This is a genomic window from Sphingomonas kyeonggiensis (assembly GCF_014196745.1).
Taxonomy (GTDB): Bacteria; Pseudomonadota; Alphaproteobacteria; order Sphingomonadales; family Sphingomonadaceae; genus Sphingomonas; species Sphingomonas kyeonggiensis.
Genome location: NZ_JACIEH010000005.1, coordinates 1 through 57,671 on the forward strand (window position 1 = coordinate 1; position 57,671 = coordinate 57,671).

Genomic DNA, 57,671 nt, shown 5'->3' on the forward strand with positions numbered 1-57,671 from the left:
TTCTAGGGGCGACCTGTGCGCCTTGCTTTTGGTGACCGTCGAAGCGTTCCGGTGAGGAGCACCGCGTCGGTGGAGTGGCTTCTATGCCCGACCCAACCACCCGTCAACAGCAATCCGTAACTTTCTGTCTTTTTTTCGAAACCAAGGCAGAAAACCGATTTATAACAGCGCTTTCGCCAGTTTTTGAAGGTCATCAAACTGTCGCTGAAAGCCTCGAATCGGCCGAATCAGGCCTCGAATCGGGGAAGAATCGGCGAATCCGGGGCAGGATTTCCGCCCATGAAACTGCGCAGATCCGCAGCTATCGGGGGTTTTCACCCTATAATGGCGCGACACCCGCCCCTTCCCCTCTCCAACCTAGCCGAGAACGTCGGTCAGCAGCCGTTTCCAGTTCCCGCCCATGATCTTGTTGACCTCGCGCGGGCGGAACCCCGCTGCCTCCAGCGCCCGGGCGATCCGCTCCAGACGGTCGATCCGGTTGAGCTCGGGAATGACGACATGCTCGGGTGTCCAGTCGAACCCGGGCACGCCCTGCCGCCGCAGCGCCCGCCACCATTCGAGATACTCCTTCACCCCTGCCCCATTGTCGTTGTGGAGCTTCACCAGGTTCGACTGGCCGGCCATCGGGAAGTCATTGGCCACGCCGACGGCATCGATCCCGCCCACCTGCACGACATGGCGGATCTGGGCGACATAGTCGGCCACCGTCGGCGGGTTCCGCCGGGTGAGCCAGAAGCTCATCATGAAGATGCCCATCACCCCGCCCCGTCCGGCAATGGCGCGGATGACTTCATCGGGCGCACAGCGGGGGTGATCGACGATCGCCCGCACCGCCCCGTGACTGAGCGCGATCGGCGTCGTCGACCGCGCCGCCGCCTCGAGCATCGTCGGCACCGAGCCGTGCGAGACGTCGGGCAGGATGCGCAGCCGGTTCATCTCGGCCAGCCCTTCGATGCCCAGCGGCGTGAGGCCAGTCTGCCGCGTCTCGAGAGCACCGCCGGCGAACAGCGTGTCATTGTGATGGGTGAACTGCAGGACCCGCAGACCCTTGCCGTGGAAATAGGCGAGCCGTGACAGATCGCGCTCGATCATCTCGGTCGACTGGAACTGGAGGAACACCGCGCACCCCGGCCGCGTCCCTATCTCGCTGCCCTTGCGCGCGAGATAGGCAAAAGGCGACTTGCGCAGCCGCTCGACCGCCTTGTCGATCGCCGGATCATTGGCCGCGAAGTTGCGGCTGTAGCGCGGCACCCCGTCCTCCCCGCGCACCTCGATCAGATCGGAGACGTCGGCGATCATCCCGCCCAGCCGGGCGGCTTGGATCTCGCGCATGTCCTCGGGCAGGAAGCTGAGGGAATCGAAGAACAGCCGGCGCCGCTTCGGCCCCTGCGCCAGCACCGGTGCCGCAAGCGTCGCGGCCAGCGCGCCCGCAACCGATCGTCTCGTCCACATCGCAAGTCCTTCCCGTCACATCCTTCTGCCCGGCCCGGGCACACATCCGGGTGATCCTGCCCGTTCCGCCCGGATTTGCCCGCAGAAAATGTTTCGCCGCCGCAAAGGAACCCTGTCTCGCAATACTCTACTTAATTGGTGGAGATTGATGCGCATGCGTCTCCCAGGGACAGGCAAGAGCCCGGGCACGCACATCAGAAGGAGGAAGAAATGGATCGGGTCCCCTATCATCGCCAACGCTGGCTTCTCGCCGCGACATCGCTGGCCGCGAGCTTCTCGTTCGCCGGCATCGCGGCCGCGCAGGACGCGCCCGCCGCCGCCCGGCAGGATGCGACGGCAGGCAGCGAGGACAATCCCATCGTCGTCACCGGATCGCGCATCGCCCGCGCCGACCTGGTGGCGACCGTGCCCGTCGCGGTGGTGAGCAGCGAGGAGATCGCCCAGACCGGCGCCGCCAACATCCAGGACGTGCTCGCGGACCTGCCCGCGGTCGGCCAGAACATAAGCCGCACCTCGACCAACTTCTCCACGACCGGCAACGGCCAGGCATCGATCAACCTGCGCAACCTCGGCTCCTCGCGCACGCTGGTGCTGGTCAATGGCCGGCGCTTCGTCGCGGGCGTGCCCGGCACCTCGATCGTCGACCTCAACAACATCCCGACCGACCTGATCAAGCAGGTCGAGGTCGTCACCGGCGGCGCCTCTGCGGTCTATGGCTCCGAGGCGATCTCGGGCGTGGTCAATTTCATCCTGGACGACGAGTTCCAGGGCCTGAGGCTCCACGCCCAGGCAGGCCTCTCCGACAAGGGCGACGCGGCGCGCCAGCTCGTCTCGGCCACCGCCGGCACCAGCTTCGCCGAGGGACGTGGCCACATCGTGATCGCGGGCAGCTACGACAAGGATCATGGCCTGCGCTCGCGCGACCGCACCTTCTCCGCGACCGACAATCCCAATCGCAGCTCGTACAACGCCCAGGGCCTGTTCAGCCCGAACGGCAGCTTCGCGCCGGGCGCCGGCACCCTGACCTTCGACGCGTTCAACAATGTGAAGAACTATCAGAGCGCCAATATCGACGGCTATAACCGCAACGCCGATCGCTATCTCGCGCTGCCGGTCGAGCGCTATCTCGCCTCGAGCCTCGCCAAGTTCAGCTTCTCGCCGGCGGCGACGGTCTATGGCGAGTTCACCTATGCCAAGTCGAAGTCGAACAGCAGCCTGGAGCCGCAGGCGGTCGCCTCGTCCGATCTCGTCTATGCCGATGGCTCGGCGTTCGGCGGCATCCCGATCGCCAATCCGCTGATCCCCACCGCGATCCGCACCGCGATGGTGAATGCGGGCGTCACCGCCCTGCCCTTCCGCCGGCGCTCGAACGACATCTTCGATCGCAGCAACCATAATGACCGCGAGACCTGGCGCGCGGTCGCCGGCGTGCGCGGCGAGCTTGCGCCGTCGCTGCACTACGACGTCTATTACACGCATGGCGAGACGCGCGACGTCACCCATTCGGGCACGGTCTATGGCCCGAACTACGCCAATGCCCTGAACGTCGTCGCCGGACCCAACGGCCCGGTCTGCGCGATCAACGCCGACGCCAACCCCAACAACAACGACGCGGCCTGCGTTCCGCTCAACATCTTCGGCTTCAACACCGTCTCCGCAGCAGCCGCCGCCTATGTCACGCGCAACGGCGAGCAGAGCCGCTACGAGGCGCGAGTAAAGCAGGACGTCGCATCGGCCACGCTGTCGGGCGAGCTGTTCAAGCTGCCGGGCGGCCCGCTCGGCTTCGCGATCGGCGGCGAATATCGCCACGAGAAGAGCACCGAGGATTTCGACGAGGCCACCAATCTCGGCCTGACCCTCGGCAACCAGCTCAGCGACACGCGCGGCGCCTATAATGTGAAGGAAGGCTTCGTCGAGATCAGCGCACCGGTCCTCGCCGACCTCCCCTTCATCCACCGGCTGAGCTTCGAGGGCGCGGCGCGCTACGCCGACTATTCCACCGTCGGCGGCGTATGGAGCTGGAAGGTCGGCGGCGAATGGGCCCCGGTGCGCGACCTGCGCTTCCGCGGCGTCTATTCCCGCGCCACCCGCGCGCCGAACATCTCGGAGCTCTACTCGGCGCAGAACGAGACCTTCCCCGCGGTGATCGATCCCTGCGACCAGCGCCGCGGCGCGGGCGACGGCGCTCCGATCTCGCTGACCAACCTGCCGGCCGCCTGCCGCGCCAACACGGCGATCGCCAACGCCGCCGCCTCGGGCGGGTTCGTCTATTCGACCGCGCAGATCCAGAACATCAACGGCTTCACCGGCGGCAACCCGAACCTGAAGCAGGAAACCGCCAAGACGCTGACGCTGGGCGGCGTGTTCGAGCCGCGCTTCCTGCCGGGCTTCAGCCTGACGGTCGACTATTATGACATCAAGGTCGAGAACGCGATCGGCATCATCGGCCAGCAGACCTCGCTCAACGAATGCATCAACGGCGGCGGCCAGGCGATCTTCTGCAACAACATCGTCCGCGACGCGACCGGCCATCTCGACAGCGTCAACGCGATCAACCTCAACACCGGCTCGTTCGAGGCGTCCGGCATCGACACCCAGGCCCGCTATCTCGTGCGCTTCTCGGGCGACACCCGGCTCGACCTCAATGTCCGCTGGAGCCATCTGCTCAAGCAGCAGCAGACCTCCTATCCCGGCGGCCCGACCCAGGACGAGCTGGGCCAGCTGGATTGCTATGCCTGTGGCCGTCTCGGCACCGGGTTCCGCGACAAGGTCAATGTCTCGGCGACCTTCGCCCTGCCGGGTGCCTCGCTCAACTGGCGGGCCAACTATCTGTCGTCGGTGGTGGACGACCTGACCTCGGCCAATCCGATCCGCACGGGATCCTTCTGGTACCACGACGCCCAGCTGCGCTTCGGTGCCGGCGAGAAGAGCCGCTATTCCTTCTATCTCGGCGTCGACAACATCTTCGACAAGACGCCGCCGGTGTTCGGGGACACCAGCCCGGTCACCTTCCCGGGAACCCAGACCTCGGCCAACACCTACGACCTCTATGGCCGCCTGTTCTACGCGGGCGTGGATTTCCGCTTCTGACGAAAAAAGCCCCGGGCGGCGAACCGCCCGGGGCCTGGCAGGATCGCCGGCCGGAATGCGCACCGGCCGGCGATCCGAACGCCCGGATCAGAATTCGGCGCTGAAGCCGAAGGTGAAGGTACGGCCGCTGGTCGTGTAGACGTCGGGGCGATAGGCATCGACGCTGTCGAACTGGCGGATCGGCTCGTTCGTCAGGTTGATGCCCTCGGCGATCAGGCGCACGCCGGGCAGCACGTTCACATGCGCCTGGAAGTCGACATTGTTCGTGCCACGGATGCCGCCGCCCGAATTGGTGATCGCGGTGCCGATCCCGGTCAGATACTCGTTGCGATAGGCATCCGAGACGCGCACGCCCCACACCTTGTTCTCGTAATAGAGCGTCGCGTTGAACGCCCATTTCGAAAGCGCGTCGAGCGGCAGGATGCGCGTGGCCCGGTTGGCCCCCGTGCCGTAGATCGCAGTCCGCTCGCCATCGAACCAGGTGCCGTTGGCGACGACACCGAGATGCTTCAGCGGACCGGGCAGGAAGGTGAAGTCGTGCTGGAACGCGACTTCGAGGCCCTTGATCTTCGCGCCCGGGCCATTGACCGGCTGCGAGACGTCATAGGGCGTGCTGGCGTCCTGGCCCTGGATCAGCAGCGAGAGCGGCAGGCCGGTCTGCCCATAGGGCATGCTCGCGGTCGCCGTGGTGATGAAGCTGTCCATGTTCTTGTAGAAGAAGCCCACCGACGCGAAGCCGTGCGCGTCCATGTACCATTCCACCGAACCTTCGACCGAGGTCGCCTTGTACGGCTTGAGGAACGGGTTGCCGAGGCTCAGCGAGCCGCCGTTCGGGCGCGTGGTGATCGAGCCCGCAGCGGCCAGGTCGCCCAGGCCCGGACGGTTGACGTTGCGGCTCGCGCTGAGACGCACGACCACATCCTTGGCCACGTCGAGCGCGACATTCGCCGCCGGCAGCCAGCCATGGCTGTTGGTCTCGATCGACACCGGCACGAAGCCCGCGCCGGTCGCGAGATGGCCCGACGAGGTCAGGTCGGTCGAGTAATAGCGCAGGCCCGCATTGGCACGCAGCCGCATGCCGCCCACCGTCGTGTCGAGATCGAACTGGGCGAAGCCGGCCCAGGTCTGCTCGTCGACGCGATAGTCGCTGCCCGCCTGCAGATTGGCCGCGGTCAGGTTCCGCTTGTCGCCGATCAGCGAATAGATGCCGTCGACATTGCCGACGATGTACTGGAGCAGCGTGTCGACTGCCACCGTGTCCTTCAGGTTGTTCGGCACGGTGGTGAGCGTCGGGGTGTTGTGGAACACCTTGTTCACCCAGGTATAGCCGCTGTTGATGAAATGCTTGTACTCGCCGCCGGCCTTGAAGGTCAGCGCGTCGTTCAGCTTGTAGGCCGCATCCAGCTTGCCATTGGCATAGCTGTTGGTGATCTTGTTCTCCTGCACGTCGAGGCGCTGGAGCTGCCAGTTGTTCGGATCGGTCAGGTCCTTGCCATAGGTGTTGACCGGGATCGTCGGGCGCATGTCGAAGCTGAAGGGGGTGTTCTTCAGTTCCATGAAGACCTTGTCGAACACCGGCTGGCCGAAGTCCGACTGCTCGTAGCCGCCCAGCACGTGGATGGTCAGCTTCTCGGTCGGGTTCCACTCGGCATTGGCCACACCCTGATAGAAATCGGTGTGGTTCTTCACGATGTGATGCTCGGAGCGCAGATCGATGCCGGTGTAGCTCGCCGCGCGCAGCGTGTTCGTGCCGTCGACCACCGCGCTCTGGATGATCTGCGTGCCGCCGATCGAAGTGCCGGTCAGCGGGTTGGCACCGGCGGTGGCGAGCGCATAGTCGTCACGATAGTCCCACAGCCGGCCGTAGAGCAGGTCGACGTCGAGCTTGAACTTGTCGCTCGGGCGATATTGCAGCGCGCCGGTGATGCCCAGGCGCTTGCGATCCGTGTACCAGCTCGAGGGCGACTGGGCGGTCGACTGCCACACGCCGTTCAGCAGCTTGGTGCGGGTATCCGCGTCGACGTTCGGGCCGATGTTCGCCGCGGCGTACTTGGTCAGGCCCCAGCCCCAGTTGCGATAGCCATATTCGTTGCTGCGGATCTGGCTGTAGGCGACCGAGACCAGCGCGCCGAACGTGTCCGAGTGGGTCGAGGCGAGCGCCACGATGCGCGGGGTCACACCGCTGGTGTTGGTGTTGGTCTGGCCCTTGGCCGAGACGACGAACTTCGAGCCGGCATAGTCGAACGGCTTGGCGGTGGTCAGCTGCACGGTGCCGGCGATGCCGCCCTCGTCCTGCTCGGCCGCATAGGACTTCTGCACGGAAACGCGGTTGAACAGCTCCGAGGCGAACAGGCTGTAGTCGAACGAGCGCGAGCGGCTCACACCACCGCGATTGTCCATGCCCGATGCAGTGTTGCCCAGCACTTCCATGCCGTTGAGCTGGGTGCGGGTGAAGTCGGCGCCCAGGCCGCGCAGCGCGATCTGGCGGCCTTCGCCGCTGTCGCGGGTGATGGTGATGCCGGGGACGCGCTGCAGCGATTCCGCCAGGTTCAGGTCGGGAAAGGCCGCGATATCGGTGGCGACGATGTCGTCCTCCGCGCCGACCGCACCCCGCTTGAGGCGCTGGGCCTCGGTCAGGCTCTGGCGAAAGCCGGTGACGACGATGTCGTTGGCGGGCTCCTCTGCCTGCTGCTCCTGGACATAGGCAGGCGCGGTCTCGACGGCCGCGACCGGACGCGGGGCCGTCGCCACGGTGGTCGGCCGCGGCGCCGGCGCCTTGGCAGCCGGCTTCAGCACCACGACGCTGCCGCGCATCGACGCGACCAGGCTGGTGCCGCGCAGCAGCTGGTCGAGCGCCGCGCGCGTGGTCAGCGCACCGCGGACCCCGCCGGTGCGACGGCCGGCCACGGCTGCCGGCGCGACGACGACCTGCAGGCCGGTGACGCGCGAGAATTCGGTGAGTGCCCCGCGCAGGTCGGATGCCGCGATGTCGAACCGCATCGCCTCATTGGCCGCCGCCCCCGTCGGCTGGGCCTGTGCGATGGCCGGTGTCGCCAGTGCAATCGCCAGCGAGAACAACGAAATCCCCTTGGTATTCATGTCTTCCTCCGCTCCGGCGCAACTGCGCCTCTGAGCGGAAGACGGGTGTGCCGGGCCATCAGGACAAAAGAATTTTGTTGCAGTGCAGCGTCATTCGGATGACGGTTTTGCGTCACCCTCGCCGCCCGAGATCAGGCGCAGCTGGTCGCGCTCGCGGGCAACACGGAAGCCATAGACTTCGCCCATCGCGCCCAGCAGTTCCTCGGCATCGTCGAGCTTGAACCGGCCCGAGAGCGGCAGGCGGGCCAGGCTCGGCGGCGGCGGTGCGATCAGCCGGCCGCCGCGTCGGTTGAGCGCCTCGACCAGTTCGCCCAGCACCATGTCGTCGGTATCGACCCAGGCCTGGCGCCAATCCTGCTGGCTCGTGTCGAAGCGCGTCGGCGCCACCACCGCGCCGCCCGAATAGCTCGAGCGCCAGCCGGCGGGCACCACAACCCCGTCCTTGCCGCCATCCGCCCCGCCGAAACGGACCTTGCCGCGATAGACGGCGAGCTTCACCGAGCGCTGGCTGAGATCGATCGAGAAGGCGGTGCCGAGCACCCGCGTCGTCGCATTGCCCGCGCGCACCGTGAACGGACGCTGCTCCTCGTGCGCGATGTCGAAATAGGCCTCGCCCCGCCGCAGCTCGACCGCGCGCGACTTGCCGTCGATCGTCACGTCGAGGCTGGTCGCCCCGTCGAGCTGGACCTTCGAGCCATCGGCGAGCTGTACGAGCCGCTGCTCGCCGCGCTTCGTCTCGATATGCTGGACGATCGGTGCCTCGGCCCGGAACATGCCGCCCTGCCAGGCGCCGATACCGACCACGCCGACCAGCACCGCCGCAACTCCCGCGCCCATCGCGCGGCGACGCGTCTCGCGCATCGCACGGACATCGTCGTCGGACAGCCGGCCGATCGATGCGACTTCGCTCAGCGCCTCGCCCAGCGCCGGATCGTCGAGCACCGCCTGGATGTCGCCCGCAGCCAGGGGCGGCCGCTCGGCGAGCACCGCCTCGTCCTCGCGCATCGCCCAGTGCGCGGCTTCGCGCAGTGCGGCGCGGCGGCTCATGCCCGGCCTCCCGCCGGCAGCCCGCGGCGCTCCAGCGCATGGCGCAGATCGGCGAGCGCGCGGGTGCAATGCTTGTCCACCGCCGCCTGGGTCATGTCGAGATCGGCGGCGACCACCGCGCCGGGCACGCCGTCGAGCCGGCGCCGCAGAAAGATCTCGCGGCGGAGCGGCGGCATGGTCCTGAGCGCGCGCACCAGGATGTCGACCCGCTGGCGATAGTCGAGCACCTCGTCGGCACGCGGCTGCGGGCAGGCGATGTCCTCGGCGAGCTCGGCGGCCGGCGGCAGGGCGCGCAGCCGGCGAAAATGGTCGTGGACCAGGTTGCGCGCGACCGCGAAGCAGAAGGCCCCGGCATCGGCGATGTGCCGCTTGCGGCGATAATCATAGAGCCGGACATAGGTTTCCTGGACGATGTCCTCGCCCTCCACCCCGTCCCGCATCCGCCCGGTTACGAAGCGGTGCAGCGCCTGGCGCAGCGCCATGTCCTCGGCGGCGCTCGCGCGCCGCTCGGCTACCGCGGTCATCTCGTTCATGACGCGAACCTGCGCATGTTGCCGTCCCCGGACCCTGGATCGTTGCGATTCTCGACACTCGCCTAGGCCGAGTCCGTGAAGCGCGGATGACACACTTCCCCCTTAAGCGACCGGCGACTCTATTTTGGGGAATGAGATGCGCGTTGTGATGTTGTCGCTTGCACTTCTGGGCCTGACCGCGAGCGGCCCCGTGCCCGAACGCCCGCAGTTCAGCATCGGGGCGATCGCCGACGCGCAATATGCGCAGGAGGCCGATAGCGGCCAGCGCCTCTATCACACTGCCCCAGGCAAGCTCGCCGCCGCCGTGGCGGACTTCGATCGCCAGAAGCTCGATTTCGTCGTCCATCTCGGCGACTTCATCGACAAGGACTGGGCGAGCTTCGACACGATGCTGCCGATCGTGAAGCGCTCGCGCCACCCCTGGCACTTCGCGCTCGGCAATCACGAATTCTCGATCCCCGACGCATACAAGCCGCAGCTGCCGGCGAAGCTCGGCATGCCGGCACGCTATTACAGCTTCGAGCGCAAGGGCTGGCTGTTCGTGGTCACCGACGGCAACGACCTGAGCAGCTATGGCTGGCCCGAGGGCAGCCCGCAGCACAAGGCGAGCATGGACGCGCATGCCCGGCTCTATGCCGACAAGCCCCTGTGGGACGGCGGCATCGGCGACACCCAGCTCGCCTGGATCGACGCCCAGCTTGCAGTCGCCGACAAGCGCGGGCTCAAGGTCGCGCTGCTCTCCCACTTCCCGGTCTATCCCGAGAACAAGCACAATCTGTGGAACGCCGAAGCGGTGATGGCGGTGGTCGAGCGCCACCCCTCGGTCAAGCTCTGGCTCGACGGGCACAATCACGACGGCAACTACGGCGTTCACGCCGGCGTTCATTATGTGAACCTGAAGGCGATGCTCGATACCGAGAGCACCTCTTATGCCCGGCTCGACTTCTTCCCTGACCGGGTCGAAGTCCGCGGGACCGGGCGGCAGCAGGATATGGTCCTGCCGCTGCGCTGACCTCTATCTGTCCAGGATCGCCGTCGCCGCCGCGCCGTCCGCCTTGGGGGCGAGCGGCGCGGTGAAATTGGGCACGTCGCGGCTGTTGCGCGTGTCGACGGGTACGCCGGTGGTGTTGATGTACCAGTCGAGCAGCCGCCGCTCGAGCATGTCCTGCACCTTGGCGTGGCTGCGCTGGCCGATCAGGTTGTCGAGCTCGCTCGGGTCGGCCTGGCGATCGTACAGCTCGCTCAACCCCTGCGGCCGCTGGACGAAGGTGTAGCGCTGCGTCCGCACCGACGCCGCCCGCCCGACCAGCGCAGGCTGCTCCGCAGCCAGCTCCGACTTGCGCGCATAGAGCCCGCCCGAAGGCGTATCGAATGCCTGCGGCTCATAGACATTCATCCCCGCCTCGGTGAAGGCGGCGCGCTCCGGATCACCCTGCCCGCCCCGCAATTGGGGCATCATCGAGCGGGCGAAATTGGTGTGCGTCGAGGACAGGCCTGCGAGATCGAGGAAGGTCGGCAGCACGTCGTACAGCTCGGTCATGCCCGTCGCGACATTGCCGCCGACGCCACCGGGCACGCGCCCGATCATCGGCACATGCGTCAGGCAGGTCTCCAGCCCGCCATGCCATTTCTCGACCAGCCCGTAATCGCCGGCATAATCGCCATGATCCGAGCTGACCAACAGCGCGGTGTCCTTGTCGCGGCCAGTGCGCTCCAGCGCTTCCATCAGCTCGCCGAGCAGCCAGTCGGTATAGGAGACCTGGCCATAATAGGTCGCGCGCACCTGGCGCAGTACGGCGTCGTCCACTTCGTTGAGGCGATATTTCTCGCGGATCGCCTGGTGGTAGGCGGGCCGCCCCTTGGTCCCCGGCGGGATCAGCGGCGGCAGGTCGCCCGGCTTGTACATGTCCTGGAAGCCGTCGGGCGCATGATAGGGCGGATGCGGCTGGAAGACGGGGAGGAACAGGCAGAAGGGCCGGTCTTGCTCGCGCCGCTCGATCACCTGGATCGCGCGCTTCAGGATGCCGTAATCGCTGGTCGCGCGCCGGTCGTCGGTCGCCGGCAGCAGCATCGTCGTCGGCCCGTCTACCTTGCCGCGCCGCGCGCCCGGGGCATGGTCGCCCGCCGCCGCGCCAGGTGCTGGCGGATCGGCCCAGTCGGTCAGGCTGCGCGCGAAGGTCTCGGGCGCCAGCACGTCGTTCTTGCCGAAGAAATAGGTATCGTAACCGCCCTCGCGCAGCGTGCGGAACAGGTTCGGCTCGTCGGGCTGGAGCAGATAGCCAAAGCCGCGATGCCCGGTGGCGCTGGTCGGCAGGCCGGTGAGCATCGAGCAGCGCGAGGCCGCGCAGATCGGCGTCTGGACATGACAATTGGCGAAGCGCGTGCCCTGCTTCGCCAGCAGGTCGAAGGCCGGGGTGCGCGTCACCGGATTGCCGTAACAGGCCAGCGAATCCGCCCGCATCTCGTCGGGGAAGAACAGGATCAGGTTCGGCCGCGCCCCGCCCGGCACCCGCGCCCGGGCGGCGAGGCTCGCCAGGAAGGTCGATCCGGCCGCACCGATCAGCGCGCGGCGGTTCAGCGAAAATCCGGTCATCCTCTTCCCTTCGACTTATCTGTTATTCCGCGTCGGGCTGGTTCTCCGGCGCCGCCCGGGCGAACGCGTCGAGCGCCAGGCAGGCGCGCTCGATCTCGATCAGCCTCGGCCAGCGCTGCAGATCGACACCGAAGCGCCGCGCATTGACCAGCTGCGGGACCAGGAACAGGTCGGCCAGCGTCACGCTGTCGCCGAAGCAATAGGTGCCCGACTGGCCCTCGATCAGCTTGTCGCACGCATCGAGCCCGTCCTCGATCACTCGCGCCGCCCAGCCATTCACCTGCCCCTCGTCGAGCCCGAGCGCGCGCAGGTTCGCGAGCACCTTGAGGTTCTGCACCGGATGCGTGTCGCAGGCGATTACCTGCGCGAAGGCACGGACCTTGGCGCGGGCGATCGGCTCCGCGGGGAGCAGCGCCGGCTCGGGATGCAACTCATCCAGATATTCGCAGATCGCCAGGCTCTGGGTCAGCACCGCGCCGTCGATCTCCAGCGCGGGCAGCAGGCCTTGCGGATTGATCGCGCGATATTCGGGCGCGTTCTGCTCGCCCTTGCGCAGGTGGTGAAAGGCATCGGCATAGGCGATGCCCTTCAGGTTCAGCGCGATGCGCACGCGATAGGATGCGCCCGACCGGAAATAGCCGTGCAGCGTCACCGCGTCAGTCATTGGCGGGTGCGCCCACCTTCACGACGCAGTCGCTGAGGCCCGCGATCGACACCACGACCTCGTCGCCCGCGACCACCGCGCCGACGCCCGCCGGGGTGCCGGTGTAGATCAGGTCGCCCGGCTCCAGCCGGTAGAAGCGCGAGACATAGGCGACCACATCGGGCACGTCCCAAATCAGCTCGTTCAGGTCGGCATCCTGCTTCACTACGCCGTTGACGGTGAGCTTGATGCTGCCGCTGTCGAACGGGCCGGTCTCGCTGGCCGGATGGATCAGGCCGAGCGGCGAGGACTGCTCGACATTCTTGCCGGTGCTCCACGGGCGACCCTTTTCGCGCGCTTCGAGCTGGAGGTCGCGGCGGGTCATGTCGAGACCGGTGGCATAGCCATAGACACGGTCGAGCGCATCCGCGGCGGCGATGTTGCGTCCGCCCTTGCCGATCGCGAGGACCAGCTCGGCTTCATAGTGGAAGTTCGCCGTTTCGCTCGGATAGGCGATGGTCGTGCCGGTCGACACCACCGTCTCGGCCCATTTGGTGAAGAAGAAGGGCGGCTCGCGGTCCGGGTCGCGGCCCATCTCGCGGGCATGGGCGGCATAGTTGCGGCCGATGCAAAAGACGCGGCGGACGGGGAAGAGGTTGCCGTCGCTGGTCGCGGCGAGCACCGGATCCTGGGGGGCGAAGAGGATCGTCACGAATTCTGCTCCTTGTAGAGGTTCAGCTTCTCCTGCGCGGCCTTGTCCGAATAGCCGAACAGCACCAGCGTGCTGTCTGCCCGCAGGCGGAGCTCGTGCCACGAGGGCACGGTGAAGATGTCACGCGGATTGAGCGCGATTTCCCGACCCTCGATCACCGCGGTGCCATTGCCCTCGACAACGACGAAAACCGTGCCGTCAGTACTACGCCGCGGCCGCGTCTCGAAGCCGGCAGGCAGCAGGCGGACATGCGCCGCAATGGTCGACATCACCGGGCCGCCATTGGCCGGGTTGAGGAACTCCAGCGCATGGCCGAGATGCGGGTCGATCTCCGCCGAGGCGGCCATCGCATCGAGCGCGGGACGCCATTCGGCATAGGGATAGTGGAACAGCGGCTGGTGCGCCGGGCGGCGATCGGCCAGCGATCCGCGCATCGGCCGCATGTTGTGGCCATAGCGCGCCAGCGTGTCGCCAGGCTGCACCGTCTCCGGATAGACCTTCTCCTCGCCCTTCTCGGCGAAGCTCGCGTCGAAATGGCGGACGGTCGGAATGTCGAGCCCGTCGAGCCAGATCATCGGCTTGTCGGTGGGGTTGCCATGGTCGTGCCATTGCCAGCCCGGGGTCAGCACCAGATCGAACGGGCGCATGATCGCCTTTTCGCCGTCCACCGCAGTGAAGGCGCCGTCGCCTTCCATCACGAAGCGGAGCGCCGACTGGGCGTGGCGGTGCGCCGGAGCGACTTCGCCCGGCAGGATCAGCTGGAGCCCGGCATAGAGGCTCGGCACGATCGCCGACTGGCCTTCGAGCCCGGGATTCTCAAGGATCAGCACGCGCCGCTCCGCCTGCTCGGCGGAGATCAGATCGCCCGCGCGAAGCAGATAGTCGCGCGCCTCTTCATAGGACCAGCGGTGCACCTGCGCCGGCGACTTGGGCTGCGGGCGGACGAGCTCGGCGAGCGACTCCCACAGCGGAGTCAGGTGCGCAGGCGCCATCTCCTCGTACAGCGCTTCAAGCTGGGTCCGCTGATCATTGGCGAGAGTCATGCCCGATACTCACGAAAAGAGGTGTGCGGCGGGAGAGGGGTCTCGCCGCACACATTATCCATCGGGCAATCTGTTGCCTTATGTCAAACGAATTATCGGCTCCAGCCGAGCTTTTCGCTGACGTCACGACAGGCCGCGGCGAGCCTGTCGAGCACCACCCCGCTGTCGTCCGCCTTGTAGGCACCGGGCACCAGCGCGGTGGCACTCAGGATCGCCCTGCCCTGCAGGTCGAAGATCGGGAAAGCGGCGGCGCGCAGGCCCGGGATCACCGTGCCCTCGACACAGGCTCGGCCCTCGGCACGGACGCGCTGCTTGATCGCCTCGACATCGGCCAGACTCATCTCGCTGTCAGGCAATTCGCGCGCGAGCAGCGGATCGATCTCCACCTCGGGCACGAAGCTCAGGAAGATGTGGCCGGTCGCCGAATAGAGCAGAGGCAGCACCGCACCGACGCCGAAGGAGGTCATCACCGCCGGGGTGCCCATGTGCCAGCGCACCACGGTCGGCCCCTGCGGGCCCAGCGCCGCGACCTGCACGGTACGACCGGTCTCGCGGACGAACGCCTCGATCGCGGTGTCGGCGACGCGGAAGGCATCGGTGCGGGCAAGCGCGCTCAGCCCGAGCTTGAGCGCGGCGGGCCCCAGATCGTAGCGGCCATTGGTTCGGTCCTGCTGGGTCATCCCCGCCGCGGTGAGGCTGGCGAGGTAGCGGTGCGTCTGCGGGCCCGAGAGCCCGCTCGCCTGCGCGATCGCCCCCAGCGTCGAAGCCTCGCCCAGCGCGGCCAGCGCCTCGAGCACGCTCAACCCGATCTCGACCGATTGAATGCCGCGGCGACGCTTCTCGGTCTCGCCCTCTGTCTCTTCTGTCATTCCAGCACCTTAGGCTGTCGATCTAGCGATCGATAGCGGTGGATTCGCGCTCGATCACTTCGAACGGCATGCGCAGCGATTGCGCACCGCCGAAATCGTCGCGCCCGGTGACACGGGCGACGAGCAATTCGGTGGCGCGTTCGCCGATCTGCTCGACCGGCTGGCGCACCGTGGTCAGCGACGGCCAGATCTTCACCGCGATCGGCGCATCGTCGAAGCCGGCGACCGCGATGTCCTCGGGAATGCGCAGGCGGTGGCGATGCGCCACGGCGGAAACGCCCGAGGCCATGTCATCGTTCGACGCGAAGATCGCGGTCGGGGGATTGGACAAGGCGAGCAGGGCCTCCCCTGCCTCCAGCCCGGATTCGAAGGTGAAGCGCCCAGGCTGCACCAGCGCCTCCTCCCAGGGCAGTCCTGCCGCGACCAGCGCATCGCGGAAACCGGCCAGCCGCAACGGGCTGGAATCATGGCTGGGCGGACCGCTGACGAAACCGATCCGGCGATGCCCGCGGGCGATCAGCCGCTCGGCCATCGCGCGCGTGGCGGCGCGGTCGTCGACGCCGATCGTCGCCATATCGGGCAGCTCGCCGCCATGCGCGACTGCGGCGACCGGCACGCCCAGCTCCGCGATCAGCCCGGAGCCGCTGACCAACTCGCCATAGGGCGGCGCGAGCAGGATCGCGTTGGCGCCGCCGCGCACCAGCAGGCGCATCGCCCGCTCGGTATCGGCCATCACCGGTCCCTCGACCTTGCCGATCATCAGCTCCGCGCCGAGCCGCGAGGTGGCGTTGAGCGCCCCGACCAGCATCGCGCTCAGGAATGCGTTCTGCGAATTCTGGTAGACCACGCCGATCCGGCAGGTGGCGGCGCTGGCCAGCGAGCGCGCGGCGGTATTGGGCTGGTAGCCGAGCTCGCGCACGGCGGCGAGCACGTTCTCGCGTGTCGCGGCGCTCACCCGGCCGGTGCCGTTGACGACATAGGACACCGTCATCGCCGAGACGCCCGCGCGCTCGGCCACCGTCTGGATGGTGACGCCCGTTCCCTTGCGTCGTGCCCTTGCCATGCGCCCCTTTTTCCTCGTTACGCCACCTCTGGCGCCGTTGCTGTCTGCTGGTGATAGCTACGCATGCCAAGCCATAGAGCAAGAACGGAAAGCGGCGAAGCGATACCGGCGACCAGCGCGATCGCCTCCGGCAGCCTCTGCGGATCGGCAAACCAGTAATCGGTGCACAGCGCAATCGCCGTGGGGCCAAGCGCCGCGCCGATCAGGTTGATCGTCAGCATGTAGAAGGCCGAGACCAGCGCCCGCATCCGGTTCGGCGTCATCTCGAGCAGGGTCGCGAGGCCGCCGCCGAAGTTGAACCCGGCGAAGAAGTTCATCAGCCCGATCAGCGCCAGCGCACCGGTCGCCGTCGGCATCAGCGGGAAGGCGATGGTGATCGGCACCAGCGCGACAAAACCGAACAGTGAAGCCTTGAGGCTCGCCCCCGAGCGCCCCGCCGCGCGCAGCTTAGAGGCGACGAACCCGCCGACCAGCGCGCCGCTGGTGCCGCACAGGAAGACGATCGGCCCGTAGTGGCTGCCGACCTGCGCGGTGGTCCAGCCGAAGGTCCGCTGGAGGAAGGCGGGGATCCACACCGAAGTGCCGTTGCCGATGAAGATCATCAGCGCGAAGCCCAAAGTGATGCCGATATAGGCGCCCTTGCGCGCACCGATATGCGCGAACAGCTCGGACAGCGGCACCTTCTCCTGCGCCACGGCTGCGCCACGGCGCAGCGGCTCGCGGATCGTCAGCATCAGGCCGGTCAGCACGATCCCGGGCAGGCCGAGCAGCAGGAACACCAGCTGCCAGCCCTTCAATGCGCCGAGCAGCGGCACCATCACCGTCGAGGACGGCGGGATCACCGTCGAGATAAGCCCGCCGATGATCAGCGCCGATGCGCCGCCCAGGTACAGGCCGATCTGGTAGACGCCCATCGCCGCCGGCAGCTTCTCCTTGGGGAAATAGTCGGAGAGCAGCGAATAGGCCGCCGGCGTCAGCCCGCCCTCGCCCGCCCCCACCATCACCCGTGCCGCGAACAGCCCGGCGAAGGAGCGCGCCAGCCCGCACAGGCTGGTCGCCACGCTCCACACGAAGATCGCTCCGGCGATGATGTTGCGCCGGTTCGAACGGTCCGCGATCCGCGCGATCGGAATGCCCACCGCGACGTAGAACAGCGTGAAGCTCAGCCCGTAGAGCAGACTGATCGCCGTATCGTTGATCTGCAGGTCCGCCTTGATCGGCTGCACCAGCAGCGCCATCGCCTGGCGGTCGACGAACGCCAGCGTGTTGGCCAGCATCAGCAGGATCGCGACGTACCAGGCGGTGGTCCTGGCCGGCCAGGGCGTAGTGTTGGCGGCGGCGGTGGCTGCGGTCATGGTCATTCCGGCTTCTTGGGGAAATAGGGATTTCCGTCAGCATTCGCCTTGGTCTTGGCGTCGCTGTCGGGGAAGATGTCGTTCATCTTGGTCGGCAGGTCGGCGGGTTTGTACCAGCCGGCCGGGAAGTCGGCGGCGTGCGTGCCGCTCTCAACCCGGTAGACCACGCCGGGGCTGGTCTTCTCGGTATAGGGCACGGCATGCTGGCCCTTGTTGTTGGCCAGCTCGGCGAACAGCGCCTTGCGCAGCGTGACCTTGGCCTCGAAATAGGCCGGATCGTCGATCAGGTTGCGGCGCTCGTCCGGATCCTTGCCGAGGTCGTACAGCTCCTCGGTGTCCCACACCCCGTGATACTGGATGTACTTCACCCGGTCGCGCTCGATCGCGAAGGTCGTCGGCGTCTGGGGGAAGGTCCATTCCCAATAATATTCGTAGATGAAGTCACTGGGTTTCCAGTCGGCCAGCTTCACCTTGCCCTCGGCCAGGCCGAGGAAGCTCGAACCCTCCATCTGCTTCGGCTTCTCGACATACGCGGCGTCGAGGAAGGTCGGCGCGAGATCGAGGTTTCGCACCAGCGCTGGATTGGTCGCGCCCTTCGCCACGCCCATCCCTGGTGCATACACCACCATCGGCACGCGCACCGACGACTCATAGGCGTTGCGCTTGTCGATCAGGCCATGGTCGCCGATCAGGAAGCCATTGTCCGAATAGAACACGATCATCGTGTTCTTCTCCAGCTTGTTCTTCTTTAGATAGCCCAGGATCCGCCCGAGGCTGTCGTCCACCGGCGAGAGCGTGCGGTAGATGTCGCGCACCCGCTCCTTGAGATCGGGCTTGCCGGTGTACGGGTTGTCGGCCCCATGCCAGCTGTTGCGCTGGTTCTGCACCCAGAGCGGCTTGCCCGCATTGTTCTCCGGCGTGTTGGCCAGCGTATCGGGCAGCTGGATGTTGAGGTCTTTATACTGGCTCTTGTAGCGCTCGGGCGGCAACGCATCGGAATGCACCGCCTTGTGGCTGAGATAGACGAAGAAGGGCTTGGACTTGTCGCGGCCCTTTTCCAGCCATTCCATCGTGTAGTCGGTCAGCTCGTCGGTGATGTAGCCGGTCCGCTTCACTTCGCGGCCATCTACATTGAGCATCTGGCGCTCGCCCGCAGCAAGCTGTGTGGGACTCAGCCGCTCGGTCGGGAAATAGGTCCCCTGCCCCTTGAAGCTCACCCATTTGTCGAAGCCGGGCCGCGGCGCATCGGTGTCGAAGCCCATATGCCATTTGCCGAAGAACGCGGTCTGGTAGCCGGCCTTCTGCAGATAGGAGGGGAAGAAGACCAGCCCGTCTTCCGAGCTGTTATTGTTGTCGACCACGCCGTGGTTGCGCGCGGTCTGGCCGGTCAGGATCGTCGCGCGACTGGGGCTGCACAACGACGAGGTGACCACGGCATTGGGGAAATAGGTGCCGTTCTTCGCGAGGAAATCGATGTTCGGCGTCTTCAGCCCGGGATTGAGGAAGCCCATCATGTCGAAGCGCAGGTCGTCGACCAGCACGAAGATGATGTTGGGCTGCTGCGCTTCCTGTGCCTGCGCAACGGGTGCGGCCATCGCCACGCCGGCAAAGGCGGCACAACCGGACAGGATGATGCGGCGAAGTCTGCCCATGGCTCTCAATCCCCCAGGAACGCGTCGCGGTAACGGTCGAGCTTGCGGACATAGTCCGGCCCCTCGGACAGCGGGAGGGCGCCGTATCGGCTAGCCTCCCGCTGCCATATCGCCTTGAGCTCCGAGACCTTGTCCGGATTGCGACCCGAGAGGTCTTCTGCTTCGGCGAAATCGGCGTCCGTGTCGTAGAGCGCCCAGTGATCCTGCTCGAACGGCGTGCCGAGCCTGTGGATCGCCACCGCGCGCCACTTGCCCGCGCGCACCGCCCGGTTGCCGCGCAGCTCGAAGAATTGCACCGGCCGCGGATCGGGCGCGCTCGCGGAGAACAGCGCCTTGCGGAACGACGCGCCGGCGACCGGGATCATCGTCTTGCCATCGACGACGGCGTCAAAGCGCGCACCGGCCAGCTCGACCAGCGTCGGCGCGATATCGACCGCATCGACGCGCTGGCGCCGGATCGCGCCCTTGTTCGGCAGATGCCCGGGCCAGGCGAGGATCAGCGGCGTGCGTACTCCGCCGGCATTGGGCCAGGACTTGTAGCGGCGGAACGGCGTGTTGCTCGCCATCCCCCAGGGGCGCTGCATGCCGATCTGCGCGGTGCCGATATCCTGCATGTGTGTCGCAAGCTCGGCGGCATCGAGATGGACCGGCGGATAGAGCTGGCCGATCGAGCCGGTCTGGCCATGCTCGGCACTCGCGCCATTGTCGGAGAGCAGCACGAACACGGTATTCTCATAGTCGCCGCGCGCCTTGAGCGCGTTCACCAGCCTGCCGATCTGCTCGTCGGTATGGGTCAGGAAGCCGGCATAGGCTTCCATGAACCGGGCATAGACCCGCTTCTTGACCGGATCGAGCGGCTCCCACGCATCGTCGCCGGCATTGGGCGGCGGCAGCTTCGTGCCCGGCGGCACGATCCCCATCGCCTTTTGCCGGGCGAAGCGATCGGCGCGGATGGCGTCCCAGCCCTTGTCATACTGGCCGGCATAGGCGTCGATATAGGGCTTAGGCACCTGGATCGGCGCATGGGTGGCGCCATAGGCGAGGTAAAGGAAGCGCGGCTTGTCGGGCGCGGCCGCCTTGCTCTCGCCGAGCTTCGCGATCGCGCGATCGGTGATGTCGGTGGAGAAGTGGTAGTCGGGCGCGCTCGGCTTGCCGATCCTGGCATTGTTCTCGACCAGATCGGGGCGATACTGGTCCGCCCAGCCGCTGATGAAGCCGTAATAATAGTCGAACCCGCGCTGGCGCGGCCACGACGCGTTGTTGCCGGGGCTGCCGTCCTGGAATTCGGTGGCGAGGTGCCATTTGCCGATCGCCATCGTCGCATAGCCGCGCGCGCGCAGCGCCTCGGGCAGCAGTTGGACATTGGGGGCGAGGTCGCCGGCATCCTTGCCGGTGCCGGGCGGCTGGAACTTGCCCGAGGGCAGGTCGGCCAGGCCCAGGCTATGGTTATTGCGCCCGGTCAGCAGCGCCGCCCGGGTGGCAGTGCAGATCGCCTTGCTCTCGAAATGGTTGAAGCGCTGGCCATCGGCGGCGAGCGCATCGATGTTCGGGGTACGGATCTCCGAGCCGAAGCAGCCGAAATCCGAATAGCCCGTATCGTCGAGCACGATCAGCACGATGTTCGGCGGCTTGCGGGTCTTGGCCGCCGCAGGCGTGGCGGCGGCAAGCGCGCTGGTGGCGAGCAAGGCGCCGATCAGCTGGCGGCGGGACGATTTCATTGCGGGGAGACCTCCACGATGACGCGGCGATAGCGGGTGATCGGCGGAGTGCCCTGATCGCGCACTTCGAGGATCAGGTGCAGTGCGGTCGGCGCCTTCACCGCCGGCGCGACGAACCGCGCGCGCGGCGTTACCGCATCGGCGATCTCCACCGCAGGCTGTCCGGGGATTCCGCCGACTTCGCGATATTGCCACCAGCGATAGTCCAGCGCGTCGCCATCGGGATCGCGCGTACCCGTCGCATCGAGCGTCACCGTCTCGCCGGCCCTCGCCTTGATCCGCACCGGCGCGAGCCCGGCCACGCCCTGCGCCACCACGACCGGCGCGTGATTGGCCTTGGCATCGACGCTCCACGCCATCCGCGCGGCGAAGTCGTTCTGGAAAGCGGCGCGCCAGCGATAGACCGAGGCCTGGTTGCCTGACCAGATCCGCCCGTCGCGGGTGAAGACGTCCTTCACATCGGCGAACGGCCCGGCGCCGTCGGGCCCGGCATGCATATAGCGCCCGCCCCAGCCGCCCTGTTCGGGATGCTCGGGATCGTTGAGGCCATTGGGGATCAGATGGAGGAAGGAGGGCGTGTCGCCTTCCATGATGAATTCGGGCAGCGGATAGAGCGCGCCCAGCGGCCCACGCCGGATATGCTGCGACAGCCAGCCATCGGTGACCATCTCGCGGTCGGGAAACTGCTCGGCATTGCGCCGGTCGCTCGAGATGCCCGCCCAGGTCGCCATGTTGTACTGGCCCCAGCCATGGATGCTGGCGATCCAGAACAGCGACGGGAAATTCTGCCGAGCCCAGGGACCGGCATCGTCCTGGTCCGAGATCGAATAGACGCGCAGCTTCTTGAGGAACGCCTGCACCTGCGCCGGGCTGCGGGTAGCGCGGACATGCCATAGCGCCTGGGCGAGATCGACCGCCCCGCCCCACGCAAGCACCCAGACCGGGCGCTTGTCTGCACGGTCGACGGCCTGGACGATCAGCCGCGAGGCGTCGCTGTCCTTGCCCTTGCCGACGCCGGCCATGCCATATGCGGCGCGGCCCGAGCGGAGCACGGCGCGCAGGGCATCGGCGGTGGGATAGGTCGGGGCATGGCGCAGCAGGTTCGGCCGCACCTTCTCATATGCGTCGATCCGCTCGCGCATCAGCTGCGGCTGGACCTTGTCGCGCTGCCAGACCGAGGTGGTGGCGACCAGCCCCTCCACGTCGAAGCAGTCCGAATAGAGCAGGAAGCGGACCAGCGATTCCGAGTCATCGGGTTCGTTGCCGATGTCGCTGAGCACGATCACGCGCGGGCGTTCGACCGGGGGCGTCGGGGTGGCCGGCGCCGCATCGGCGGAAAGCAGGAGGAGGGCGAAGGGAAGCATCGGCCAGTCCTCTGGTTACGCGGGAAACAAAAAGGGTGGGCGGACCAGAGAGGGGGTGGTCCGCCCGGAGGAGAGGCTCTCAGAAGCGTGCGCTGAAGGTGGCGCCGAAGTAGCGATCGGCGTCCTTGCTGACATTGGCCCACAGGTCGTACGGGTTCGCGCCATTGGCCAGCAGCGTACCGTGGTTGAGCTGGGTGTAGTAGGTCTGGTCGAACAGGTTCCGGACGAAGACCGTCACACCGTACTTGTTGTCGCTGGTGTGGACGCCCACGCTCGCATCGACGATAGCATAGCCCTTCTGGGTGAGCAGCGGATCCTGGTTGAGCGCGAAGCCGGTCTTGCTCTGATAGTTCAGGCCGATCTGGACGAAGCCGGCGACCGGGCCGAAGTCATGCTCGTAGCGTGGCGTGACGCCGACGCGGTAGCGCGGGGTGGCGGGCAGATTGCCGCCGACCACGTCGATGATCGCACCCGACAGCGTGGTGACGCCGTTCACCGTCGTGCTGCGGACATAGCATTGGTTGACCGGGAAGTTCGACGCGAAGGTGCCCGTCGACGGCGTCTGCAGCGGGCAGCTCTGGCCCGGCACGTCGATCGTCGCATCGACCAGGGTGAAGTTCGCCGCGATCGACAGCCCGTCCGTGGGACGGAAGTTCGCCTCGACCTCGAAGCCCTGCGAGCGTGACTTGCCGGCATTGCCGAGCACGGTGATGAAGGTGCCCGCCGCCGGATCGGTCACCAGCGCCTGCACCTGCAGGTTGGTGAAGTCCGAACGGAACAGCGCGGCGCTGACGTCGAACTTGCCGCCCGGCGCGATCCACTTGGCGCCCAGCTCGTACGCGTTGACATGCTCCGGCGCGATGCCGTTCTGCGTGGCGAAATTGGTGCTCGCGTCGATGTCGAGCGCGAACGCCTTATAGCCGCGCGTATAGCTGCCATAGACCTGCAGGTTGCGGTTGAACTCGTAGCGCAGGCCCGCCTTGCCGGTGACCGCGCTGTCGTCGCGCGAGCGGGTGCCGCTGTTGAGGACCACGCCCGGGAACAGCGCGTCGCCGGCGACCAGCGGGCCATAGACGCGGCCGGTCACGGTCTGCTTCTCATACTGGCCGCGCAGGCCGGCGATGACGTGCAGGCCGCCGACGATCCGCCAGTCGACCTGGCCGAACAGCGCATAATTGTCGCTCTTGAAATTGCCCTCGAAGCCCGAGGAGTCGGCGCTGGTCACGGTGCAGGGCTGGCCCAGCGTGCCGGCGGCGCAGCGCTGGCGGCGGCGGTTGAGGTTACGGTCGAGATCGAGGTGGTTGTAGAAGCCGCCGATCACATAGGTGAAGTCGCTCTTGCCGTTCGAGGCGAGGCGGATTTCCTGCGAGTAGTTGTTGTACCCCAGGTGCGAGGAATTGTTGTTCCACTGCGAATAGGGGAAGGCGCCGACATAGCGGACCGGATTCGACGCGATCTGGTCGGGCTCGAACTGGTCGTTCTGGCGATAATATTGCCAGGCGGTGATCGAGGTCAGCGTGGCCGGCCCCAGGTCCCAGTCGCCCTGCAGCGATACCACCGACGACTTGGTGCGGTAGTAGCTCAGGTCGTCGTTCGAGATGGTACGGTTCTTCGGGCTGGCAACAACCTGCGGCCCGAGCAGCGTCTTCATCGCCGGAGTGACGATCGAGACCGGCACGCGCGAGCAGCAATCGGCATTGTTCTCGCGATAGTCGCCGGTCAGCAGGAAGGTGAGGTTCGGCGCAGCATCCCATTCGAGCTTGCCGCGAACGCCCCAGCTCTCGTTGCCGTTGACCATCTTGTCCTTGGCCGCATTGTAGATGTAGCCGCCGACATGATTGTAGAAGCCGCTGACCCGGGCGCTCAGCGTGTCGCTGATCGGGCCGCTGAGCGATCCCTTCACGCGATATTCGTTATGCTCGGCAACCGTCGCCTCGACATTGCCGGTGAAGCTCTTGGACGGGCGCGCGGTGACGATGTTGATCACGCCGGCGGTCGCGTTCTTGCCGAAAAGCGTGCCCTGCGGGCCACGCAGCACTTCGACGCGCTCCAGATCGGCGAGATCACTGAATCCCTGCGCCTGCCGCGGCGCGACCACGCCGTCGACCACGACCGCGACGGCGGATTCGACGCCCAGGCTGAACAGCTGGGTCCCGACGCCGCGGATGCGGAAGCCGCTGTTCCCGGGGTTGTTGCCCTGCTGATACTGAAGCGAGGGCACCGCGCGGGTGAGGCTGCTGGTGTCGTTGATCTGCGCGCTCGCCAGCGTGTTGGCGCTCACCGCGGTAACTGCGAGCGGCACTTCGACCAGGCGCTCGGAGCGCTTCTGCGCGGTGACGATGATCTCGCCTTCGGACGGCGCTTCGGCGGCCGGGGCCGGAGCTTCCTGCCCGGCCGCGACCGGCGTCGCCTGGGCTGGGGTAGCGGCAGCATCCGTGCTCTGCGCAAAGGCGGCGCCCGGCAGGGCAACGGCCACCGCGAGCAGCGCCGTAGCGCTGATGCCGCTCTTAAGCTTCATGATCGAGACGCTCATCAGTTCCTCCCACATCGACGGCCGCGAGGCGGCGCATCCTGTTCTCCCAAGGAGCGGCGCGACCCATGCGACCCGTCTCCCGTTCAGTCGCCCCGGCTTTTGCCTTAGCGCTAAATCTAGCCTGTGCTGAAACTTTCCGGAGACGTTGTCAATAGTGGAATGCATTACCTAATGCGGATTGCTCATTCGATGAATGGACCGTGCCATTTTGGTCGCATCCGCGACAGAGCGCGGAATTCCGCGCTTATCGGCGAAAGCGGCCAATGCCGGTCGAGGCCCGTTCGATCAGCTTGAAATCGACGTGCACATCCTCGGCCCCGGCATCACCATCCGCGACTCGCGCGATCAGCGCCAGCGTCGCCCGCTCCGCCATCTCGGAGATGGGCTGGCGGATGGTGGTGAGCGATGGCCAGGTCTTCACTGCGATCGGCGTGTCGTCGAACCCGGCAACGGCGAGCCCGTCCGGAATGGTCAGGCTGCGGCGATGCGCGACGGAGAGCACCGCCGCGGCCATGTCGTCGCTCGAGGCGAAGATCGCGCTCGGCCGCTCGGGAAGGTCGAGCAGACGCTTCGCAGCGGCAAGCCCCGAGTCGAACCCGAAGTCGCCCGAGTCGATCAGTTCGGGTGCCTCGGGCAGCCCGTGCGCCCGCAGCGAGTCGAGATAGCCCTCGCACCGCAGGGCGGTAGCGCCATGGCCCTTGGGGCCGCCGATGAAGCCGATCCGGCGATGGCCCAGGCTGATCAGCAAGTCGGTCATCGTCCGCGCCGCTGCATGATCGTCGACGCGTACCGTCACGATCCCCGGCATCGCCCGTCCCGCCGCCACCACCGCGATCGGCACGCCCAGTTCCTCGACGATCGGGCGCCCGGCAATCAGCTCCGAATAGGGCGGCGGTAGCAGCAGCGCGTTGGCGCCGCTGCGCACCAGCCCGCGCAGGGCCTCGGCGAGCGTGTCATAGGCCGGCGCACCGCCATATTGGACCATCAACTGCGCGCCGTGCGCCGTCGCCGCCTGGAGCGCGCCCACCAGCATCGCACTGAGGAACGCGTTCTGCGGGTTCACATAGACCAGCCCGATGCGCGCCACGACCGAGCTGGCCAGCGCCCGCGCCGCCGGATTGGGCTTGTAGTCGAGCGCCTCGATCGCCTCGCGCACCCGCTCGCGCGTCGCCTCGCCCATCTTGCCGGTGTCGTTGAGATAATTGGAGACGGTCATCGCCGAGGTGCCGGCGCGTTCCGCCACCGCCTGGATCGTTACGCCTGAACTGCCGCGCCGCCGCGCCATACACCGCCGATCCTGATTCCCGGTTCGTCCGCGCGACTCTATTTCCGTAATGTGTACCACAGCAAGCGACGCCCGCCACGCTTGACGGGTTTTGAGTTTAAGTTTAGCGCTAAACTAAATTAGAATCACAGGTGGAGAGCGCGCAAATGGCGAAGATCAGGCTGGGCATGACGGGTGGCGGCCTTGGTTCCTTCATCGGCCCGATGCATCATCTGGGCGCACATCTGAGCGGCCGCTTCGAGCTGGTCGCCGGCGCCTTCTCCAGCGATCCCGATCGCTCCCGCGCCGCCGGCGCGAGCTACGGCGTGGCGCCCGAGCGCTGCTATGCCGACCATGCCGCGATGATCGCCGCCGAAGCCGCCCGGCGCGACGGCATCCAGGCACTGGCGATCGCCACCCCCAACCATCTCCACCTCCCCGCCGCGCTCTCCGCGATCGAAGCCGGGCTGCACGTGATGTCGGACAAGCCCGCCACCGCCACGCTCGCCGAGGCCGAGCAGCTGCGCGAAGCGCTCGCCGGCAGCGCCAGCCTCTACGCCCTCACCTTCACCTATTCGGGCTTCCCGATCATCCGCGAGGCCCGCGCCCGCGTCGCCGGCGGCATGATCGGCGCGGTCCGCAAGGTAGCAGCCAGCTTCAACCAGGGCTGGCTCGCCAATCCGCTGGAACAGGCCGGCAACCCGCGCGCGGCCTGGCGGATGGACCCGTCGCGCTCCGGCGTCGGCGGCTGCATCTCGGACATCGGCACCCACGCCTTCCATCTCGCCGAGTACGTCACCGGCGACACCGTCAGCGAGATCGTCGCCGATGTCCGCACCCACGTCCCCGGCCGCGCGCTCGACGACGACGCCAATATCCTGATGCGCTTCGCCGGCGGCGCCTCGGGCGTGCTCGCCTCGTCGCAGGTCGCGGTCGGAGAACGCCTCGGCTTCACCCTTCAGGTCTTTGGCGAGAAGGGCGCGCTGCACTGGAATGCCGAAGCGCCGGAGGCCATGCGCTTCGTCGCAGCCGACGGCGCGGTGTCGCTGCTCAGCCCGATGTCGCCCGGCCTGCTCGTCCGCGAGCCACTGCAGCCCGGTTTCGGCGGGTCGATCCTCGCCGGCTTCGCAGTCCAGTACCGCGACTTCGCCAAGGCGATCGACGGCGACACCGCTCTGATCGGCACCGTGCTGCCCGGCATTGAGGACGGCGTCCGCACGATGCGCTTCGTCGAGACCGCGGTGCGGGCAAGTGCCGATCGTGCCGGCTGGACGTCACTGGCATGAGCGCGCCGCTGACCATCGGCATTCTCGGCGCCGGCCCGGTGACCCAGGCGATCCATCTGCCGACGCTCGCCCAGATGCCCGAGCTGTGGCGGATCGGAAAGGTGATGGACGTGAACGCCGAGGTAGCCGACATCGTCGCCTCGCGCTGTGGGGCGCAAGGCGTCACCGATGCCGCTTCGGTGATCGAGGACCCGTCGATCGACGTCGTCGCGATCTGCAGCCCGCACCATTTCCATGCCGAGCAGTTGATCGCCGCCGCCCGCGCCGGCAAGCGCGCCGCACTCGTCGAGAAACCCCTCGCCGTCAGCCGCGAGCAGGCGGAAGAAGTCGGCCGCGTCGTCGCCGAGACCCGCATGACCGTGCTGGTCGGCACGATGCACTGGTATGATCCCGGCTTCCGCGCCGGCCTGGCCGCCTGGGAAGCCGAGGGCGGCTCTGCCACCCGCATCCGCTCGGCGATCTTCGTCCCGCCCAATGCCCAATTCGTGAACGCCGCGACCGAGGAGGCCTTCCCTTCCCCGCCGCCGCCCGCACCGCCGGCCGAACAGCCGCCAGAATTCCAGCGCGAGCGCCTGCGCGCCACCGTGCTCGGCCTCGCCATCCACCACGCCCCGCTGCTCCGCCGTTTCTATCCGCAGCTCGGCACCGTGGTGGAGGCCCGCCGTCACCCGCCCTTCGGCTATTCGATCCTGGTGCGGAACGGCGACCAGATCGCCGAGCTGCTCGCGGTGATGCCCGGGCAATGGCCGCCCTCCTGGAGCTTCGAGGCATCGAATGCCGATCGCCGGCTCCATGTCGATTTCGGCCCGTCCTACATCTCCGCCGGCTCGGGCCGCGCCACGCTCAGCGACGCGCAAGGCAGCCGCGGTTTCAGCCATGCCGACAATGGCTATGCCGCCCAGTGGCGCCACCTCCACGCGGTGGTGACCCGGGGCGTGCCGCTCGACACGCCGTTCGACGTCGCGGTCGAGGATCTCGCCTTCGCGCTCGACCTTGCCGATGCCGCTGCCCAGGTGATGGAGATCGTGGAATGACCCGGCTGCGCGTGAACCCCGCCGACCAGCAGGCGGTGCTGGCCACCTTGCCCAACCGCTTCGTGATCGACGAGGCTGGCGGCGATGTGCACATCGTCTCGGGCGATGCGCTCGCGTCTGCCGGAGCCGGCGCCGTGATGATCACCGAACCCGGCCTGGCCTCGGCCAAGGCCCTGCGCGCGCTGGCAGATACCGGATCGACGATCGGCCTCGCGCTCATCGCCGCGCCGGCCCTGCCAGAAGCCGCCATCGCCGCCTCCCGCGCGCTGAACGATGATGTCCCGCTCATCGTCGATGCCGCTGCCGAGACCAGCGGGGCCCTGCGCGCCACGCTGTTCGAGCTGCTGATGCTGATCGATACGCTCGGCTGCCATGCCGAAGGCCTGCGCGTCCTCGCCGATACGCCGAGCGAGATCATCCTCGTCGTGGAGAGCGTGGATGGCTGGAACGGAGCCCGCCTGACTGCACGGCGCAGCTTCCGCACCCGCTTCGCGCTGGAGACCGTCTCGCGCACGCTCCGCCGCGAGATCGTGATCGACGGCACCGCCCTCTCGACGCCCGCCGAGGTCCGCCTGTTCGACGCCAGCGGCACCCGCACCGCGCTGCCTCGCTACGAAGGCGGCCTGCGTGCCTCGTGGAAGGCCCTCCATGTCCGCCTCACCGAGGGTACCGGCGACGACGGCCAGATCGAAACCGCGATCCGCCTGCTCGCCCTGCTCGATGCGGCGGGGGTTGTGTAGGGCTCGCCTCTCATTTCCGTCATCCCCGCGAAGGCGGGGATGAAGAAGAGAAAAAGACGAGTCCAGCCTACCCCACCGGATACGCCACATAGGCCAGCCACCGCCCGTCCGGCGACCAGCTGCTGACGTTGATCGATCCCTGTCCGCCGAAAAAGCTGGCGATCGTCCGGTGCTCCCCACCCTCGATCGGCATCGTCCGCAGCTCGACCGGCAGGTTTGGCGGGTGGCCGGTCGTGCCCTCGGGATAGCTGAGATAGGCGATGGTCTCGCCGGTGGGATCGGGATGCGGAAACCAGTCGATGCGGTTGCCCGTACTCATCAGCTCCACACCGCTGCCATCGGGCCGCATCCGGAACAGGCTGGCATCGCCGGGCACGCGCGCCTCCAGCTCGCCATTGAACCAGATCCACGCGCCATCGGGCGTCCATTCGGGCCCATCGACCGGCGCCAGCCCCTCGAACAGCTGCCGGGCCGCGCCGCCCGCCTCGGGCACCACCGCGATGCCCCAGCGCAGCGGCTCGCCCGGCCGGATCGTCGCGCAGGCCAGCTCGATGCCGTCGGACGAGATGCCGTGGAGATAATAGGCTAGCCCATCCTCCGGGCTCACTTGACGCGGCGTGCCGCCGGTGACCGGCACCGCATACACCTTGCGCGCCGCGGTGATGTAGAGCGTCTGCCCGTCCGGCGAGAGCAGGTGGTCATTGTTCGCATTGTCGATGCCGTGGATCGCGATCGGCTCCAGCATCGCCGCGCCGTCCAGCGGCAAACGGAACAGGTGCCCGCCGCCATTGACGATCAGCGCTACGCCGTCCGGTGTCCAGTTCGGCGCCTCGAGCAGGCGGTCCGCCTCCAGCACCAGCCGGTCCTGGCTGCCGTCCCTGCCGACGATCCGCACCTGCGCAGTCTGGCCGGGCAGCAGGGGGCGGAACGGGCCATGCGCGGGATTGGCGCCGGGCGGCGTCTTGGATGCTATCGTCATGCGCGAGCCTCTTCCATTTGGAACGGCCAAAGCCTAGGTGATTTAGCGCTAAATTCAATGAAGATCGGAGAGGGCGGATGCAGTTGGAAGAGATCGATCGCGAGGAACAGGCACTTGCGCTCACCCGCTTCGACGCGGAGGACGCATGGTGGCTCGGCTGCCATCTGCGCGATCGCGGTACCGCAGCAGGCGCGCCGATCGCGATCGAGATCCGACGCGCCGACACGCGGCTGTTCAGCGCCCTCCTCCCCGGCGCGACCGGGGACAATCTCGGCTGGATCGACCGCAAGATCGCCCTCGTCATGCGCTTCGAACGTTCCAGCTATGCGATGCGCCTCAAGTTCGACGCAGCGCCCCCAGGCGCGTTCGATCGCTTCGGGCTGGATCTGCGCACCCATGTCGCCGCCGGTGGCGCGGTGCCGATCCGGATCGCAGGCACCGGGGTGATCGGCGCGGTCGCGGTCAGCGGCCTCGCCCAGGAAGAGGATCACCGCTACGTTATCGACGCGCTAGCCGCCTTGAAGGCGCATCAGGAGGCCCAGGCATGAGCACCGCACCCGTCCGCTGGGGCATCCTGGGACCCGGCAACATCGCCCGGGATTTCCAGGCCGGCGCCGCCGGCTCCGCGACCGGCACGATCGTCGCGCTCGGTACCCGGAATCCGCACCGGCCCGAACTCGCCGAGCATTTCCCCGGCATCCGCGTCGTCATCGGCTATGAGGCGCTGATCGCCGATCCGGAGGTCGATGCGATCTACATCGCCACGCCGCACACCCATCACGCCCATTGGGCGATCGCCGCGGCGCGGGGCGGCAAGCATGTGCTCTGCGAGAAGCCGATGGGAGTCTGTGCCGCCGAGACCGAGGCGATGTTCGCCGCCGCCCGGGCCGCGGGCACTTTCCTGGGCGAGGCCTTCATGTACCGCTTCCACCCGCTGGTCGCGCGCATCGCCGAGCTGATCCGCGCCGACGCGATCGGCGAGGTGCGGATGATCCGCTCCAGCTTCGGATTCGCGGTGCCCGAGGCGGCACGCGCCGGCCACCGGCTGTTCCAGCCCGAGCTGGGCGGCGGCGCCATCCTCGATCTGGCCGGTTATCCGGTATCGATGGCCGGACTGATCGCGGGCGCCCGAGGCAGCGGCGAGATCCCGATGCCCTGCGCGGTCAAGGCGGTCGCCCATTTCGGCCCGAGCGGCGTCGAGGAATGGACCTCGGCCCTGCTCCGTTTCCCCGGCGGGATCACCGCCGATCTTTCCTGCTCGGTCACCGTCCGCCAGGACAATGTACTGCACGTGATGGGTTCGACGGGCCGGCTCGAGGTCGACCAGTTCTGGTTCGCCGGCGGCAAGACCGGCGGGGTGAACGTCATGCGCCTGATCCGCCCCGACGGCAGTCGCGAGGAAATCGCGGTGGACGAACCGCGCCATCTCTACAGCTTCCAGTTCGAAGCCGCGAACCAGGCAATCCTCTCGGGCGCCACCGAGTTCGCGCACCCTGGCCTCGATGCGGCGGACAGCATCGCCACCGCCCGCATCGTCGATCGCTGGCTGGCCGAGATCAGAGCGTGACGCGCGTCTCGATCAGCGTGTCGGAGGCACCGCCAACCAGCACGCGATAGTCGCCGCCCTCCAGCCGCCAGCCATGCGTCGCCGGATCGCGCCAACGCAGGCTCTCGAGCGCGACGGCAAGCTGCACGACTTTCGTCTCGCCCGGCGCCAGCGCGACACGTTCAAAGCCACGCAGCAGCTTGGCCGGCTGTTCCGCCTCGACGCCCGGCGCACCGACATAGCATTGCACGACTTCCTCGGCCGCCATGTCCCCGTCGTTGCGCACTGCCACCGACACTTCGATCGCGCCGTCCACCACCCGTGCCATCAGCCCGCGATAGGCGAAACGCGCATAGGACAAGCCATGGCCAAAGGCGTAGCGCGGCGTGATCTCCTCGCGGTCGAACTTGGTGTAGCCATGCCAGCGGCCATATTCGATCGCCTCGGCATCGCGGTCGAAGAACGGATAGTCCCCCGCCTCGCGCGCCACGGTGAAGGGCAGCTTGCCCGAGGGGCTGACCTCGCCGAACAACAGGCTGGCCAGCGCATGGCCCCCTTCCATGCCGGCATAGAAGCTCATCAGGATCGCGCCGGCTTCTTCGCGCCATTCCTCGACCAGCACGGCCGAACCCGCAACCAGCACGACGACGACTGGCTTGCCGCTCGCCGCCGCCGCGCGGATCAGCGCGACCTGGTGCTCGGGCAAGCCCAGCGACAGGCGGTCGCCGCCGATCGGCTCCTTCGAGATACTCGGCCGACCCGGCTTGCCATCGGCGCCCAGCGCGATATCGCCGATGATGTACTCGCCCTCTTCCTTGGCGGTGAAGCCAGCGACGACCACCACCGCATCGGCGTCCGCCGCGACCTGCTTCGCGGCATCGATATCCTCGCCGCCGGCATAGACCACCGCCTCGTTGCCGAGCATCGCGCGCAGGCCCTGGAGCGGGGTGATGACATAGGGCGTGCGGACCCGGCTCGATCCATTGTCGCCGGTATTCTCCATGTCGGCGAGCGTGCCCAGCACAGCGAGCTTGCGTACCTTCTCGCGGCGAAGCGGCAGCGTCCCGTCATTCTCCAGCAGCACCGCGCATTTCTCCGCGACCTCGCGGGCCAGTGCGCGGTGACTGTCCTGCGCGATCAGGTCCTTGGAATAGCCCTCGAGCGGATCCTCGAGCGCGGCGAAGCGGAACTGGGTGGTGAGGATGCGGCGGCAGGCCTGGTCGATCACCTCGGGCTCGACTGTCCCGGCCTCGACCGCGGCGACCAGCTTCTCGCCGAAGACCAGCGGCTCGGGATTCTCGACGTCGAGCCCGGCGGCCGCACCGTAAACCTTGTGCACGCCGCGCACCCAGTCCGAATGGACGAAACCCTCGAAACCCCATTCGCCGCGCAGCACATCGGTGAGCAGCGCGCGGCTCTGGCCGCAGAACTCGCCGTTGACCTTGTTGTACGCGGTCATCACCGTCGCCACGCCGGCATCCAGGCAATGCTTGAAGTGCGGCAGATAGACTTCGTGCATCGCGCGCGCGTCGGCGGTCACGTTCACCTTGAAGCGCGCGTTTTCCATGGAGTTGAGCGCGAAATGCTTCACCGTGGCGATCACGTTGTGCGCCTGGATGCCGGTGCCCATCGCGGCGCCCATCACGCCAAGGTGCCAGGGGTCCTCGCCATAGGTCTCCTGCGCGCGCCCCCAGGCCGGGTGGCGCAGCAGGTTGATGCAGACCGCGCCCGAGAAATTGCAATCCTGCGCCCGCGCCTCGACACCCATCACTTCGCCGACGCGCCGCTCCAGCGCCGCGTCGAAGGTCGCGCCCCGCGCCATGGTGCAGGGGAAACAGGTCGAGCCGACCCGGGTCACCCCGCGCGGGCCATCGGTGAACATCAGCGGCGGGATGCCCAGCCGCTCGGCGCCGCCGCCGGCGCGATAGGGCCGCGCACCCCAGATCCGATCGTCTTCGGCGAGCGCGTCGAAAAAGCCCTTGCCGGACATCATCGCAACCTTCTCGTCGAGGCGCAGCTCGGCGAGCACCCGCGTGACCAGCGCATCGATCTCCGCCTGGCTCGCACCCTTGGCCGGCATCCAGCCCGACGGAATTCCTGCGCCCTGTCCCACGGTCGAAGTCGTTGCCACGCCTTGTCTCTCCCTTGCGCCCCGCACGCCAGCACTTCGGCGTCCACTTAGAATTAGCGCTAAAGCAAACCGTGTAACCGGTTGGGGTGCGCAAGGGAAGAGGGAATGCGGCGGACGGGTCCGGAGGGAGGCGGGGCGGCGGATCGGCGCGCCGGGTGCGGCGCTAGATCCGCACCCGGTACAGCGTGTGGTGGGTGAGGATGAATAGCGTCCGCCCGTCCGCACCGCCCAGGATCAACTGGAGCGGCCGCTCGGGCACGTCGATGCGGCGTAGCGGCTTGTCCGAGGCGTCGTAGACGAACACCTGCCCGTTCGCGACATAGAGGTTACCCGCGGCATCGCGCGCGACACTCTCGCCGCCGCGATCCGCGACGATCTTGAGGTCGGTCACCGCCCCACCCGCGCCGACCAGTCCGCTATAGCTGCGGTTCTCCGAGCCGTTGGTCAGGAAAACCCGCTCGCCCGGCTTCGCGGTGACCAGCGCATAGGCATCGAGCGTGTCCGACCAGCGCCAGCCCTGGTGATCGTCCGGCCCCTGGTTCCAGACGCGGAAGGCCGGGAGCACCAGCGAACCGTCGGGCGAGACATATTCGCGCGGCTTGGCCGTGCCCATCGCGCCGGTGAAGAAGTCCGCGATCGGCGGGAACTGATAGGTCTTCGGATCGATCCGGTCGGCGAACTCGCCATTGGCCCACATATTGCCCGGTAGCGCAGTCAGCGCCCCGGCGCGCTCCTGCACCGGCGTCGGCGCGATGACCTTCACGTCCGAGGGTGCGGCCGGATCGATGCTGTAGACGCTCGCGTCATGCCCTGCCGAGGACAGCACCATCAGCCGTCCCGAACGGTCGATCGCCAGGCTCACCGGATCGAGCGGCGCATCGGCGAGCACCGACAGGCCTTCTTTCTCCGACCAGCCATGGATGCGCTGGAACTGGCGATCGACGAACCAGAGCTTGCCCTTCGCATCCACTGCCGCGCCGGCGATCGAGTAGAAGCCGTCGGCCAGCTTCTCGACGCCCGGGGTCACCGGCACCTGCGCCTTGGCCGTGGCGACCGCGCCGACATCGAGCCGGGCGAATTCGCGCTCGCGCACCTCCAGCCCGCCGGTCATGTCCTTGATCGCGTTCTCGAACGGATATTTGCTGGCGCGGACATAGGTGCCGCAGCCCTTGTCGTCGCAGCTGGCAAAGGCGCTTTCGGCGTTCACATGGACGTTGCGGAAATGGATATCGCTGGAGTTGTAGAGCCGCACCGCCACGTCCATCGGCTTCGCCGAACGGGTGACGCGGTAGCCGTGATAATTGGCGAACAGGATGTTGCGCGAGTTGCGGAACTCGGTCGACACCGCGTTGACGCCGTCGCGCACTTCCTGCTCGGTCTGCGGCGCGTGGAACTCCCAGTTCTCCACCCGGTCGAGCACGATCTCGGTGCGGTAATGGTGCTCGGCCGACAGCTCGTAGACATAGCCGGGTGTCTTGGTGTCCGAGACGTAGAAGCCCGCCGAGGCCAGGGTGTTGGGCGACCAGACCGCCGCGAAGGTGCCGCCGCCATCGGTGACCCAGATGCTCGGATGCTGGCCGTCGAAGCGCGCACGCGGATCGCCAAAGCCGATCGGGCTGCCCTTGGTGAGCAGGGTGCCGCCGCCCCCCTGGATCTTCACGTCGTTGACCATCGAGGCCTCGCCGGCCCGCCACAGCAGCGCGGTGGCGCGCGGGTTCACTCCGCCGGTCCACAGCCCGAGGCCGGAGACGATCGCGTTGCCGCCCTTCGCGCTCTCGATCAGCGCCTTGGCGCTGCCGACCCCGGCATAGGCCGGCGTCTCGTCGGGCAGATAGAGATGCGTCAGGCTCGGGTGCAGCGAGATGATCACCGTGTCCGGGCGCAGCCTGAGCGTGTCGGTCACCCGGTAGCGGCCAAGCGGGAGGTAGAGCACGCGGTGCGTGTCGATCGCGCGCTGGAGCGCGGCGGTGTCGTCCGTCTCGTCGTCGCCCTTGACGCCAAGGTCGCGGACATTCGTCCATTCGCCGACAGGCGGCAGCGCCGCGATCGCGGGCTTCCTGCGCGCGGGCATCTTCGCGATCGGCGCGATCGAGACATCGGTCGCGAACGCGCCGATCTCCCCGACCGCACCGAGCTTGAGGCCGTGCGAGAAGTCGGTGACGCGATACTGGCGCCCCTGCCCCGCCACCGTCTTGCCGCTGTCGCGGAAGCGGGCGAAGACCGGCGTGTTCTGCACCAGCGCGTTCATGAAGCCTACCTGGGTGAACACGCTGTCCTCGTTCGAGATCAGTACGCCCGCATTCGACACATTCTCGAAGCGGACATCCTTGCCCCACAGCGAGTCCGAATAGCCCTTGTCGATCTCGATCCCCACCGGCACGTCGCGGATCGCCACGTTCACCAGCGTCAGGTCCACCTCATGCTCGCGGATCGCGGCATCACGCTGGCCGCTGAACTCGCTGTCGATCAGCGTGAACTGCCAGGCGGGCGAGGTCTTCTCGGTCAGGATGCCGTAGCGTCCGCCATAGAAGCGCAGATCCTCGCATTCGTTGCCGGCCTGGTAGATCCCTGCCAGCCCGGACCCCAGATGAAAGTCCATGTGCCGCAGGAAGCCGTGCTGGGCGACGCGAAAGCGCACCGCCACCGCACCCGCATTGCCCTTGCCGATCTCGAAATCGACATTGGCCATCGCCGAATAGAAGGTGCTCGACGTCGCGTCATAGATGTTCGGATTGGCCGGCACGCTGGTGGGCGGCGGCACCGGCACCTTGCCGACCCGATACTGGTCCTCGCCGGTGAAGGAGACCATCGCGCCGACGCCCGCGGCATAGCCCGGCGTGTCGTCGCCCAGCACGATCACCGGCCGCGTCGCGCCCACGCCGAGCACGCGCACCGCGGAGCGCACGAAGATCGTCCGGCTGATCCGGTAACGCCCCGACGGCAGGAAGACGAGGCCGCCCTGCCCGCCCTTGGCCGCCGCATCGATCGCCTGCTGGATCGCCGCGCTGTCGTCGGCGCGCCCGTCGCCCACGCCCTTCACGGTGATCGCGCGCGGATCGTTCGGCTGGGTCAGATAGACCGAAGTCGATCCGGCAAAGGCGGGAAGCGGGCACAGCAACAGGGCCGCGCAAAGCAGGCGAAAGGCCGTCATCATGGCTCTCCGGAAATGGACTGGACGAACGTCGGAAGGCCCGGGCGATGCCGGGCCGGGAAATCAGGCCTGGCGAAGCGCCAGGCTCTGGGCCGCGATCGCGACCTGGGTGCGGTTGCGCACATTGAGCTTGCGCATCAGCGCGGTCATGTGCGCCTTCACCGTGGCCTCGGCGATGCCGAGCTCATAGGCGATCTGCTTGTTGAGCTGCCCGGAATGCACACCCTGCATCACCTTGAGCTGAGTCGGCGTGAGATGCACGGGCCTGCCCGCGCCATCCATCAGATGGGGCATCGCGGCCGAAACCGCCGCTTTCTGACTCGCTTCCTGAACGGTCACCTTCATCGATCCTCTCCCCGAGGCGCATGGCGTCATGCTCGCGGATCGGCGACTCCAACCGATCCCATCCCCGTTCCGTTCTTCCGGAATCGGTTGGACAGGTTTTAATATGTTCCCCAATTGGTAGCGGTAGCAAGCCTTTTTCGTTGCCGAATTGGAAAAAGTTGTCGTACAACTCTCTCGGTTCAACGTGCTTGCAAGAAAAAGCCGAGGACTTCCGGGGAGGACAACGATGTCAGGATTCGTGCACGACTGCGCCCAGCGGATTGCCCGGGAGATCGCGAAGTGACCGGCGAAGATATCCGGCTGGTAATCGCCGCCATCGCGGGCATCGTGCTTGCCATTCTGCTGATCGTCCGCTGGCGGCTCCATCCCTTTATCGGCCTGCTCGTCGGCGCCTTCGCGGTCGGCCTGTTCGCTGGCCTGCCGCTCGCCGACACCGCCAAGGCGGTCCAGAAGGGCGTGGGCGACATCGTCGGCGGCACCGGCCTGGTCGTCGCACTGGGCCTGTCGCTCGGCGCGATGCTCCACCTCTCCGGCGCCGCGGCCTCGCTCGCCACCGGCGCGCTACGGCTGACCGGGCCCAAGGCGGCGCCTTGGGCGACGCTCGGCATCGCGATCGTCATCGGCCTGCCGCTGTTCTTCGAAACCGGGCTGGTGCTCCTCCTGCCGATCGTCGTCGCCGCGGCCAAGGCGATGCCCGACAATGGCGATCCCGACGGCACCAAGCTGCGCCTGATCATGCCCGCGCTCGCCGGCCTGGGCGTGGTCCATGCCCTGGTGCCGCCGCATCCCGGCCCGCTGCTCGCGGTCGAGGCGCTCAAGGCGAACCTCGGCCTGACCATGCTCTACGGCGTGATCATCGCCATCCCCATCGCGATCCTCGCCGGCCCCGTGCTCGCCAAGTTCGTCACTCCCGGCGTCAAGCTGACCGAGCCGGTGCTGAGCGATCCGGTGCACGACCTGCAGCCGCCGCCCCGCGCCGTCTCGCTGTTCATCGTGCTGCTGCCGATCGTGCTGATCGCAACCGGCGAGCTCGCCAAGCTGGTGCCGGCGCTGGCCAATTCGTCCCTGCTCGCCGCCGCCGCCAATCCGGTGCTCGCGCTGCTCATCACCAACCTGCTTGCCCTGCCCCTGCTGTTCGGCCGGCGGCTGAGCGAGGAAGGCATCCAGGACGCGATCTGGTTCGAGACGATGGGCGCGGCGGGAGCGATCCTGCTCGCCATCGGCGCGGGCGGCGCGCTCAAGCAGGTGCTGGTCACCGCCGGCCTGTCTGACCTGCTGGCGCGGCTGGTGATGATGTACTCGATCTCGCCCTTGCTGCTCGGCTGGCTGGTCGCGGTGGGCATCCGCCTGGCCGCCGGATCGGCGACGGTGGCGACGATCACCGCGGTCGGCATCATGCCGGGCGTTGTCGCCGCCTCGGGCGCCTCGCCCGAGCTGGTCGTCCTCGCGATCGGCGCCGGCTCCGTGTTCTTCAGCCATGTCAACGATCCGGGCTTCTGGCTGGTCAAGGGCTATATGGGCACGACCACGGCGGACACGTTCCGCACCTGGTCGATGCTCGAGACGGTGATCTCGGTCGCCGGACTGGCCATGGTGCTGGGGCTCAGCTACCTTGTCTGAGACGCGCCCTGGAGAAAATCGAGGCGTGAAGAAGAGAGGCGCCGTGCAGGAGGGCAGGCTCGCCGATCGCGCCTATACGGCGATCGTCGGGATCATCAACGAGGACGATCTGGCGGCCGGCGACCGGCTGCCTTCGGAAGCGCGGCTGGCCGAGCTGTTCGGCATGTCGCGGACGATCGTGCGCGAGGCGCTTGTCCGTCTCGCTGCCGACGGCATCACCGAGGCGCGGCGCGGCGCCGGCTCCTATGTGAAGCGCCGCCCCTCCGCCCGGCTCGGCTCGCACGTGCCGATGGACGGGCTGGCGGCGACGCTCGGCACCTATGAGGTGCGCTTCGTGCTAGAGGCAGAGGCTGCCCGGCTGGCCGCCCAGCGCCGCTCGCAGGAGCAGATGGAGGAGATCGACGCGGCGCTCGAGGCGCTGCGCACCGCCCTCCTGTCCTCCGCGCCGGCGCATGACGAGGACTGGCGGCTGCACCGCGCGATCGCAGAGGCGACGGGCAACAGCGCCTTCATCTCGACCTTCGATCATCTCCAGCACGATGTGATGGGCATATTGCGCGCCGGCGTCGACATCTCGCGCTCACGCCCGCCCGAAGTGATCGGGTCGATGATGGAGGAGCATGACGCGGTCGTCGACGCGATCCGCGCGCAGGACGGCGACGGCGCCGCCCTGGCGATGCGCTGGCATTTGTCGCAGGGCCGCAAGCGGCTGATGCCGTAATCCAAGCCGTCATCCCGCACGCCACAAACCGTCATCCCGGCGAAAGCCGGGATCTCAGGCGAAAGCGCGAACCGCAGGACAAGAGCCGCGCGAGATCCCGACTTTCGTCGGGATGACGGATTAAACCCCGGCGTCCGCCCCAGCCCAGGCGAGCACCTCCCGACAAAGCTCCTCCACCGGCCTATAGCAATGCAGCGCGATCGCGCGCTCGTCGGCACCGGGACGCTCCAGCGTGGCGAACTGGCTGTCGAGCAGGCTGGGCGCCATATAGTGCCCGGCCCGCGCCGCCAGACGCGGCGCGATCTCGTCCCGATCGCCTTCCAGCAGGACGAAGGCGATCGGCACGCCCGCGGCCCGTTCGAGCCGCTCGCGATAGCTGCGCTTGAGCGCCGAGCAGGCGGCGACGGCGATGCCCTGCTCCCGCACCGCCGCGCCGATCGCCGTGCCCAGCCGGTCGAGCCAGGGCCAGCGGTCCGCGTCCTCGAGCGGCTGGCCGGCGCGCATCTTGGCAACGCTTTCAGGCGCATGGAAATCGTCGCCCTCGAACGCCGGCGCCGCCAGATGCACGGCGAGATGCGCGGCCAAAGTGGACTTGCCGCAGCCGCTCACCCCCATCACGACGATCGCAAAGGACGGCAATCCGGTCATTTTTCGCTGCGCTTCCACGTCTTTCCCCGGCTTCGGACGGACAAGCTAATGTTCGCAGGCGGCGGCTTTGACCATTGCGACCTTTGTCGCGGTCGCGCGGGCATCCGCGCATGCGTATCCGCGTGTTATCGTGTGATCATAAAAAGAGGGGACGGGCATGAGCGACAGGATGCGCATCGCAGGGTTGGTGGTGATGGTCGCGGCGATGCAGGTCGCGAATGCCGAGGCCCAGACTGCCCGCTCCGTCTCGGTCTTCGCGACTGCGCCTTCCGATCCCGTCGCCGTCACGGTCAAGGCGAAGGGCGACGGCGTGGCCGACGACAGCGCCGCGATCCAGGCAGCGATCGACGCCGCGGCGGCAAAGCCCGGCGGCGGCATCGTCTTCCTGCCCTCGGGCCGCCACCGCATCACCCGGACGATCTACATGTGGCCGGGCGTCCGCCTGTTCGGGGTGGGCAAGACGCGGCCGATCTTCGTCCTCGCCGCCAACACGCCGGGCTTCCAGCGGGGCGTCGGCAGCATGGTCTTCTTCACCGGAAACCAGCCCAACGGCGCAGCACCCGGCCCCGGCGGCTCGCCGTTGCGCGGCCGGGTGCCGGTGCCGCCGCCGACCAGCGTGCCGTTCAACCCCGACATCGCCGACGCCAATTCGGGCACCTTCTATTCGGCGATGGCGAACGTCGACTTCGAGATCGGCGCGGGCAATCCGGCGGCGACCGGCGTGCGCTTCCACACCGCGCAGCACGCCTATCTCGCCCATATCGACTTCCACCTGGGCTCGGGCCTGGCCGGCATCTACCAGGTCGGCAATCTCGGCATGGACCTGCGCTTCTTCGGCGGGCGCTACGGCATCCTGGCCGAGAAGACCTCGCCCGCCTGGCAGTACACCCTGCTCGATTCCACCTTCGAGGGGCAGCGCGACGCCGCGATCCGCGAGCATGAGGCGGGGCTGACCCTGGCGAACGTCGCCTTCCGCAACGTGCCGGTCGGGATCGAGATCGACAAGGGCTATGGCGACTGGCTCTGGGGCAAGGACGTCCGCTTCGAGAATGTCGCCAGGGCCGGCGTTATCATCAGCAATGAGGGCAATGCCTATACCCAGATCGGCTTCGACAATGCCGTCGCCACCGGCACCCCGGTGTTCGCCCGCTTCCGCGACAGCGGCAAGACCGTCGCCGGCCCCGCCCCGCGCTACCGGGTGAAGGAATTCACCTATGGCCTCACCCTGCCCGGTCTGGGCCAGCTGGGCAGCTTCGCCACCCGCATCGACGCCGCGCCGATCGCCGCCCTGCCCCGCCGCCGCGAAGCCGCGATCCGCGCCTTCCCCGCCATATCGGCCTGGACCAATGTCCGCGACCTCGGCGCCAAGGGTGACGACAGGACCGACGACACCGCCGCGATCCAGAAGGCGATCGACACCAACCGCGTCGTCTATTTCCCGACCGGTTTCTACAAGGTCAGCGACACGCTGCGGTTGCGGCCCGACAGTGTGCTGATCGGCCTGCACCCCAGCCTCACCCAGATCGTCCTCGCCGACGATACCCCGGCCTATCGCGGCGTCGGCCCGGCCAAGGCACTGGTCGAGAGCGCGAGGGGCGGCGATGCCATCGTCTCGGGCCTCGGCCTGTTCACCGGCGGGGTGAACCCACGCGCGACCGGCCTGCTCTGGCGCGCCGGGGAGAAGTCGCTGGTCGACGACGTCAAGTTCCAGGGCGGCCACGGCACCAACCTGGCCGATGGCGGCCGCTTCGATCCGTACAACGCCAATCACACCGCCGATGCCGATCCGAAGAAGCGCTGGGACGGCCAATATGCCAGCCTTTGGGTCACCGATGGCGGCGGCGGCACCTTCAACGGGCTGTGGACGCCGAATACCTTTGCCCAGGCCGGGCTCTATGTGTCGGATACCAGCACGCCGGGGATCGTCTACCAGATGTCCGCCGAGCATCACCTGCGCGCCGAGATCGTCCTCGACCGGGTGAAGGGCTGGGAGTTCCTCGCGCCGCAGACCGAGGAAGAGGCCGGCGAGAGCCGCAACACGATCGCGCTCGAGGTGCGCAATTCGAGCGACATCCTGTTCGCCAATTTCCACGGCTACCGCGTCACCCGCTCGCTCCAGCCGGCACCTGCAGCGGTGAAGCTCTACGGATCGAAGGACATCCGATTCCGCAATGTCCACGTGAATGCCGAGAGCGGCTTCTCGACCTGCGACGCCAATGGCTGCGGTACCTATCTACGTGCGAGCAAATACCCCTACGCCAACGCCATCCAGGACGTGACGCGCGGGCTGGAAGTGCGCGAGCGCGAGTTCGCCGTACTCGACGTGACCGACACCCCCGCTCCCGCTGCCACGCCTTCGCTGGCGCCGGTCGAGCAGCTTGCCCAGGGCTTCTATGCCCTTGGCGGCGGCGCGGTGGATGCCAAGGGCAAGCTCTACTTCGTCGATCGCCAGTTCCACCGGATCCATGGCTGGTCCGTCAAGGAAGGCCTGTCGGTTGTCGCCGACGCGCCGCTCGATCCGATCAACCTGGCGGTCGACGGCTCGGGCAATTTGCTCGTGCTGTCGTCCGACGGCCCCGAGGCGACGGTCTACAGCCTAAGGCCCGGCGAACCGCAGGACGTGAAGCTGATCGCGCCAACGCCCGCAAAGGACGGCGCCAGGGCTCGCGTCGCCCTGCCCGGCAGCTTCTGGAACAATGGCGAGTTCCGCGACCAGTATGACCCGGCGACCGACCATTTCACTACCCTCGCCGAGATGTTCGCCCGCGACATGGCGGCGCCCAAGGCCCGCGAATATGTCTCGCCCGACGGCTCGCTGGTGCTGCCCGCGTTCAGGGTCTGGCAGCAGGGCCCGAGCAACCATCTCGGCTGGCGCTTCTCCGATACGCTCGACACCTATGGCTGGGTCACCGGCCAGGTCGGCGAGCGCATCTACATCGCCAATGGCTCGGAGGACCGCACCTATACCGGCCTGCTCGGCGAAGGCGGCGCGGTGACCGACCTCAAGCCCTTCGCTTCGCGCGGCGGCGAGAGCGTCGTGGCGGGGCCGGACGGCCGCGTCTATGTCGCGAACGGCCAGGTCTTCGTCTACGATGCCGATGGCCGCGAGGCGGGCCGGATCGACGTGCCCGAGCGCCCGCTGCAGCTGCTGTTCGGCGGTCCCGACGGGCGCACCCTGTTCATCCTGACCCACCACGCGCTCTACGCGGCGCATCTCTGATCTCCCTCTTCGCCCAACATCTGCGACCATGGTCGTAGATGTTGGGCACCCCCTGATCGGCTAAGAACCAGAAACAATGGCGAACTGCCTCTCGAAAGGCGGCGCCGAAACCAAGGGGATGGATGATGATGGCATTTGCAGTTGATCGCCGCGGGTTGGCCGCGCTTTCTGGTACCGCTACCAGCCTTACGGCGCTCGCCATGGCACTGGCAGCCACGCCCGCCGCGGCACAGACGGCGCCTGCTTCGGCACCGGCCACCGAGGCCCAGGAGGCTCCCGCCCCTGCCGCGCAGAGCGAGCCCGATGCCGGCGGCCAGATCATCGTCACCGGCACCCGCATCCTGTCGAGCGGCTTCAACGCGCCCACGCCGACCACGGTGATCGGCGAGGAGCAGATCGCCAACAATGCTCAGCCGAATATCTTCAACACGATCGCCCAGCTGCCCTCGCTCCAGGGCTCGACCGGCGCTTCCACCGGTACGTTCAGCACGTCGAGCGGCCAGCAGGGCCTCAGCTCCTTCTCGCTGCGCGGCCTGCAGGCGATCCGCACGCTGACCCTGCTCGACGGCCAGCGCGTCGTCGGCGCGAATGTCACCGGCGTGCCCGATATCAGCATGTTCCCGCAGCTGCTGGTCAAGCGCGTCGACGTGGTGAACGGCGGCGCCTCCGCCTCCTACGGCTCGGACGCGGTCGGCGGCGTGGTCAACTTCATCACCGACACGCACTTCACCGGGTTCAAGGCCAATATCCTCGGCAGCATCACCCGCTACAACGACGACAAGACCGGGCTGGCCCAGGCGGCCTTCGGAACGTCGCTGTTCGACGATCGCCTGCACCTCGTAGTCAGCGGCGAATATGACAATGAAGGCGGCGTCGGGCCGGGCAATTTCGGCACCGACCTTGCCGGTGACCGTAACTGGTTCCGCGCCTCGACCCTGCTCGACAACCGGGTCACGGCGGCCGGCGGCGGCCCGCAATATACCTATGCCGACTACGCCCAATCCTATCAGTATGCGAAATACGGCCTGATCACCAACGGGCCGCTCCAGGGCACCGCGTTCGACCAGAACGGTGTCCCCTATAATTTCAACTATGGTTCGAACGGCGTGCCCCAGGGCAATGGCAATGTGTCGAACTGCTATCCGGGCAACAGCTTCTGCGTCGGCGGCGATCTCTCGGGCGGCGTCGGCTCGGGCGCCTCGCTCAAGTCCTCGCTCGAGCGCATCAACGGCTATGGCCGGATCGGCTTCGATTTCGCCGAGGGCCAGGAGTTCTACATCACTGCCAATGTCGCGCAGGTGCTGACCAGCAACCAGCCGAGCCCCGGCTATAATCGCGTCAACCTCACCATCTCCTGCGCCAACGCCTTCCTGCCCCAGTCGATCAAGGATCGCTGCGGCACCGCCAACATCACGTCCTTCGCCTTCGGGTCGAGCAACGGCGCCTTCCCCAGCCCCAAGGTCAGCACCGACCGGCGTCAGTATCGCTTCGTCGCCGGCGTGAAGGGCTCGCTCGGCAGCAAGTGGCATTATGACGCCTATTACGAGCGCGGTACCACCAAATCGTACATCGATGTCGACCACATCGTGCTTCAGAACCGCTATGCCGCAGCGGTCGACGCGGTGGTGCAGAACGGCACGATCGTCTGTGCCAACGCCCAGGCGCGCGCACTCGGCTGCCAGCCGATCAACGTCTTCGGCGGTGCGACTCCGTCCGCGGCGGCGCTCGCCTATGTCCAGCCCGAGAACGGGCCGTTCCAGCACACCACGCTGACCCAGGATGTCGCCAGCGCGAACTTCTCGGGCGAGGCGTTCGACCTTTGGGCGGGGCCGCTCACGGTCGCGTTCGGCGGCGAGTATCGCCATGAATATTATCGGGTGAACGCCGATCCCTATGGCGCCGGCGTTTCCTCGATCAGCCCGAACTCGGCCGCCTATCCCGCCGATCCGCTGCTCAATTCGGCGCAGGGCAGCAACTATGCGGCGGGCAACTACAAGAACGGCACCGGCGCCTACAGCGTCTATGAGGGCTTCCTCGAGCTCAACCTGCCGCTGTTCGACGGTCCGATGGGCAAGGCCAACATCAACCCCGCGGCGCGTGTCACCCATTACAGCACTTCGGGAACCGTCTGGGCGTGGAAGGTTGGCGGCACCTGGGATACGCCGCTCGATGGCCTCCGCTTCCGCGCGGTGACCTCGCGTGACGTTCGCGCGCCCAACCTGTCCGAACTGTACGCCGCACCTACGGTCACCACGGTGCCGAGCTTCGCCAATCCCTATGGCCCGACGGTGCAGATCTTCCAGAACACGGTCGGCAACCCCGATCTGAAGCCGGAAATCGCCCGCAACACCGAACTGGGCGTCGTCTATTCGAATCCCTCCTGGCTGCCGGGGCTCAGCCTCTCGTTCGACTATTACAGCATCAAGCTGAAGGGCGTGATCTCGACGCTTTCGGCGGCGCAGATCGTCCAGTTCTGCCATGACGGCCTCTCGCAATTCTGCGGCGGCTTCGTGCTCAACAGCCCCACCCAGGGCGGCAATTTCGTCAACGTCCAGCCGTTCAACCTCGCCTCGTGGAAGACCAGCGGGTTCGACATCGAGGCGAGCTACCGGTGGCAGCGGCCGCTGGGCCTGCCCGGTTCCTTCACGGTGCGCGCGCTCGGCACGCATGTCCGCGAGTTCCTCGTCGATGCCGGCGTGAAGGGCGTCGATGTAGTGGATCAGGCGGGCGCGAACACCGGCAACACGCCGCACTGGAAGTGGCTCGCCGTCCAGTCCTATGACGGCCCCGGCTTCACGCTGATGGCGCAGCAGCGCTGGTTCTCCGACGGCGTGTACGGCAACCAATATGTCGTCTGCCAGTCGGGCTGCCCGGTCTCGACCACCAACCACCCGACGATCAACACCAACACGATGAAGGGCGCCTTCTACTTCGACGTCGGCGGCTCGGTCGATTTCACCAAGGGCATCACTTCGTTCTTCAAGATCGACAATCTCTTCGATCACGATCCCGCGCCGTCGCCGCAGACCAACACCGGTCTCGACGTCAATCCGGCGCTCTACGACACGCTCGGCCGCACCTATCGCCTGGGCGTCCGCGTGAAGTTCTGATCGCCCCCCAGCGATGTCCCCTCGGGTTGGCGGTGTACCCCACCGCCAACTCCTTTTCCGTCATCGCGGTGGGAACCCACCGGACCCGATGACGTTCTGCTCCCCGAGGGCCAGCCCCCGCCGACATTCGCCGGTGGGGCTGGTCTGTTTTGTTTTTCGAGAGCGGAATGTCGATCCATAGCAAAGGAAATGCGCCCGACGCCCAGTTGCGCCGTGCCCGCGAAGCGTCGGCACTTGCCGCATTGGGCGAGTGCTGGGCGGTGCCGACCGATACCTATATCAGCGGCGACCTGCCGCTGCTGCTGACCAAGCTCTCGAACCTGCCGCCCGTCCCCGTCCGGGCCGGCTGACGCCTACTTGCGCGCGGTGCGCCCGGCGCTGAGCCGGGTGACGAGGATCGCGGCACGCTTGGCCTGCCGGCGGATGCTGGCGAGATCGACCGTCTCGCCCGGCGCATGATCGCCGGCGCTATAGGTGCCGAGCCCGGCCAGGCTGTCGACATCATGCGCGACGAAGGAGACGTCCCCCGCACCGCGCTTGAGCGGATCGAGCGGCGCCATTTCCTCCAGGCCGAGGTCTCGGTTCACGCCGTTGAGCGCCGTGAGCAGCGCCTTGTTGCCTTCGGTCGGGGCCATCGCCGGATAGCCTTCGCCGAACTCGATCCTCGCATCGGTGCCCGGCGCATGCGCGGCGACGATCGCCTCCATCTTCGCCCGGACGCGCTCGGTCTGCTCGACGCTCAGCGTGCGGAAATCGCCGGTGGCGACGGCGGTGGCGGCGATGATGTTGGTCTTGCCGCCCGCCTTGGCATTGCCGCTCTCGTCGATCTCGGCGCGGGCGCCGCCGGCGATCACGCCGGCGTTAAAGGTCAGGTTCGGCTCGGGCAGCTCCTTGCGGAACGCCGCCAGGATCCGCGCCAGCTCGTTGATCGCGCCGTCGCCGAATTGGGACGTGAAGATCAGCGAGCTATGGCCGGTCTTGCCGCTGGCGGTGATCCGCCAGTCGGTCACCGAGCGGCGGGCGATCGAGCCCATGTCCTTGCCGCCGTCGATCACCAGCCCCTCGAAATCGAGCGCGACATCGGCGCGCTTGCCCGCGGCGATCAGGTCGGCACGCGATACGCTGAGCGGGCTGCCGGCATCCTCCTCGTCGCCGGTCAGCACGATCTCGATATTGGCACCCTTGAGTGTGCCCGCCGCCTGCATCGCCCTGAGCGCGGAGACGATCACCACCATGCCGCCCTTGTCGTCGCCGGCGCCGGGCCCTTCGGCCTTGTCGCCGGTGCGGACGAACTTCTGGAAGGGCGAGCTCAGCTCGAACACCGTATCAAGATGGCCGATCAGCAGGATGCGCTTGCCGCCGGGCTTGCCCTTGTGGACCGCGATCAGGTGCCCGGCCCGCTGGACCGCGCCCATCGGCTTCCAGCTGATCGTGAAGCCGAGCGGTTCGAGCTCCGCACGCATCATCTCGCCGACCCTGGTGACGCCGTCGAGGTTGAGCGTGCCGCTATTCTGGTCGACCAGCCGCGCGAGGAGCGCCACCGAACGCTCGAACTCGGCATCGACCGTGCGGTCGATCACCTTCTCCGCCTTCGACAGCCCCTGCGCCGCCACGGGCACCGCGGTCAGGGTCAGCAGGGCAAGCGCAGTCGCCAGGGTACGCATCAAAGCTTGGCTCCACCCATCTTGTAGGTCAGCTGGACATAGAAGCTGCGGCCCACCCCGTCGAACCACGAGATGTCGTAATAGGGATAGGCGCTGTAGGTGCGGTCCTTGATCGGGTTCTGGTCGAACAAGTTGTTGACCGTGCCCGACAGGCGCACCCGCTCGGTGATGCTGTACTGGGCCGACAGGTTGAAGAGGTAGCTCGCCTTGATATAGCCCTCCTCGGCATAGTCGGGCAGGCGGCTGAGGCGCTGGCCGGTGAGCGTGGTCGAGAACTTGCCGAGATCCCAGGTCAGGCTCGCCGTGCCCTTGTCGCGCGGGATGTAATAGCCGCTGTCGAACGCCAGCTTGTCGACGATCGGATCGCCCGGATACTGGCGGACCGTGTGGTTGAACACATGGGTGTAGCTCGCCGCCAGCGAGAAGCGGCCGATCCCGGCGGTCGGCACGCGCAGATGCGCGGCGATGTCCACGCCGTCGGTAGTCTCCTCGGCGATGTTGATCGGATTGATCGAAACCGACTGGATCTCGCCGGCCAGCGCGCCGCTGGCATAGCGCTGCACGCGGGCGATGGCATCGAGGCAGGTCGGCGTGGTGCCGCTGGTCGCGCGGCATTCCGCCTCGTCGCGCAGGATCGTATCGATGTTCATGTTGAGCACCTGGTTCTTCATCTTCACGCGGAAATAGTCCGCGGAAAAGTCGAAGTTCCGGCTCGGCTGGAAGAAGAATCCACCGTTCAGCGAGCTGGACGTCTCCGGCCGCAGACGGCGATTGCCGTTGTGGCGGGCGATGAAATCGACATCGTCAAACTGGCAGTCGCCGATATCCTCGCCGCCCTGCTGGCAGAGATAATAGTCGGTGCCGCCGGTATGGGTGTTGCCCGGCCCCTTGAAGATATAGTGGAGATCGGGCGCGCGGAAGCCGGTGCCATAGGCACCACGGATCAGCAGGCTCTTCATCGGGCGCAGCTCGGCACCGAGATTATAGGTGAACTTGCCGAAGCCGTTTCCGGCAAAATCATAGTGATCGTAGCGCCCGGCGCCGCTCAGCTCGAGGAAGGTGAAGGCCGGCACGCGAAGCTCGCCGCCCACGCCCCAGTGCTGGCGGGTGCCGTGCCCGTCGGAATCGACCAGCCCGACATAATATTGGCCGAGCGCGAGCGGATCCGGATTGATCTCATAGCCCTGGTTGCCGACTTCGGCGACGGCGGCGAAGCCGACCGGTCCGGCGGGAAGCTGGAACAGGCTGGTGGTGTTGATCGTCGCCGAGACATTGTTGACCCAGGTCTTCGGACGATAGGTCGAGATCGCGGTGATCGACGCATATTCGGCCGGGGTCAGCGGCTTGTAGAGCCGGTTGATGTCGGCGTTGAAGATCGCATAGCCGCTGGCGGGATCGATCCCCTGCTGCTGCCCCAGGAAGAAGGCGTTCGACTTGTCGATCACGACTTGCGGGAAGCCGATCTTCGAGCTGTACTCGGCGTGGTTGACGCTGAACTCGTAATTCCACTTCGCGCCGAGCTGGCCCTTGATGCCCGGCGTGATGTTGTAGCTGACCGAGCGGTTGCGCGTCATGCCGACGTCCAAGCCGCCCATCTCCTCGGGGGTGAACAGGCGGTACCAGTTGTCGAGCTGCGCACCGCTATAGGTGAGGTCCGTCGGCATGTTCGGATTGAAGAAGGTGCCTTCCTCATTGCCGTCAGGCGCAACATATTGCCAGTCGAGCACGTCGCGGAACAGCTTGAGGTCCGAATAGCTGGCCTGCACGTCGAGGAAGAGCTTCGCCTTGTCGCTCAGGTCATAGCCGATCGCGCCATAGCCGCTGATCGCGCGACGCCGGCTGATCGTCGTGCCATAGCCGATCGCCTTGTCGCTGCCGCAATAATGGCCGTCGATATATTCGTCGTTGGCGATGTCGTAGCCGTATTCAGGCCGGGTGGCGTAATAGGTGCTACCGCCGTTGAGTCTGGACAGCGAGGCACAGACGCTCGCGCCCGGATCGAGATAGTCGTTGTCCTCATCGGTGCGCAGGAAGTTGCGACGCGCGATCGCGGTCGAGCGGGACGGGCTGTCCAGGCTCGAATCCTGCAGCTTGCGCTGATAGGCCCAGAGCGGCCGCTGATCGAGCAGCTCGACGCCCACGACGCCGTGGAAACCGCCGGTCTCCCAACCCGTGGTCAGCGACAGGCGCTGGGAATTGCCGCCGCCATGCTCGGTGAAGCCGGCACGGTAATCGATGCGGGTGCCGTCGGGCTTGGACTTGAGCTGGAAATTGACTACGCCCGAGATCGCGTCCGACCCGTAGATCGCCGAGGCGCTGCCGCTCAGCACCTCGACGCGCTCGATCAGGCCGACCGGAATGTTCGAGATGTCGGTGAAGTTGCTGTTGCCGCCAAAGGGCAGCGGGAAGTCGGCGATGCGGCGGCCATTGACCAGCACCAGCGTGTGGTTGGGGCCGAGCCCGCGCAGATCGACCTGCTGCGCGCCGGGGGTGAAGTCCGCGCCCGAGAAGCTCTGCTGGCTCTGCGTCTCGCCGCCATTCTGGGTGATCGCCTTCAGCACGTCCGGCACGCTCTGATAGCCGTTGCGCAGGATGTCCTCGGCCGTGATCGTCGTCACCGGCGCCGGACCTTCCGCCTGGATGCGCGGGATGCGCGAACCGAGCACCACGATCTGACCCTCGCCCTCGCCCGCTTCCTGGCTCGCCGCCGGGACATTCTGGTCGCTCGTCTGCGCCATCGCCGCGACCGGCAGTGCGATCAGGCTGGCACCCGCCAGAGCCAGTGCGGTGAACTTCGTATGGCGCATATATCGACCCCCTGATGCGTTTGTGACATATTGATATCGACAAGGATCAGAATGAAACAATAAAAATGCATTCTGGGCATAGGGAGCGAACGAATTGCAAAGGACTATGGCCTTGAAGACACTCTTGCGACTGCTGCTGGCCGCTCTTGTCCTCTTCGCACCGCCCGCCGCATCGGCGCGGCCGGAGCCCGCCTATAGCTATTACGAGATCGGTGATCTTGCCGCGAAGCGGAGCGGCGCGACTGCCCCTGCGCTGATGCTCGTCGGCGGCGGCGACTGGGATTACACCGCCTTTCGCTGGTTCGCCGAGCGCGCCGGGCATGGCCATATCGTCGTGCTGCGCGCCTCGGGCGAGGGCCAGGCGGGCGAGGAGATCTACAACCAGGTCGGTGGCGTTGCTTCGGTCCGGACGATCGTGTTCCACAGCCGCGCGGCGTCGACCGACCCGCGCGTGCTCGCCATTCTTGCCAAGGCCGACGGGATCTTCCTCGCCGGCGGCGACCAGGCCAATTATGTCCGCTACTGGAAGGGTACCCCGGTCGCCCGTGCGCTCGATGCGCATGTCCGCGCCGGCCGCCCGATCGGCGGCACCAGCGCCGGCCTCGCCATATTGGGCGGCACCGGCTATGGTGCGATGGATGGCGGCAGCATCGACAGCCCCGCCGCGCTCGCCGATCCGGGCGGGCCGGCAGTCACCCTGGTGACGGGGTTCCTGCACATGCCCCGCCTCGCCCATGTCGTCACCGATACGCATTTCGCCAGGCGCGACCGGCTCGGCCGCCTCATCGCCTTCGTCGCCAAGGCACGGCTGCACGATCCGCGCGCCGTTGGCCTCGGCGTGGATGAAGGCGCGGCGCTCTGCGTCGAAGCCGATGGGAAGGCGAAGCTCCACACCCCGCCCGGCGGCCATGCCTGGCTCGTGCAGCCCGCGGCGCCCGCGCGTATCCGTGTCGGCAGGCCGCTCGACTGGAACGGCGTGAAGATCACCGGCATCGGCCCGGAAGGCGCGCTGGACCTGAACACGCTGCGGGTCACCCGCCCCGCCTTCACCGGTGTGGCGGAGGTTTCCGGCGGCAAGCTGATCGGAGCGCCGGGACCGAAATGACGCTGCGGCCCGAGGAGATCGATCCCCAGCTCCTCGCGCTGCTGCGCGCGGATGCCCGGCGCAACGTCTCCGAGCTCGCTACTGCACTAGGTGTCTCGCGCACCGCCATCTACAGCAGCATCGAGCGGCTCGAGCGCCAGGGCACGATCACCGGCTACACGGTGCGTCTGGGCGAGGATTACGACCGCAGCCTGATCCGCGCGCATGTGATGATCAAGCTCTATCCCAAGGCCACCCAGGCGACCCAGGATCAGCTTGTGACGATGCCCGAGGTGGCCGGGCTCTACGCAATCTCGGGCGAGTACGACCTGATCGCGATGCTCGAGGCACCCCACGTCAATCGGCTCAACGACCTGCTCGATTCCATCGGCGCCATGGAGGGCGTGGAGCGCACCACGTCCTCCGTGATCCTGGCGACCAAGCTCCAGCGCTAAGCCCACACCCGCCCGTCAGGGCGTGCGCAGCAACACCCGCCCGAAGCGCTCCGCCACCGGCTTGCCGTTCGCCAGCGCGGCGCGACCGTTGACGAAGATATAGTCCATGCCCTGGGCATAGGCGTGCGGCTTCTCATAGGTCGCGGTGTCACGCACCGTCTTCGGATCGAAGACGATCACGTCGGCGAAGGCGCCCTTCCGCAGCGCGCCGCGATCGACCACGTCGAACACCCTGGCCGGCAGCCCGGTGGCGGCATGGATCGCCTGGGCCATCGGGATCACCGGCTTGTCGAGCACATAGTTGCGCAGCTTGCGCGGGAAGGCGCCGTACGCGCGCGGATGCTCGGCAGTCTTGCCGAAGGGCGGCAGGCCGCCATCGGTCGAGGTCATCGTCCAACTCTGCTGCATGAATGCCTCGACGTCCTTGTCGCTCATGTTGAACGACACGGTGGGCGCCCCGCCCTTCTTCAGCATCTCGATCGCGGTATCGAGCGGATCGAGCTTCATGATCGCGCCGACTTCGTCGAGCCGCTTGCCGTCCAGCGACGGATCGGCCTTGTAGGCACGGATCTGGATCGCGTGCGGCCCGGCGCGGCGCGCGAGATTGGGGACCATCTCGGCACGGATCTTCGCGCGCATCGCCGGATCCTCGAGCCTCTTGGCCAGCGCGTCCGCCCCGCCCTCCTGCGCCCAGCCGGGGACGAGCGAAGCCATCAGGCTCGAGCCGGACGCGGTATAGGGATATTGGTCGGCCCAGACCTGCACCCCGGCAGCACGCGCCTTGTCGATATGCGCGATCACCTCGGCCGACTTGCCCCAGACCTGCGGCCCCAGCACCTTGATATGGGTGACGACGCCGGGGATCTTCGCCTCCCGCGCGACGGTGATCACTTCCTCCACCGCCGCTACCACGCCGATGTCGTAATTGCCCTCGTCGCGGATATGGCTCTCGTAAAAGGCGTGCGGGAAGGCACTCGCCGCCCTGGCCAGCCCGACGATCTCGGCGGTGTTCGAATATTTGGCCGGGATGTAGAAGGGCCCGTCGGACAGGCCGAACGCACCGAGCTTCATCGCCGCGGTGACCAGCCCTTCCATCTTCGCCTGCTCCTCGGGCGTGGCGAGCCGGTCGACATTGCCCATCACCGCGGCGCGCACCGCATTGTGCCCGATCATCGGGGCGACGTTGACGCCGGGGATATTGGTCCTGAGGTCGGCGATCTGCGGCGCCAGGTCGGCCGGGCCGCCACCGTCGGGGTTCATGAACAAGGTGGTGATGCCCTGGTAGAGCATCGGCAGCGCCGGTGCGAGTTCCGGCGTCTGGATATTGGGCGCCGCATGCGAATGCGGATCGATGAAGCCCGGCGCGACGATCTTGCCCCGGGCATCGACGGTGGTCTTCGCGGTCGCCGCGGCGGGGATCGTCCCCACTGTGACGATACGGTCACCCTTGATCGCGACATCGGCGGCCTGGCCCGGCGCACCGCTGCCGTCATAGACGGTGCCGCCCCGGATCAGCACGTCATAATCCTGGGCGAGCGCCGGGGAGGCCGTCGCGAGCAGCGCGACGGCCGGGAGGGCAAATCTCTTCATCACGCCCCCTCCCCTCACATCTTGAACCGGGCGCCGATGCGGAAGGTCCGCCCGAGCAGGTCGTAGATCGACTGGTTGGTCGCCGGCGTCGCATAGGCGCTGCCCGCCGGCCCGGGCGCCACCACCGGGGGATCCTTGTCGAGCAGGTTGGAGACCGCGAAGAACAGCTGCATCTCCTTGCCGCCCATCTTGAACCCCTGGGTGACCGAGGCATCGACGTAGAAGGCGCCCTTGATCCGGTTGTCGTTGATCGTCCGGTTGGTCACCGTCGAGACCGGGCAGCCGCTGGTGCATTCGACGAAGCTGTTGTCATAGACGCCGTCGCTCACCCCGCGCCCGATCAGCGTCAGGTTGAAGTCGTCCACCTCATAGCTGGCCTGGGCACGGTAGAGCCATTTCGGCGTGCCGCCCGGTGCGTTCTGGCCCACCGTGTCGGTAGGCGCGTCGATGCCATTGTCGAAATAGTTCTTGATGTAACGCGTCGCCATGCCGCGCAGCGTCAGGTTGCCGGTGCCGATCCGCGTGCGGTACGACGTCTCGAAATCGATGCCCTGCGCCTTCTGCACCGCGAAGTTGAACGGGCTCTCGTACACCTGCAGGCTGTTGCCGAACGCATTGGGCCCGCGGACCACGGCGGTGCAGAACGCCTGGATGCCCTCGTTGCAGCGATCGACGATCGTCTGGGCGGCAACCGATCCGATCGCGCCGTTGATCTTGATGTTGTAGTAATCGACCGACATCGCGAAGCCGCGCAGGAAGGTCGGCTGCAGCACGACGCCGACACCCCATTGGTCGGCCTTTTCGGGCTGGAGCAGCGGATTGCCGCGGGTGGTGCCGGCGAAGGTGACCGAGGCGTTGTTCTGCGAGGAATCGATCAGCACGTTGATGCGGGTCGATCCGGCGGTGAACAGCTCGCCCAGGTTGGGCGCGCGGATATCGCGCGACCGGGTCGCGCGGAAGCGGATGTCCGGGATCGGCTCGAAGGTGATGCCCGCCTTCCAGGTGGTGACATAGCCCGAGGTCGAATAGTCGGTCCCGCGCACCGCGCCGTTGAGGTCGAGCCCCTTGATCACCGGCACGACGAGCTCGATGTACCCTTCGGTGACGCTATAGTCGCCGAAGCTCGGCAGGAAGTTGCCGACGAACCAGCCGGTCTGGAATTCGGTCGGCACCGAGCCGCTCACCTTCTCGCGGCGATGCTCGCCGCCGATCGAGACGGAGACCGCGCCGGCCGGCAGCCGGAACGCATCGAAGGCCAGGTTGGCGGCGACGACGTCCTCTTCGAACTTCTGCTTGCGATACGGATTGCCGAGGACATAGGCGAGGGCTTCGGGGCTCGCGACACCGATGCCCAGGCGGTTGAGCGGCACGCAGCCATTGGTCGGCGCGGTCAGCGTCGAGCGGCAGACGATCGTGCCGGCGGGCACGCCCATCGCATTGCCGGCCGGCGCGAACACCGCGTCCTGCGCCAGCGCGAGCCGGGCATTGTTGGTGATGTCCCGCGCCATCTCGCGGGTGCGGCTGATGCCCTTCTGGTAATAGACGTCCCAGCGCGCCGTGCCGGCGAACAGCGGGAAGCTCCCGTTCGCGCCCACGACATAGCGCTGCAGCTCGCGCTCGGTGTCGTTCTTGCGGATCGGCAGGTCGGCATTGCTGGTGCCGAGCGTGAAGCTGGTGATCCCGCCCAGCTGGGCCCGGACCGAGGCCGGGATATAGGCATTGTCCGAACGGATCGTGACGTTGTTCTGGTTGAGCTGCACGCCGAGCCAGCCGAGATTCTCCGACTTGGCGTAAGAGGCCTGGCCGAACACGTTGAGCCAGTCCGCGACCTCGAAGCTCACCCGCCCGAACAGGCTCTTGCGGTTCTCCTCGGGATCGAGCGACTGGAAGCCGTTGACCTGGGTCGATTGCCAGTCGCCGCCGATCTGCCAGGGATCGCGATTGGTGCCGAAATTATACTGGCTGACCGCACCGCCCTGGCCGAACTGGGTGCCGCGCAGCGCGGTGTTGAGGATGATGCCGCCGCGCGTCGCCTGGCTCAAGCCGGCGCCCGACACGACCAGGCGTTCTGGTTGACCATTGCCCGCCACATAGGCGGGGTTGTTGATCATGTACCAACCCTTGTTGTTCCAGTCGCGCGGAACGCCGTGCAGGCCTTCCTTCACGGCGATCTCGCCATTGAGCAGGATATGGCCGCGCCCGCCCGCGAAGCCGGTGCCGGCGGTCAGCGTCGCGCGATAGTTGGGCGCGTCGCCATAGGTCGAGATGCCGTATTCGACCGACCCCTTGAGGCCCGAATATTCCTTGTCGAGGATGAAGTTGACCACGCCCGAGACGGCGTCCGAGCCATAGGCGGCCGAGGCGCCGCCGGTGACGATCTCGACGCTCTTGATGAGGCCTTGGGGGAAGGTGTTGACGTCGACCAGGCCGGTCACCGTCGAGCCGACCGAGCGCTGGCCGTCGAGCAACACCAGCGTGCGCGCGGTGCCGAGCGAGCGCAGGTTGAGCGCGTTGACGCCCGCCGTGCCTGCCGAGATGTTGAGGTTGGAGTTGGCCGGCGTGACGCTACCGACGAGCGAGGGAATCTCATTGACGAAATCGGCGACATTGGCCGGGGCGGTCGCGTCGATATCGCCTGCATTGATCACCGTGAGCGGCGTCGGGGCCTGATAGCCGTCGCGCTGGATGCGCGTGCCGGTGACGGTGATCTCGGCGGATGGCGCCTCGGGTTCCGGTGCCGCTGCCGGCGGAGTCTGGGTGTCCTGCGCGAACGCCGCGGCGTTCCACATCAGCGCGACTGCCAGCACGGGCAGAGAGGCGACTCTCAGTGACCTTGTCATATTTCTTCCCCTTCGTCGGTGTAGTGGAGCGATGATGCCTTCCGTGCGCCGGTTGCCCCGGCTGCACCGCATCGGCTCCGTCCTGCGGTCCTTATTGGCCTCCTATCGACAGCTCCCCGGTTTCGGCTGACGGGGTAGCGGGCGGCCGCCGGCAGCGCCGGTCGGTTCGCCATTCTCGATTGCGATCACGCCGTTGACGACCACCGTGCGCATGCCGGTGGAGAACAGCGCGGGATGGATATAGTCGGCGCGCGGCGCGAAGCGGGCGGGATCGAACATGATCACGTCGGCGAAGGCGCCGGCCTTGAGCTGGCCGCGCCCTTCCAGGCCGAACATCCCCGCGGTCACGGCGGTGCTGCGATCGATGAAGGCGCGCAGGTCGATCACCTGCTTGTCCTTCACATAGGTCGCATATTTGCGGGCGAAGGAGGCATAGTAGCGTGGATGCCCCTGCGAGGCGTCCGAGCTGGTCACTACCCAGGGCCGCTGCATGAAGGCGGCGATGTCCGCCTCGCTCTGGTTGAACGAGGCTACCCCGGCCTCGCGCTTCCTGAGGATCGCGATCGCGGCATCGATCGGATCGATGCCGCGGGCCTTGGCGATCTGCTCGAGCGTCTTGCCCTCGGCATCGGCCGGGCCCGAGGTGATCAGCAGAGAGGCCGGACCGCCG

40 protein-coding genes (1 of these 40 running past the window's edge) are annotated in these 57,671 nt (G+C 67.2%); 14 read left to right on the top strand and 26 right to left on the bottom strand.

The genetic code is table 11. The features are described 5' to 3' along the window. Positions 1–357: 357 nt before the first annotated feature. Complete coding sequence (locus GGR46_RS22980; RefSeq protein WP_184000431.1) at positions 358–1,452, bottom strand: membrane dipeptidase; 1,095 nt, start codon at positions 1,450–1,452, stop codon at positions 358–360. Positions 1,453–1,662: 210 nt separating this feature from the next. Here GGR46_RS22980 and GGR46_RS22985 point away from each other — a divergent pair, with 210 nt between their 5' ends. After that, complete coding sequence (locus GGR46_RS22985; protein WP_184000432.1) at positions 1,663–4,542, top strand: TonB-dependent receptor plug domain-containing protein; 2,880 nt, start codon at positions 1,663–1,665, stop codon at positions 4,540–4,542. Between the two features lie 87 nt (positions 4,543–4,629). Here the strand turns inward: GGR46_RS22985 and GGR46_RS22990 are convergent, their stop codons facing one another. From GGR46_RS22990 to GGR46_RS23000, 3 genes are all read right to left on the bottom strand, one after another. Next, a complete protein-coding gene (locus GGR46_RS22990; RefSeq protein WP_184000433.1) occupies positions 4,630–7,641 on the bottom strand; it encodes a TonB-dependent receptor in 3,012 nt (1,003 codons plus the stop codon). A gap of 90 nt (positions 7,642–7,731) precedes the next feature. Continuing rightward, entirely contained in the window at positions 7,732–8,688 is a 957-nt protein-coding gene (locus GGR46_RS22995) for a FecR family protein (RefSeq protein WP_184000434.1), read from the bottom strand. Then, positions 8,685–9,221 carry an RNA polymerase sigma factor gene (locus tag GGR46_RS23000; protein ID WP_184000435.1) on the bottom strand — a complete coding sequence of 179 codons (537 nt, stop codon included), beginning with the start codon at positions 9,219–9,221 and terminating at the stop codon, positions 8,685–8,687. The genes GGR46_RS22995 and GGR46_RS23000 overlap by 4 nt, the downstream gene beginning before the upstream one ends. A 148-nt stretch (positions 9,222–9,369) precedes the next feature. Here GGR46_RS23000 and GGR46_RS23005 point away from each other — a divergent pair, with 148 nt between their 5' ends. After that, entirely contained in the window at positions 9,370–10,233 is an 864-nt protein-coding gene (locus tag GGR46_RS23005) for a metallophosphoesterase (RefSeq protein WP_184000436.1), read from the top strand. A 3-nt stretch (positions 10,234–10,236) separates the two neighbouring features. Here the strand turns inward: GGR46_RS23005 and GGR46_RS23010 are convergent, their stop codons facing one another. From GGR46_RS23010 to GGR46_RS23065, 12 genes are all read right to left on the bottom strand, one after another. After that, positions 10,237–11,814 carry a sulfatase family protein gene (locus GGR46_RS23010; protein WP_184000437.1) on the bottom strand — a complete coding sequence of 526 codons (1,578 nt, stop codon included), beginning with the start codon at positions 11,812–11,814 and terminating at the stop codon, positions 10,237–10,239. Between the two features lie 22 nt (positions 11,815–11,836). Further along, positions 11,837–12,478 carry a maleylacetoacetate isomerase gene (gene maiA, locus GGR46_RS23015; RefSeq protein WP_221262980.1) on the bottom strand — a complete coding sequence of 214 codons (642 nt, stop codon included), beginning with the start codon at positions 12,476–12,478 and terminating at the stop codon, positions 11,837–11,839. Next, a complete protein-coding gene (locus GGR46_RS23020; RefSeq protein ID WP_184000438.1) occupies positions 12,471–13,169 on the bottom strand; it encodes a fumarylacetoacetate hydrolase family protein in 699 nt (232 codons plus the stop codon). Before GGR46_RS23020 ends, maiA begins: the two co-directional genes overlap by 8 nt. Beyond that, a complete protein-coding gene (gene gtdA / locus GGR46_RS23025; protein WP_184000439.1) occupies positions 13,166–14,212 on the bottom strand; it encodes a gentisate 1,2-dioxygenase in 1,047 nt (348 codons plus the stop codon). Before gtdA ends, GGR46_RS23020 begins: the two co-directional genes overlap by 4 nt. A 92-nt stretch (positions 14,213–14,304) precedes the next feature. Further along, positions 14,305–15,081, bottom strand: coding sequence for an IclR family transcriptional regulator (locus GGR46_RS23030; protein ID WP_184000440.1), 777 nt, complete (start codon positions 15,079–15,081; stop codon positions 14,305–14,307). Positions 15,082–15,103: 22 nt separating this feature from the next. Next, positions 15,104–16,144, bottom strand: coding sequence for a LacI family DNA-binding transcriptional regulator (locus GGR46_RS23035; RefSeq protein ID WP_184000441.1), 1,041 nt, complete (start codon positions 16,142–16,144; stop codon positions 15,104–15,106). Between the two features lie 17 nt (positions 16,145–16,161). Continuing rightward, the gene (locus tag GGR46_RS23040; protein ID WP_246426327.1) at positions 16,162–17,505 is read right to left on the bottom strand and encodes a spinster family MFS transporter; all 1,344 of its coding nucleotides are present in this window, start codon (positions 17,503–17,505) and stop codon (positions 16,162–16,164) included. Continuing rightward, positions 17,502–19,151 carry a sulfatase family protein gene (locus tag GGR46_RS23045; RefSeq protein ID WP_184000442.1) on the bottom strand — a complete coding sequence of 550 codons (1,650 nt, stop codon included), beginning with the start codon at positions 19,149–19,151 and terminating at the stop codon, positions 17,502–17,504. Before GGR46_RS23045 ends, GGR46_RS23040 begins: the two co-directional genes overlap by 4 nt. 5 nt (positions 19,152–19,156) lie before the next feature. Then, positions 19,157–20,869 (bottom strand): arylsulfatase, encoded by a 1,713-nt coding sequence (locus GGR46_RS23050; RefSeq protein WP_184000443.1) that lies wholly within the window; start codon positions 20,867–20,869, stop codon positions 19,157–19,159. After that, positions 20,866–22,233 (bottom strand): DUF1593 domain-containing protein, encoded by a 1,368-nt coding sequence (locus GGR46_RS23055; RefSeq protein WP_184000444.1) that lies wholly within the window; start codon positions 22,231–22,233, stop codon positions 20,866–20,868. Before GGR46_RS23055 ends, GGR46_RS23050 begins: the two co-directional genes overlap by 4 nt. A 79-nt stretch (positions 22,234–22,312) precedes the next feature. Then, positions 22,313–24,766, bottom strand: a complete 2,454-nt coding sequence (locus GGR46_RS23060) for a TonB-dependent receptor (RefSeq protein WP_246426328.1) — start codon at positions 24,764–24,766, stop codon at positions 22,313–22,315. A 244-nt stretch (positions 24,767–25,010) separates the two neighbouring features. Beyond that, complete coding sequence (locus tag GGR46_RS23065) at positions 25,011–26,051, bottom strand: LacI family DNA-binding transcriptional regulator (protein ID WP_184000445.1); 1,041 nt, start codon at positions 26,049–26,051, stop codon at positions 25,011–25,013. Positions 26,052–26,197: 146 nt separating this feature from the next. Here GGR46_RS23065 and GGR46_RS23070 point away from each other — a divergent pair, with 146 nt between their 5' ends. Genes GGR46_RS23070 through GGR46_RS23080 form a run of 3 tightly spaced genes read left to right on the top strand, consistent with a single transcriptional unit; the run spans position 26,198 to position 29,090 of the window. Then, entirely contained in the window at positions 26,198–27,316 is a 1,119-nt protein-coding gene (locus GGR46_RS23070) for a Gfo/Idh/MocA family protein (protein ID WP_184000446.1), read from the top strand. Next, entirely contained in the window at positions 27,313–28,350 is a 1,038-nt protein-coding gene (locus GGR46_RS23075) for a Gfo/Idh/MocA family protein (RefSeq protein ID WP_184000447.1), read from the top strand. Before GGR46_RS23070 ends, GGR46_RS23075 begins: the two co-directional genes overlap by 4 nt. Next, positions 28,347–29,090 carry a hypothetical protein gene (locus tag GGR46_RS23080; RefSeq protein ID WP_184000448.1) on the top strand — a complete coding sequence of 248 codons (744 nt, stop codon included), beginning with the start codon at positions 28,347–28,349 and terminating at the stop codon, positions 29,088–29,090. The genes GGR46_RS23075 and GGR46_RS23080 overlap by 4 nt, the downstream gene beginning before the upstream one ends. A gap of 67 nt (positions 29,091–29,157) precedes the next feature. On the opposite strand, the gene GGR46_RS23085 is transcribed toward GGR46_RS23080, so the two are convergent. Beyond that, positions 29,158–30,069 (bottom strand): TolB family protein, encoded by a 912-nt coding sequence (locus GGR46_RS23085; protein WP_184000449.1) that lies wholly within the window; start codon positions 30,067–30,069, stop codon positions 29,158–29,160. A gap of 77 nt (positions 30,070–30,146) precedes the next feature. On the opposite strand from GGR46_RS23085, the gene GGR46_RS23090 reads away from it, so the two are divergent. Then, positions 30,147–30,617 (top strand): heme-degrading domain-containing protein, encoded by a 471-nt coding sequence (locus GGR46_RS23090; RefSeq protein WP_184000450.1) that lies wholly within the window; start codon positions 30,147–30,149, stop codon positions 30,615–30,617. Further along, the gene (locus GGR46_RS23095) at positions 30,614–31,636 is read left to right on the top strand and encodes a Gfo/Idh/MocA family protein (RefSeq protein WP_184000451.1); all 1,023 of its coding nucleotides are present in this window, start codon (positions 30,614–30,616) and stop codon (positions 31,634–31,636) included. The genes GGR46_RS23090 and GGR46_RS23095 overlap by 4 nt, the downstream gene beginning before the upstream one ends. On the opposite strand, the gene GGR46_RS23100 is transcribed toward GGR46_RS23095, so the two are convergent. From GGR46_RS23100 to GGR46_RS23110, 3 genes are all read right to left on the bottom strand, one after another. Continuing rightward, complete coding sequence (locus tag GGR46_RS23100; RefSeq protein WP_184000452.1) at positions 31,626–33,746, bottom strand: glycoside hydrolase family 3 C-terminal domain-containing protein; 2,121 nt, start codon at positions 33,744–33,746, stop codon at positions 31,626–31,628. The genes GGR46_RS23095 and GGR46_RS23100 overlap by 11 nt on opposite strands. Positions 33,747–33,909: 163 nt before the next feature. Next, the gene (locus tag GGR46_RS23105; RefSeq protein WP_184000649.1) at positions 33,910–36,897 is read right to left on the bottom strand and encodes a glycosyl hydrolase family 28-related protein; all 2,988 of its coding nucleotides are present in this window, start codon (positions 36,895–36,897) and stop codon (positions 33,910–33,912) included. Positions 36,898–36,960: 63 nt separating this feature from the next. Next, on the bottom strand, positions 36,961–37,191 hold the full coding sequence (locus GGR46_RS23110) for a helix-turn-helix domain-containing protein (RefSeq protein WP_184000650.1): 231 nt from the start codon (positions 37,189–37,191) through the stop codon (positions 36,961–36,963). A gap of 330 nt (positions 37,192–37,521) precedes the next feature. Here GGR46_RS23110 and GGR46_RS23115 point away from each other — a divergent pair, with 330 nt between their 5' ends. Next, a complete protein-coding gene (locus tag GGR46_RS23115; RefSeq protein ID WP_184000453.1) occupies positions 37,522–38,862 on the top strand; it encodes a GntT/GntP/DsdX family permease in 1,341 nt (446 codons plus the stop codon). Between the two features lie 43 nt (positions 38,863–38,905). After that, positions 38,906–39,583 (top strand): FCD domain-containing protein, encoded by a 678-nt coding sequence (locus tag GGR46_RS23120; protein WP_184000651.1) that lies wholly within the window; start codon positions 38,906–38,908, stop codon positions 39,581–39,583. A gap of 120 nt (positions 39,584–39,703) precedes the next feature. Here GGR46_RS23120 and GGR46_RS23125 read toward each other — a convergent pair whose 3' ends face one another. Beyond that, positions 39,704–40,231 (bottom strand): gluconokinase, encoded by a 528-nt coding sequence (locus GGR46_RS23125; RefSeq protein ID WP_221262983.1) that lies wholly within the window; start codon positions 40,229–40,231, stop codon positions 39,704–39,706. Positions 40,232–40,388: 157 nt separating this feature from the next. On the opposite strand from GGR46_RS23125, the gene GGR46_RS23130 reads away from it, so the two are divergent. The 3 genes from GGR46_RS23130 (at position 40,389) to GGR46_RS23140 (ending at position 46,911) form a co-directional block, all read left to right on the top strand. Then, positions 40,389–43,451 (top strand): glycosyl hydrolase family 28-related protein, encoded by a 3,063-nt coding sequence (locus GGR46_RS23130; protein WP_425506602.1) that lies wholly within the window; start codon positions 40,389–40,391, stop codon positions 43,449–43,451. A gap of 128 nt (positions 43,452–43,579) precedes the next feature. After that, a complete protein-coding gene (locus GGR46_RS23135; protein WP_246426329.1) occupies positions 43,580–46,561 on the top strand; it encodes a TonB-dependent receptor plug domain-containing protein in 2,982 nt (993 codons plus the stop codon). Positions 46,562–46,728: 167 nt separating this feature from the next. Further along, entirely contained in the window at positions 46,729–46,911 is a 183-nt protein-coding gene (locus tag GGR46_RS23140; protein WP_184000676.1) for a hypothetical protein, read from the top strand. Positions 46,912–46,914: 3 nt separating this feature from the next. On the opposite strand, the gene GGR46_RS23145 is transcribed toward GGR46_RS23140, so the two are convergent. Next, positions 46,915–48,225: a M20/M25/M40 family metallo-hydrolase gene (locus GGR46_RS23145; protein WP_184000455.1), complete on the bottom strand. Its 1,311-nt coding sequence runs from the start codon at positions 48,223–48,225 to the stop codon at positions 46,915–46,917. Continuing rightward, entirely contained in the window at positions 48,225–51,032 is a 2,808-nt protein-coding gene (locus GGR46_RS23150; protein ID WP_184000456.1) for a TonB-dependent receptor plug domain-containing protein, read from the bottom strand. Before GGR46_RS23150 ends, GGR46_RS23145 begins: the two co-directional genes overlap by 1 nt. Positions 51,033–51,144: 112 nt before the next feature. On the opposite strand from GGR46_RS23150, the gene GGR46_RS23155 reads away from it, so the two are divergent. Next, a complete protein-coding gene (locus GGR46_RS23155; RefSeq protein ID WP_221262984.1) occupies positions 51,145–52,137 on the top strand; it encodes a cyanophycinase in 993 nt (330 codons plus the stop codon). Beyond that, positions 52,134–52,571, top strand: a complete 438-nt coding sequence (locus GGR46_RS23160; protein ID WP_184000458.1) for an Lrp/AsnC family transcriptional regulator — start codon at positions 52,134–52,136, stop codon at positions 52,569–52,571. Before GGR46_RS23155 ends, GGR46_RS23160 begins: the two co-directional genes overlap by 4 nt. 15 nt (positions 52,572–52,586) lie before the next feature. Here GGR46_RS23160 and GGR46_RS23165 read toward each other — a convergent pair whose 3' ends face one another. From GGR46_RS23165 to GGR46_RS23175, 3 genes are all read right to left on the bottom strand, one after another. Further along, entirely contained in the window at positions 52,587–54,161 is a 1,575-nt protein-coding gene (locus GGR46_RS23165; RefSeq protein ID WP_184000459.1) for an N-acyl-D-amino-acid deacylase family protein, read from the bottom strand. Positions 54,162–54,175: 14 nt separating this feature from the next. Beyond that, positions 54,176–57,001 (bottom strand): TonB-dependent receptor domain-containing protein, encoded by a 2,826-nt coding sequence (locus GGR46_RS23170; protein WP_246426330.1) that lies wholly within the window; start codon positions 56,999–57,001, stop codon positions 54,176–54,178. Between the two features lie 102 nt (positions 57,002–57,103). Beyond that, positions 57,104–57,671 carry the final stretch of an N-acyl-D-amino-acid deacylase family protein gene (locus GGR46_RS23175; protein WP_184000460.1) on the bottom strand. 1,073 nt of this gene lie beyond the right edge of the window, so the window shows 568 of its 1,641 coding nt (coding positions 1,074–1,641); its start codon lies beyond the right edge, outside the window; the stop codon is at positions 57,104–57,106.

Bases quoted from the DNA above. Each gene is read 5' to 3' on its own strand.
- GGR46_RS22980 (WP_184000431.1), bottom strand. From the start codon at position 1,452: ATGTGGACGAGACGATCGGTTGCGGGCGCGCTGGCCGCGACGCTTGCG.
- GGR46_RS22985 (WP_184000432.1), top strand. From the start codon at position 1,663: ATGGATCGGGTCCCCTATCATCGCCAACGCTGGCTTCTCGCCGCGACA.
- GGR46_RS22990 (WP_184000433.1), bottom strand. From the start codon at position 7,641: ATGAATACCAAGGGGATTTCGTTGTTCTCGCTGGCGATTGCACTGGCG.
- GGR46_RS22995 (WP_184000434.1), bottom strand. From the start codon at position 8,688: ATGAGCCGCCGCGCCGCACTGCGCGAAGCCGCGCACTGGGCGATGCGC.
- GGR46_RS23000 (WP_184000435.1), bottom strand. From the start codon at position 9,221: ATGAACGAGATGACCGCGGTAGCCGAGCGGCGCGCGAGCGCCGCCGAG.
- GGR46_RS23005 (WP_184000436.1), top strand. From the start codon at position 9,370: ATGTTGTCGCTTGCACTTCTGGGCCTGACCGCGAGCGGCCCCGTGCCC.
- GGR46_RS23010 (WP_184000437.1), bottom strand. From the start codon at position 11,814: ATGACCGGATTTTCGCTGAACCGCCGCGCGCTGATCGGTGCGGCCGGA.
- maiA (WP_221262980.1), bottom strand. From the start codon at position 12,478: ATGACTGACGCGGTGACGCTGCACGGCTATTTCCGGTCGGGCGCATCC.
- gtdA (WP_184000439.1), bottom strand. From the start codon at position 14,212: ATGACTCTCGCCAATGATCAGCGGACCCAGCTTGAAGCGCTGTACGAG.
- GGR46_RS23030 (WP_184000440.1), bottom strand. From the start codon at position 15,081: ATGACAGAAGAGACAGAGGGCGAGACCGAGAAGCGTCGCCGCGGCATT.
- GGR46_RS23035 (WP_184000441.1), bottom strand. From the start codon at position 16,144: ATGGCAAGGGCACGACGCAAGGGAACGGGCGTCACCATCCAGACGGTG.
- GGR46_RS23040 (WP_246426327.1), bottom strand. From the start codon at position 17,505: ATGACCATGACCGCAGCCACCGCCGCCGCCAACACTACGCCCTGGCCG.
- GGR46_RS23045 (WP_184000442.1), bottom strand. From the start codon at position 19,151: ATGGGCAGACTTCGCCGCATCATCCTGTCCGGTTGTGCCGCCTTTGCC.
- GGR46_RS23050 (WP_184000443.1), bottom strand. From the start codon at position 20,869: ATGAAATCGTCCCGCCGCCAGCTGATCGGCGCCTTGCTCGCCACCAGC.
- GGR46_RS23055 (WP_184000444.1), bottom strand. From the start codon at position 22,233: ATGCTTCCCTTCGCCCTCCTCCTGCTTTCCGCCGATGCGGCGCCGGCC.
- GGR46_RS23060 (WP_246426328.1), bottom strand. From the start codon at position 24,766: ATGAGCGTCTCGATCATGAAGCTTAAGAGCGGCATCAGCGCTACGGCG.
- GGR46_RS23065 (WP_184000445.1), bottom strand. From the start codon at position 26,051: ATGGCGCGGCGGCGCGGCAGTTCAGGCGTAACGATCCAGGCGGTGGCG.
- GGR46_RS23070 (WP_184000446.1), top strand. From the start codon at position 26,198: ATGGCGAAGATCAGGCTGGGCATGACGGGTGGCGGCCTTGGTTCCTTC.
- GGR46_RS23075 (WP_184000447.1), top strand. From the start codon at position 27,313: ATGAGCGCGCCGCTGACCATCGGCATTCTCGGCGCCGGCCCGGTGACC.
- GGR46_RS23080 (WP_184000448.1), top strand. From the start codon at position 28,347: ATGACCCGGCTGCGCGTGAACCCCGCCGACCAGCAGGCGGTGCTGGCC.
- GGR46_RS23085 (WP_184000449.1), bottom strand. From the start codon at position 30,069: ATGACGATAGCATCCAAGACGCCGCCCGGCGCCAATCCCGCGCATGGC.
- GGR46_RS23090 (WP_184000450.1), top strand. From the start codon at position 30,147: ATGCAGTTGGAAGAGATCGATCGCGAGGAACAGGCACTTGCGCTCACC.
- GGR46_RS23095 (WP_184000451.1), top strand. From the start codon at position 30,614: ATGAGCACCGCACCCGTCCGCTGGGGCATCCTGGGACCCGGCAACATC.
- GGR46_RS23105 (WP_184000649.1), bottom strand. From the start codon at position 36,897: ATGACGGCCTTTCGCCTGCTTTGCGCGGCCCTGTTGCTGTGCCCGCTT.
- GGR46_RS23110 (WP_184000650.1), bottom strand. From the start codon at position 37,191: ATGCCCCATCTGATGGATGGCGCGGGCAGGCCCGTGCATCTCACGCCG.
- GGR46_RS23125 (WP_221262983.1), bottom strand. From the start codon at position 40,231: ATGACCGGATTGCCGTCCTTTGCGATCGTCGTGATGGGGGTGAGCGGC.
- GGR46_RS23130 (WP_425506602.1), top strand. From the start codon at position 40,389: ATGAGCGACAGGATGCGCATCGCAGGGTTGGTGGTGATGGTCGCGGCG.
- GGR46_RS23135 (WP_246426329.1), top strand. From the start codon at position 43,580: ATGGCATTTGCAGTTGATCGCCGCGGGTTGGCCGCGCTTTCTGGTACC.
- GGR46_RS23140 (WP_184000676.1), top strand. From the start codon at position 46,729: ATGTCGATCCATAGCAAAGGAAATGCGCCCGACGCCCAGTTGCGCCGT.
- GGR46_RS23145 (WP_184000455.1), bottom strand. From the start codon at position 48,225: ATGCGTACCCTGGCGACTGCGCTTGCCCTGCTGACCCTGACCGCGGTG.
- GGR46_RS23150 (WP_184000456.1), bottom strand. From the start codon at position 51,032: ATGCGCCATACGAAGTTCACCGCACTGGCTCTGGCGGGTGCCAGCCTG.
- GGR46_RS23160 (WP_184000458.1), top strand. From the start codon at position 52,134: ATGACGCTGCGGCCCGAGGAGATCGATCCCCAGCTCCTCGCGCTGCTG.
- GGR46_RS23165 (WP_184000459.1), bottom strand. From the start codon at position 54,161: ATGAAGAGATTTGCCCTCCCGGCCGTCGCGCTGCTCGCGACGGCCTCC.
- GGR46_RS23170 (WP_246426330.1), bottom strand. From the start codon at position 57,001: ATGACAAGGTCACTGAGAGTCGCCTCTCTGCCCGTGCTGGCAGTCGCG.